The following is a 57,671-nucleotide window of genomic DNA, read 5'->3' as shown; positions in this document are numbered from 1 at the left end:
TGGTGGTATTGCAGCACTAATTTTAAATATTGTGTTGCCTGCAAACAAAAAATAATGAATCATTTGCTGAGGATGCCCAGCTTATAGACTGGGCATTATCGTTCTTAAATTTGATGATGGATGGTAAAAATGGAGCCCAAAAGTGAAGTTGTCATTCGACAGCATGACTATCTTTCTGGACGTGTATTATTGGTTAATGCACCTACAGATGACTTGCTTTCGAATTTAGCACATGACATCGAACCTGTATTGTGGACATGGAATCACAACGAGTTTCTGTTTTTCCAAAATCAACAAGCGAATGTACATTTTGGGGTCGATCTTCCAGAAGGAAATTTCGATCAGGCTATTGTTTTTGTACCGAAATCAAAAGAATTACTTAATTATATTCTGCATAATTTAGTCAGTCGCTTAACCAAAGGTAGTTCTATTTTCTTGGTTGGGGAAAAGAAAAGTGGGGTTGAACGTGCTGCAAAGCAATTACAACCTTATGGCCCTACGCTTAAATTAGATAGCGCACGCCATTGTCAAATGTGGCAAATGACCATTGAATCAACTATTAAAACCAAAGCCTTAGCAGATTGGGCACAAGAATATACAGTGACTACACCAAATGGCGAGTTAAGCATCTGTGCGCTTCCCGGTGTATTTAGTCAAAATCGTTTAGATATTGGTACTGCTGTTTTACTGCCTTTTTTATCTCAAGTCACTTCAGGGAAAATAGCAGATTTTGGCTGTGGTGCTGGCGTGATTAGCGCTTACCTTTCAAAATTGAATCCGAAGAACCGTATCTTTGCTTTAGATGTCGATGCCTTTGCTTTGGCTTCTACTCAAATGACCTTTGAAAAAAATAATCTGCCGCTCGAACAACTTGAAATTAAGGCAGTCTCAGGTATTGAGGATGCACCGCTATTTTTGCACGCCATCGTCAGTAATCCTCCATTCCATCAAGGGATTCATACCGATTACAATGCCAGTGAAAATTTATGTAAAACTGCGCGTCGTCATTTAAAATCCGGTGGTGAATTATGGATGGTCGCAAACCGCTTTCTAAATTACCCATTACTCATTGAACAAAACTTTAGTCGATGTACGACTAAAGCAGATCAACAAGGCTTTAAAGTGCTGTTCGCCAACACTCAAAAAAATCTTAAGGAAGAACGATGAGCGAAACAGATCATCAGCAACTCAAGCGTAAGCTTGGGGCGCGACACTTAAATATGATTGCCATTGGTGGTTCTATTGGTACAGGATTATTCCTCGCCTCTGGTCAAACCATTGCAACAGCTGGTCCTGGTGGTGCATTACTCGCTTATGCGCTCATTGGTTTAATGATTTATTTCTTAATGACCAGTCTAGGTGAGCTTGCTACACATAATCCAACCTCAGGTGCATTTTTCACCTATGGAACCAAATACGTAGAAGAAGGTTTTGGTTTCGCACTAGGCTGGAACTATTGGTATAACTGGGCCATTACCGTTGCTTTTGAATTGGTTGCGGTACAATTCATCATGAAATTTTGGTTCCCCGATATACCTGGTTTTTGGTGGAGTGCGCTGTTCCTTGCAATCATTTTCTTTATTAATGCACTAACCGTAAAAGGATTTGGTGAAAGTGAATTCCTCTTTTCATTAGTCAAAGTGATTGCCATCATTGTCTTTATTGTGATTGGCTTATTCATGATTGGTAAAATCATGCTTGATCCAACACAAAGCATTTTGAAGAACTGGACCATTGGCGAAGCTCCATTTGTGGGTGGCTTTCAAGCCTTGGTTGGTGTTGCCATGATTGCTGGATTTTCTTTCCAAGGCACCGAGATGGTTGGTGTTGCAGCGGGCGAATCTAAAGATCCGAAGAAAACAATTCCAATTGCAATTAAACAAATATTCTGGCGCATTCTACTGTTCTATATTTTGTGTATTTTCATTATTGGTACATTAGTTGCGTATACAGATCCAAACTTAAAGTTGGCTGCGGTAGGTGATGGTAATATTACCCTTTCACCATTTACCTTATTGTACGAAAAAGCAGGATTAGCTTTTGCTGCGGGTTTAATGAATGCCGTAATTTTAACTGCAATTTTATCTGCAGGTAATTCAGGCATGTATTCATCGACACGTATGTTGTTTGACATGGCGCGCAAAGGCCGTGCACCGAAGTGGTTTGCCCAATTAGATGTTCGTGGCGTACCGATGAATGCACTTTATGCAACAACCATCATTGCAGCTCTTTGCTTCTTAACGACCTTTATTGGTGAACAACAAGTCTTTACTTGGTTGCTAAATATGTCTGGGATGTGTGGTTTCATCGTATGGCTAGGCATTGCCATTTCACACTATCGTTTCCGTAAAGGTTATTTAGCACAAGGCCATAAGCTTGAAGATTTAGCTTACAGTGCCAAATTCTTTCCTTTTGCACCTTGGTTTGCTTTTATCCTGTGTACTATTGTGGTCTTGGGACAAAATTATCAAGCTGCACTCGATGGAGAATGGATGAGTGTTTTATCGACATATATCAGCATCCCACTCTTCCTGATCATTTGGTTAGGTTATAAGTGGAAATACAAAACCAAGCTTATTCCATACCAAGAGATGGATGTTCAACCCTTCGATATCGATAAAGAATAAATACCAATATAATTTAAAGCAGCTCATGGGCTGCTTTTTTCATGTTTAGAAAATATTGATTATTTAAAAATAGAATTAAAGTATATACATTCATCATTCAGCTGGCTCATTTTAAATACACACTACACAGAAGAACATTAGACTGAAATGCAACATATCTCACAATAGGCTCTATTATTTTCTATATATTAAGGATTAACTCTAAGCCCTAACAATGAAGCCAACTTTTAAAGTTACCCTCAGACATCTATGAAATTATAGATTATTTAATTTTCAGTGTTGCCACCACACGTCTATTCAGCGCACGCCCATCAGCGGTATCATTTGAAGCAATTGGGTTGACTGACCCAACTCCTTCTACAGTCACTTGCTCAGCGGAAACACCATATTGTGTCACTAACTCACTGCGTATCGCATTCGCTCTGGTATACGCAATCCGTTTATTGGTGCTGGCAGAACCACTACTATCGGTATGACCTTGTAGAGCCAAAATAAAATGTGGATTACGATTCAATACTTCCGCAGCAGCAGACAAATAAATGAGATACTTTGAGTCAATTTCGGAAGAGTTTTTATTAAAATATAAGGGAGCACCGTTTTTCAACTCATCAATAAACTTTTGATTCAGCATATTCTGCGTTGAATGTGCAACAGGCTGATTCGATGTGCAAGCGGTTAAAAATAAACTGGTTAAAATAATAATGGGAAGAATAAATTTCATTACTGTTCTCTTTAAAGGTCATTTTTTTATTAGAAGTTACTGTTTAATTATAACATGTGATAAAAATAAAAAGCTGAATGCATCACACTTCGCTTTGATTAAAAATAAAAAACATATTTAGATTACATTATATGTCTATGAATCATATAACCTTGACCGTTATAAAAAAGTCTTCAACTTAATTAAAATAAACTCAACTTCAAAGTACAAAATCCATGTGATATTTATATCTTATTTCTGAAGTTAAAATATCCCCCCTATTTTCAATCCAATAAAAAACGACCCTCGAGGTCGTTTTTTATCTTTTTCTCACAATTGATTAGCTGTTATCAGAAATCAAGGCGACTTGTTGAGTATAATTCACCAACTTGAGTTTAGATTCAGCAACAGCCTCCTCGCCAAGTTCTTGCTTAATATCACGTTGGATACGCAAAATATGCTGACGAATGGCATGATGTTCTGCTGCATTATAAATTTTAATAAATTCTTTAATGGCAGGATCTCCCTGCGCAATCATACGGTCGACCCAACGTAGCAATTGTGCTGTTTTTTTGAGGCCTTGTTGCGGCGTTAAATAAGATAAAATGACCGTTTCATCTTCATTTCGCAACAACTTACCAATACGTAAAAATTGACGACGACGTGCTTCAAATGACGTAATCTGTTGCACCTCTAACAATGCATCAATTAAACGTTCTTCTACAGGAAGTTGTTCAATCTTCTTTTTTGACAACTCTGCGAGTTGTGCACCAAGAGCAGCCATGCGATGCACAGCTTTCTTCTGTTCGGTTTTACTTGCACGTCCATCTAAAGAATCGAAATCATCTTCAGTAAAACGTTGCGTACGACGTGCCACGATTATTCTGCCTCGTAAAATTTATCAGCGAAAAGTGCTTGAACTTCAGATAAAGCTTTTTCTTCATCTGTACCATCAATCACTAGACGCAAAGTGGTTCCTTTACCCGCTCCCAGCATAAGTAAAGAAAGAATGTTCTTGGCATCGACTAATTTGTCGCCCTTACCAATTTGAATCGATGATCGAAATTTAGTAGTGACTTCTATTAGCTTTCCAGATGCCCGCGCATGTAATCCTAATTTATTAATTACGTCAACAGTTGTGTCAATCATGACCAGTGCTTCATTTCCCTATGTAAGACCTGAATAGACCATTTTGACTCTAAAGCCTTTTTTAATCTATCCACGATATAAACGGAACGATGTTGCCCACCCGTACAGCCAATTGACACAGTAATATAATGACGATGTCCTTCTGAAAATGCAGGCAACCATTTATCTAAGAATTTGTTAATATCTTCAAACATTTCATTGGTTTGCTCACTATTTTCCAAGAATTTTCGTACTGGCGCATCTAAGCCAGAATATTTACGAAGCTCCAAATCCCAATGTGGATTTGGCAAATGGCGAACATCAAACACAAAATCGGCATCTAAAGGAATACCGTGCTTATAACCGAATGACTGTAGAATTAAGATTAGTTTATCTGACTGTCCCAATTTCGACAACAGGATATCTTTTAAGTCATGCACACTTTTATCACTAGTATCTATATGTACTGTCGCTCTCAGCTGTATTGGCAACAGTAAATTTTTTTCTTCTTGAATACATTCATTCAAACTTTGAAAACGATTAGAGAGCGGATGCGGTCGTCTTGACGCACTAAATCTGGAAATTAAGCCCTGATCTTGAGTCGTTAGATAAATTACATCAACTGAACCAAATTTTTGTAATTGTTGAAAAACATGGTCAAACTCTTGTAGATCAGCGCGGGTACTGCGCACATCAACACCCAAAGCTAATTGCTCTAGATTATTTTCTTTATCCAACTTTTCGACAATTTCAGGAAGCAATGCCAAAGGCAAATTATCAATGCAGTAATAACCTAAATCTTCAAGCACCTGTAAAGCAGATGACTTACCCGAACCAGATTGTCCTGTTACGATAAGTATGCGTTTCATGGCATGGCGATCCTAAAATTAAACGTTTTAGAGAATATGTTTGATCTGCAAATTATCAATCAAACGTGTATTACCAATTTTTGCAGCTACAAACAATACAATATCCTGATCAAATTGATCACTTTTTTGCAACATCGGCGTACGAGCTTCTACATAATCAACCACAAAACCCGCTTGTGTAAGTTGCATGCGAATTTCAGTAAGCACATCAAGTAACGCCTTCCCCGCATGTAAATCTTGTTCAGCTTGTTTTAACGATTGATAGATCACTGGTGCAATTTGGCGATGCTCTGCGCTTAAATATCCATTACGAGAACTCAATGCCAAACCATCTTCAGCACGTGCAATCGGTACACCAATCACCTCAATTGGCATATTTAAATCACGGACCAATTGTTTGATCACAGCCAATTGTTGATAATCTTTTTGCCCAAAAAAAGCATAATTGGGTTGTACAATATTAAACAGTTTAGTGACCACAACTGCTACGCCATCAAAATGACCTGGACGTTGCAAACCACACAAATCATTGGTGATTTCGCCAACACGAATATTGGTCAAGCGAGGATGATGACCATACATTTGCTCGACAGAAGGCGCAAAAACAATATCACAACCAACCTCTGCTAACAGATGACTATCTTGCTCTAAAGTACGTGGATAATTATCAAAGTCTTCATTCGGGCCAAATTGAATTGGATTCACAAAAATACTGACCACGACAACATCACAGAGCTTACGTGCTTCACGGACTAAGTTTAAATGTCCTTCGTGAAGATTGCCCATAGTTGGAATAAAACCAATAATTTTACGTGCCGAGCGAGCTGGATTAAGTGATGCAGATAATCCTTGTATGCTGGTTTCTGTTTTCATATTTACAGCTCGACTTGGAAAGTATGTTCTTTGGCTGGAAAGGATTGATCTAATACCGCAACATGATACGCTTTAAATGCATCCATAATTGCTGTTTCTCCAGCTTGCTCTTTCATAAAGTTACGCACAAAACGCGCCACCTTACCAAAAGTTAAGCCTAACATATCTTGTACTACTAGAACTTGACCATCCGTCGCAACCCCTGCACCAATACCAATCACAGGTACTGTTGGGAATAGCTCAGCAATCTCTTGACCCAGCTGAGCTGGAACACATTCAAGCAATAACAATGCAGCACCAGCCTCCACAACAGCTTTACAATCTGCGATTAATTGATCAGCTGCTTCACGGGTTTTCGCTTGTAACTTATAACCACCTAAAACATGCACTGATTGTGGTGTTAAACCTAAATGCACACAGACAGGCACACCATTCCGTGTCAAAACACTCACAGTTTCACTTAGCCAAGCACCGCCTTCAATTTTGATGACTTGTGCACCAGCTTGCATTACTAATCTTGAGTTATGTAATGCATCATTTAAAGTCGCATAACTCATAAATGGAAGATCAGTCATAATCAAAGCATGTTGATTACCACGACGCACAGCCGCAGTATGATAAGCCATATCTTCAACAGTGACCGGTAAAGTAGAATCACGTCCCTGAATCGCCATACCCAGAGAATCACCAATTAAAATGGTATCGACTTCAGCAAGTTCCATTGCCTTAGCCATACTTGCATCATAACAAGTAAGACATGAAAATTTACGCCCTTGTTGTTTAAATTGTCGTAAATCACTTAGACTAATCATGACGTATTCCTCTATCTATGTGCGTTCAAACCACATGTAAAAAGATTAAATATTTACCCAATGCTCATCAGCAAGCACAATTAATTGCGTTTGCTGAACTATGGCTAAATCTTTTAATCGTTGTTGTTTGATTTGTAAATCAGAATCTATATCTAAAAGTGGAATAACCACAAAATCACGTTCTAAAATCCCAATATGCGGCACAGTCAGTCGCTCATTTTGAATTTCATCCTGACCATAAAGCAATAAATCTAAATCTAAAGTTCGCTCTCCCCAATGGCGCAAACGAACTCGACCTGCTTCTTGCTCAATTTTTTGCAATTCATCTAACAATGCCAATGGCAGTAAGTCCGTTTCTAACTGTGCCACAGCATTATGATAATGAGGTTGATCTTGCGGCCCCATCGGCAGACTGTGATACAACTTAGAGACTTTGACATGACCTAATACCGCTAACTTCTGTACTGCTTCAGCAAGAAGTTGTTTTGAATCACCTAAATTACTACCTAAACCGATATAAGTAGTGATACTCATTGCGTCGGTCCAAAAACCACTTGACTCAAATCACGTTGCACACGCTTACGCTTCATAATTGGATGATCTGCGTTAATCTCACCCGTATTTAGTTTTGCACGTTGATCATTACGACTTCTAAAATCATTCGATGAAGATGCAGGCGTTGATTTACGTGAACGGCGGTTTCGTGTTTCAGACTCTTTGACTAAAGGCTCAATACTTGTTGCAGTATTCTTCGTGTCTTCAACTAGTGTAACATCTGCTGTTTTACGACGGTTTTTTGCGCGCTGACGATTATATTGACCAATCGCGCGCTCTTTTTCATCCACAGACATGGTTTGGTAGCTGTCCCACCAAGTGCCCATACCTTGTGTTGCATCATCACCCGATTTTTCACGCAGCAATAAAAAGTCAAAACCAGCTCGGAAACGTGCATGACTCGATAAAGCTTCAATTTGCTGTGGCTTAGGGTTCAACAACCGAGTCTGCATTTCCCAAACTTCACGAATGAACGTTTCTGCAAAACGAGGAATAATCGTCCGAGTCGCTTGACGTTTCAACACATCCAGACCTGCTTGCGCACGTGCTTCAGCAGGTGCAACACCTTTGGCTAAGTAGCTATGACAACGCTCTAGGAAAGGTTTCCACAACAATACCGCATAGAAAAATGCAGGATTAATCGTTTTACCAATTTGAATCCGCTGATCGGTATTCTTCGCTGCACGCTCCATAAATGGAGTAATTTCAGTTGGAATATCAGCAAATAACTGTTCCCAAATACCAAATTTAATCAACATCGGCATCACACGATGCAAATGCCCCATGGTAAATAACTTTTGTGATTCATCATATAAACGATGCGGAGAAACATCACGCAACAGTTGCGTCATTTGAGGCGTAAAAATTGCTAAAATGTCTGGATCAATACTGAAATTTAATTTTGCCGCAAAGCGTAGCGTTCGCAACATCCTCACAGGATCTTCTTCAAAACGTAATGTCGGATCACCTAATAATCGTAAGGTTTTATTTTGAATATCATCCACAGCATGACAAAAATCTAAGACTTCACTTTTACGTGGTTGATAATACATCGCATTAATTGAAAAATCACGACGAGCAAAATCTTGCTCTATTGTTCCCCAATTATTATCACGTAAAATCATACCTGCAGCAGATGTAACCGCTGTTTTAGGTGGCGCACGAAAAGTTGCAACTTCAATCAACTCTCGCCCAGAATAGACATGAGCAAGTTCAAAACGCCGACCAATAATACGACAACGGCGTCCAAAGACATCTTTAATCTGTGCAGGAGTTGCATTCGTGACAGCATCAAAATCCTTAGGGTTTAACCCAAGCATGAGGTCACGTACCCCTCCACCGACGATGTATGCTTCATAGCCAGCTTTGGTTAACGAATCAAGAACATCTAAAATGGACGAAGGTAATTGGGCGGTGGATAATCCACACTTTGACGCATGCAAAGTTTGCAAAAGACGTTGTCTCCTACGTCAGGACGTAAAAATAATAATTACGCTAATCATAGCTCTAACACAATAAAAGGGCAATTTGATTCTTTTCATCTCAACTTGAATATTCCATTGGAATAGAACATTTTTATGAAATTTTCAATCTTCAGTCCCATTAAAAGCAACTATAAACTCAAAATCGCTTTATTTTGCTCAAGTAATTTAGGTCCAATCCCCTTGACCTTATCTAAATCTTGAATGTTTTTAAAAGCACCATTCTGATTCCGAAAATCAATAATTGCTTGGGCTTTCTTCGCACCAATACCTTTTAATTGCTGCAATTGCTCAAGACTGGCTGAGTTTAAACTAATCTTAGTTCCAGTAGAAACGGCTGAGGTTTTACTAGATTGATTAGAACTATGCTTCGCTGATGCATGCTGACTGACACTTGGCTTAGACAAATAATAATTCGCGCTACTCTGCTGCTTTAATTGCGTATCTTGTGCTTCTTGTGCAGCTTTCCACTTTAAATAAGCATGATCAAATTGTTGAGCATAGGCTGTCGGCAATAGGCTCAACAGCAACATAATGAATACAGCATTCAATTTAGTTTGGTTTTTCATACACAACCTGTTGTTATAAATGTTTTTTTAATACTTGCTTCGCTTGATTCCACAATTGATCCATTTCATCTAAGCTCATGTGATCTATTTTTTTATTTTGTAATTCAGCTTGCTCTTCGATATATGCAAACCGAGTTCTAAACTTATAAATGGTACTTAATAAGGCTTTTTCACTCGACAAGCCAAGTTTACGACCAACGTTAATAAAAGAAAATAAACAATCTCCAAATTCATCCAGCATTTCATCGGAATTTTGCTGACTCATGGCCTGTTTAAACTCATCAATTTCCTCTTCTAATTTGACAAATGCTTCCTGAGCATTGGCAAAATCGAAACCAACTTGAGCTGCTTTTTGTTGTATTTGCTCCGCTTGTATAATGGATGGTGCATGCTTAACTTCATCTAAACGACGAGTTTTTTTACCTTGTTTTTCTTGCTGCTTAATCTCTTTCCACAAAATAGATACTTGCTCAGATGTTAATTGACCAAATTGTTGTTTTTGAAAAACATGCGGATGACGACGAATTAACTTCTGAGAAATCGCTTCAACCACATCATGAAAATCAAAAACACCTTGCTCACTATACATTTGTGACTGAAACACCACTTGTAACAGCAAATCCCCCAATTCATCGCGCACATCATTGACATTGCCAGATCGAACTGCTTCCTCAACCTCATAAGCCTCTTCTATCGCATACTGAGTTAAAGATTCAGGCGTTTGGGCTTTATCCCAAGAGCATTCTGTACGAAGTTGCTGCATAATTGCCAATAATTGATCCATTTTAACGTCCTATTTAAAATTAAAGTAAGATGGTTGCGGGCTAATCACAACTTGTAAAAAGCACAAAAGATATGTTCAACTGCTAGCTAAAATTATGAAAGACCAAACAATAAAAGAGAACTTTTTATGAAAAAAAGTATTTTCATCAGTGGTGCTGCACAAGGCATTGGCGCTGCGATTGCTCGCCTATTTTACCAACAAGGCTACAAAGTTGGTATTTATGATATTAATCAATCACAAGCTCAAATACTCGCCGACCAATTAGGTCCTCATGCCAAAGCTGGATTGTTAGATGTTGCAAATTATGAGCAATGGCAAACAGCATTGCATGAATTCGTCGCATGGGCAGGTGAATTAAATATTTTGGTTAATAATGCAGGGATTTTATATTCTGGTGATTTTGAAAAAATAGCGATTAATGACCATTATCGTACCATCGACATTAATGTCAAAGGGGTTTTAAACGGTTGTCATGCTGCGCTGCCCTTTCTCAAAAAAGCAAATTTTGCCCGTGTAATCAATTTATCTTCTGCTTCAGCCATTTATGGGCAAGCTGATTTGGTATCTTATTCTGCCAGTAAATTTGCTGTACGTGGCATTACTGAAGGTTTAGATACCGAATGGAAAAAATATGGGATTCGCGTTTTAGATGTGATGCCGCTATTTGTCCAAACAGCCATGGTCAAAGATATGGATGCAGGGTCGATTCAAAATATGGGCGTTGATTTAACCCCACAAGATGTTGCTGAACAAGTTTTAGCATTAGCTCAAGCCAAAGGTAACATTTTAACGACAACACATAGGCCCGTAGGCTTTAAAACAAAAGTGATGTTTACACTTTCCTCAATCAGTCCACAATTTTTAAACCGATTATCCAATATCTATTTAAGTAGAAAAGCATAAAAATAGCTCGCAAATCGCGAGCTATTTTTATCAAAGATACAGATAAATTAGTTACCCTGTACCAATCGTCGAGCGCTAATAATCCCCGGTTGTTGCTCTAAACGTGCCAACAAGCGAGAAAGTTGAGCCAAGCCTTTCACTTCAATCAATAATTTCATATTTGCAATACCATCTGCTTCAGAGATGGTATTCACCTGACGAATATTAATTTGATCAGAAAAAATCACTTGAGTTAAATCTTTCAACAAACCACGGCGATCATACGCTTCCACTACAATTTGAACACTCTGACCACGGGTCGGTTGCATTTCCCAATCGGCTTCCACAGCACGATCCGGTTCCAAACCAATCATGCGAATATAATCAGTACATGCAACCTTATGGATACTCACACCACGATTCAAAGTGATATAGCCCGCAATAGATTCACCATGCACAGGCTGACAACATTGTGCAACATGCAGTTCAACATTATCTAAACCATCAATTAAAATGCCATGTGCTGACAGTGTATGACTAGCACGTGGATTTAATGTCGGTTTGAGCACCAGTTCAGGTTCATCCTGATCTAAATGCATATGGCGATTAACTTGGTTCATTAATGCATGCAGACTAATGTCGCCGCTTACTAATGAAACCAGAATATCTTCACCCAATTTGACATTGAAATGATTACAATAATCACTTAAATCAATACTTTTCGGGTGAATGGCTAAGCGTAATAATTCTTTATTCAGAATCTCACGCCCAACTTCTAAATTTTTGCTCCGGTCTTGCTGTCTAAACCAATGACGTAACTTATCACGTGCACGAGCTGTCTTGATATAACCCAGTGAGTTGACCAACCAATCACGATTCGGTTCACGATCTTTTTTGGTTAAAATCTCAACCTGCTCACCGGTTTTTAACGTATAAGTGAGCGGTACATAACGTTGGTTTACACGTGCTGCATAGCACTTATTCCCAACCTCAGTATGCACATGATAGGCAAAATCTAGAACTGTTGAACCACGTGGTAATTCTTTAATATCACCATCACGACTGAACACATAAATCTTTTCAAAACCTTCAAAACTTTGAATTTGTTCAAAATCTTCAGCTTCATCTTCATTCGGATGGGCACTGGTTTCATTGCGTTCCTGATAATGCTCAAGTACTGCACGTAAAGAATGTAAACGATGATTAAATGAATAATCCGTAGTTTTAGAGCCTTCTTTATAATTGAAGTGCGAACAAACACCGAGCTCGGCTTCCTCATGCATCTCCATAGTACGAATTTGTATTTCTAGAGACTTATTTTCAGCAATCACCGCGGTATGTAATGAGCGATAACCATTGGCTTTAGGGTTGGTAATATAATCATCAAACTGATGTGGAATATGTCGCCAATTTTGATGTACCAAACCTAATGTGTGATAACACTCTGGAACTGTTTTCACCAACACACGTAATGCACGAATATCATAAAGCTGATCAAAACTCAGATTTTTACTCTTCATTTTTCGATAAATCGAGTAGATATGCTTAACCCGACCAGTAATTTCAGCGTAAATTCTGTGTTCTGCCAATTCAGTTTTCAGTTTTTCAACCATAAATTGAATATAGTGTTCCCGCTCTAAACGCTTTTCATTCAATAAAGATGCAATTTCTTTATAACGTTCTGGTGCTAAATAGCGGAAAGCCAGATCTTCCAATTCCCACTTTAATTGCGCAATCCCTAAACGATGTGCCAATGGCGAGTAAATGGTTAGAATTTCTCGAGCGACACGTTCCTGACGCTCTCGTGGTGAATGTGCGAGTTCACGTAATGAATAGGTTCGTTCAGCCAATTTAATCAATACAACTCGAACATCTTCCGTCACAGAAATCAGCATTTTATAAATGCCAGATAAATGCTCACGCTGATTATTATTAAAATGATCTTCTAAGCGTTTATTCTTTTCAATCAGTTCAGATAGCTTACCCATCGCCAAAGTACCTTTGACGAGATTGTATACATTTTCACCAAATTTTTTACGGATTTCTTCAATTGAGGTAATCCCTTCACGCACGCTCCGATACAGCAACGCAGCAGAAAGCGTATCTTCATCAACATGCAAATGCGCCAAAATATCTGCAATGCCTAAACCTGTCGAAAAAGTATTGGTTTTATGATTAAGGGTTGTTTCCAGTTCTTTATCTAATACAAGCTGAGCGACTTCTTTTAACTGATCAAGTCGAACACCGTCTAAAATTCCGCTCACACGATCAAGCCATGTTGCTAAACCGAGCTGTGCTTCTTCGGCATGTTCTACAGTCGCTTCCTCAGATAACTCTGTGAGTCGTCCAGGTAACTGTTCACGCACTGTGACCATACCATTCTCCTCTGACTGTATTACTCATTTTTAATGGTATATCTCTTATTTCTTTTCAAATAAAGCAATGGATTCGACATGCCCCGTGTGGGTAAACATATCCATCACACCTGCTTTTATTAACTGATAACCATACTGTACCAATATTCCAGCATCTCTAGCCAAAGTTGCAGGATTACACGATACATAAACGATTCTTTTCGCACCAAAATTAGGCACATAATGCATAATTTGCTCCGCACCTGCACGTGGAGGATCTATTAATAATGCATCAAATCCTTGATTTGCCCAAGAAAACTGTGAAAAGTCTTTTGTTAAATCTTGTGAATAAAATGTAACATTAGTGATGTGATTATTCAGTGCATTTTCTGTACCTCGTTTCACCATCTCTTCGCTACCTTCAACAGCGACCACTTTTCCACTGATTCCCACTTGACGTGCAAGCGGTAAAGAAAAATTCCCTAATCCACAGAATAGATCAAGTACTGTTTCTCCCTGTTGCAATTCAAGCAAATCACATGCCAATTTTACCATTTGAGGATTCACACTTGGGTTTACTTGGGTAAAATCGGTAGGATTAAATCCAAACTCAACATTAAAATCATCTAAACGATAATGTAATTGCATCGCGGCAGCAGAATCATCTACACGCTGTAAACTCTCCACACCCGCAGGCTGCAAATACAATTGCCATTGTTTCTGTAACGCATATTGTCGCAATAAGTTAACATCAACCTGGTTTAGTTTTTCAGTATGCCGCACCAATAAAGCGATTTCAGAATCACCTTTAGCCAATTCTATATGACCAATCGCGGCTTTGCCTGTTAGACTTTCGAGTAAGGTCTTTAATTCAGGCAACGCGGTATCCAGTTGCTGATCCAAAATCTTACAGGTGGTAATTTCAGTCAGGCGATTGCTTTGCGCTTCACGAAAGCCCATCAACAGCTTATTGTTTTTAGACAAATAGCGTACGCCAATCCGAGCTTTATGCCGATAATCAGTACGCGTTGAACGTAATGGCTCTAACCACTGTTCTGGTTGCAGTCCTGCAAAATGACTCAAATGCGATTTAAGTACATCTTGCTTTAAACGGATTTGTTCATCTGGATGAATGTGTTGCATATTACAACCACCGCACACGCCAAAATGGGGACATATGGGTTCAATTCGATTTGGATTCGGCGTATCTAGTAATTCAATACAGTCAGCCTCTTCAAGCTTACTCACCTGACGCGTTATTTGTGCTTTTACCGTTTCACCGGGCAAGGCATAACGAATAAATACCTTCTTACCCTGCTTACCCACGGGATGATCCAATTCTGAGCCATAGTGCGCTATCCCTCGCCCTTCATGTGAAAGTCTCTCAACCTTAAATGTATATTGTGGAAGTTGAGCGGTCTGAGGTTTAGCTCTATGTTTCAAAGGAATAACCTATATGGAGGAAGATGGAAAATCTTTAACGGTAAAATCGGTATGTTGCGACATGTCACGCCATACTGCTAGAAACTCATTTTGCTGTGGTTGACTTTGCAAATAATGAATCGTGGCTTGAGTCCATAAACGATGATCCTCCAAAGACACTTGCCCTTTGAGTAATGACCAACGTAAAAAAATCAACCATGTATTCAGTACATCGCCTTCACAATAACTGGTCAACTCCAACCATTGCTGATTTTTAACATATTCGGGAATAAAATAACCCGTACCGCCACGCTTACCTGGGTAGCCCAATAAGTGCGCAATGTCATCTAATTTCTGAAAATGACGCCCATTAAACATCGCCATCACATCCATTAAATCAACATGGCGGTGATGATAACGGTTCTGATAGTTATTATAACGTTTTTGTGTGTCAATCTCACCCTGATCGAACAAACTTGCTGCAGATAAACCATGATACATGGCACGAAATAAAATCACGGGCAAATCAAATTGTGAACCATTCCAACTGACGAGCGTTGGATTACGCTTATCAAAAATAGAAAGAAACTTTTTCAAAATTTCAGCTTCAGAATTATTTTCTCTGCTAAAAGAAAAGAGTTTCATCACGCCATTTTCATCAATCCATAAACCAGAAATACACACGATTTCATGTAAGGCAATGCGCTGAAAATCCGTTCCTGCTTCTTGACGACGTAATTTATACAATGCCTGTTCAAGATCTTGTTGTGGAAGATCTAAACCATACAAGTGCGCTCCCGCTTTTAGATCGGTGAGGGTTTCAATATCAAACACTAAAACGGGTAAACGCATATTTAGTTACTCAAAAACTCAAGAAGTTTCTATTGGTTATTCATCTTTTACTGAAAACAAACCTGTGGAAAGATAACGATCTCCACGATCACAAATAATGCAGACAATTACAGCATCTGGATATTCTTCTGCTAATTTTATTGAAGCCCATACCGCACCACCTGAAGATGTTCCAGCACTAATGCCTTCTTCGCGTGCCAATTTACGCATCACTTTTTCAGCTGCAATTTGTGGAATATCAATAATACGGTCAATTCGACTGCGATCAAAAATTGTCGGTAGGTACTGTTCAGGCCAACGACGAATACCAGCAATGCTCGCCCCATCTTCCGGCTGTAAACCCACGATTTGAATATCAGGATTCTGCTCTTTAAGATATTTTGAAATCCCCATAATCGTGCCGGTAGTGCCCATTGAACTCACAAAATGGGTAATCTTTCCGCCCGTTTGTTGCCAAATTTCAGGTCCAGTCGTTAAATAATGCGCCTCAACATTATCTGGATTCCCAAATTGATTCAGTACAAAGCCCTTACCCTCAGCTTGCATTTTCAAAGCAAGATCACGTGCACCTTCCATTCCTTCAGCTTTAGTCACTTCAATCAGTTCAGCACCATAAGCACGCATCGCATCTTTTCGTTCCTGACTCATGTTATCAGGCATAATCAGTTGCATTTTATAACCGCGCATTGCTGCCACCATGGCTAAAGCAATTCCGGTATTGCCGCTAGTCGCCTCAATTAAGGTATCACCTGGCTGAATCTGTCCGCGCTTTTCAGCTTGCATAATCATATTATAGGCTGGACGATCTTTGACTGAGCCAGCAGGATTATTGCCTTCAAGTTTCGCCAAAACGGTTGCTTGAGTATGACTTGCGAGACGCTGTAAACGTACCAAAGGTGTCTTTCCGACATAATGGTCTAATAAAAATTCGTCTGCAGAAAAATCAAGTTGTGTATTACTCATGGTGTGTACCTATATCGAGGTGCGCCTATTGTATGAAAAATTGCCCCAGCCTGCACACCTTTCCAAGCCTTTTTATTGAATATAATGAAAGCACCAGCATTTTTGATAAAGCATGTTAATATGCCCTGCATGGGGAATGTGTGGCTGAATGCATGTCAAATTTCAATAAAAAACTCTTCAAACGCTTAAAACTTAATCATGCTTATGGGCAATTAATTGCATTAATTTTTGTTCCGATCATGGTTTTATCTTGCGTAGGTACAGCGCTGGTTCTTTCTGAAACAGCCGACTCCTCTAAGGCGCAACAACGTTTTTCCGCAATCGCCATACTCAGTCGCTATCAATATATTGCCGACAAGTTGATAGACTTAATTCAACAAGACCCCAGCAAACGTGATCGTGCTGAACATATTTTGCAAAATATGTTTAATGAAAAACATTTATTGAGCGCAGCAATCATAGATGAACAAAATACCAAGTATTTAAGTATCGGCTCACAATTCCAAAAAACATGGCCTAAACCACCGCAAAATAATACTTTTTTTGGCCCAATCCTGAATCAACATAATAATATTTATGGGATTCGTCTTAACAAGACTGATCACAATAAAAAATTATGGCTGATGATTGAGTTAGATAACCAGCCTTTAGAAATTTCGCACTACCGCGTATTAATTGTGCTCATTACCACAGCATTATTAACCTTACTGCTGTTACTCCTGTGCTTAAATTTCTACTCAAGACGTTGGATTGCGCCAATGTACGAAATACGGATGCAATTACAACGTTTAAATGCCGATACCCTTGATCAGCATATGGTCATTAATAGTACTGGAGAATTGCGTTTACTACAGCGTGATATTGCCAATGTGGTCAAACGCTTACACTTTAGCTTCTTAGAACTTAAAGAACATACTGAGCAAACTGAAGATGATTTACGTCGAACTTTAGATACTTTAGAAGTCCAAAATATTACTTACAAACAAGCCCGTGACCATGCTATTTCATCCAATCAGGCAAAGTCTGTTTTTCTGGCCAATATTAGTCATGAGTTACGCACCCCACTCAACAGTATTGATGGTTTTATCCATCTGTTATTACGTCAAGGTAACTTGAGTAACGACCAAAGCCTTTATCTACAAACCATTCGTAAGTCTTCTGCGCATTTATTAGCACTGATTAATGATGTTTTGGACTTCTCTAAAATTGATGCGGGTAAACTTGAATTAGAAACAGCCCCATTTGATTTAGAAGAAGCCATTTTTGATGTTATGGACATGCTGTCGCCCTTGGCGGCACAAAAACAAATTGATATGGCATTCTACTATGCCGACAACGTCCCTAAACATGTCATTGGTGATGCCTTACGGGTCAAACAAATTCTAACCAACTTAATTTCCAATGCGATCAAATTCACCCCAGATGGTGAAATTATCGTGCGTGCTCGTATGGAGCATGATGATATTGGTCAATGTTTACTGCATTTTAGTGTTCAAGACAGTGGAATTGGTCTCAGTGGTACAGACCGTAAACGATTATTTGAATCCTTCTCGCAAGGTGATGCCTCGGTTACTCGCCAATTTGGCGGAACTGGCTTAGGTCTTGCAATTTCTAAACAATTGGTCAGCCTAATGCATGGGCAAATTGGCTTTGAAGATAATCAAGAACGAGCACCCACAGAAAAAGGTTCGACCTTTTGGTTTACAGCCATGTTTATTGTCGGAGAAGATGAAGCCATTTATCATCCAGATTTCTCAGATATACATGTAGTTTCCTATCTTGCCCATCCTGCGACAGCCAATGTTTTAAGACATTATTTGGAAAACTACCACGTCCAACACACTGAAACACAATCTATTTTAGATTTATTTAGTCGCTTAAAATCACTTGCACAAGAAAGTGAAAACACATGGCTAATTGTTGATCACAGCGGCGATACAGAAGCATTACTCAAAGAAATTCGCAGTCGATATCAAGGGCATTTAGCTGTTTATGGTTATCAAATGACCCTAGAACCGAACATGTTAAATGAGTATCGTGCTCGACCACTTTATCAACCCTTAAGTCGAACGGCTTTAATTCATTTGCTTGAAAACAAACCTATCTTTGAAACAGAGCAACATGAAGACTTTAAAGGGCGAGATTTACATGTCTTAGCCGTGGATGATCACCTTCCCAACCTCATTGTACTTGAAGCACTATTAGGCGAGTTAAATGTTCAGACCACTAAAGCACAAAGTGGACAAGAAGCCTTGAATATTATTCAACAAAGTATAGATCAAGGTGATAAACCCTTTGATTTGGTATTTATGGATATTCAAATGCCAGTTATGTCAGGGATTGATACCACCCGTGCCATTCGCTCACTAGAATCAACTTTAGAGGGAATGCGAATGCCTATTATTGCCCTCACAGCACACGCTTTGGCAGATGAAAAACAAAAATTACTTAAAGTCGGGATGGATGACTATGTGACGAAGCCAATTCAAATTGAGCAAATCATTCAAATTTTAACGCATTGGACCAGTGATAAATTTATAAAACCGATCCAACAAACTGAAAATACTGTCATTATAGAGGCGATTGATCCACATATATTAGACTGGAAACAAAGTTTACAATTAGCGGCGAACAAGGAAGATTTAGCCCAAGATTTACTTAAAATGTTAGTCGATAGTTTTCCAGCTGAAATTGAAGAAATCCGACAATTAGTTGAACTTGAGGATTTTCCACAACTGGAACATGTTCTGCATCGACTGTATGGTGCAACTCGCTATGTGGGCACGCCAAAATTACAACAAGTTACTGGCAGCTTTGAACAGTTTATTTCAACCTTACGCAAAGAGCGGCGCAAAGCAGATGAGCAGTTTATTCAAGAAACCTTAAACCGTGTAGATGAATTACAATTGGTCATTCATGAAGTAGAGTCCGCAGCTCAACAGATTTTTCCCAATTAGTTAGCATCTAAATGATACCAAGTAATCATGCATGTTACTTGGATGACAACGGATTGTGACTGTGCTGTCATGTATCAAAAAGTCTCACATGCTATGCTCTTGATTAAGGAAAATAAGAGTAGAAACCATGACAACATTACTGCGCATAGAAAAGAAAGATGGCATTGCCACAGTGTATTTAAACCGTCCTGAAAAGCGTAATGCAATGAGCTTTGCATTGTTACGTGAACTGGTCAGCACTGCCCAAAAAATTAAAAAAGACCGTAGTATTCGTTGTGTCATTTTAACAGGCGAAGCCCATGTGTTTAGTGCAGGGATCGATTTAGCCGATTTGAATAGCCCTAAAAACACTGCCTATGCCGCTTGGGAACTACTCAAACCCGGGCAAAGTTTATTCCAAAAAGCCTTCCTGATTTGGCAAGAACTCCCCGTCCCTGTCATTGCTGCCATTGAAGGTTTTTGCTTTGGTGCAGGTATGCAACTGGCATTGGCTGCAGATATTCGCATCGCACATCCAGACACACAATTATCTATCATGGAAAGTCGTTGGGGACTCGTTCCAGATATGGGTCTCACCCGTTCGATTAAAGGCATCATCGGTTTAGATTTGGCCAAAGAACTCACCTTAACAGCACGAATTTTTGATGGCAACTATGCCAAAGAAATTGGTCTGGTCACCCATTTAGACAATGCTCCTCTGGCTAAAGCACAGCTCATTGCACAAGAAATGCTACAACGCTCACCAGATGCATTAATGGCCGCAAAACGAGTATTAGATGCCATGCAACATGCACCTCAAAAATCATTACGTTTAGAAAAAATTTGGCAACTGAAATTGTTACTTGGAAAAAACAGCCAGATTGCACGTAAAAAAGACAAAAATCCGGAAATGCAATTTTTACCACGTCAATATAAATAACGCCGACCAAACAGTTTCAAAATGATTATTCTTTGAAACTGTTTCAACTTTTTAAGAGTATTTTAGCTATTTGAGAACGCTGCTATGAGCTTTAATCGTGAAACTAAAATTGCATTTCTAGGTATCGGTTTAATGGGAAGTCGTATGGCAACCCGACTACTGCAAGCAGGTTTTGATGTTGCTGTTTGGAACAGAACTTCAACTGCCTGTGAAGCATTAATTGACACCGGAGCAACAGCGTTATCACTTGAAAAAGTCAACCACTATCCGATTATTCTCACTTGTCTTGCAGATGATGCAGCAGCAGAAAGTGTATTTGATCAGATCCGCCCTTACCTAGTTGCAAATCAAGTTATTGTTGATTTTTCAAGCCTATCTGTAGATAAAACCAAGCAACTCGCACATCAAGCCAAGCAACAACAAATAACATGGATTGATTCTCCCGTTTCAGGTGGCACCGTTGGGGCTGAAAATGGAACCTTAGTGATCTTTGCTGGTGGTGATGCAACCACCATTCAAAATCTATCCGCTATTTTCAATGTGCTTTGCCAACGAGTCACACGTATGGGTGACATCGGAACTGGACAAGCCACTAAAATTTGTAATCAATTGATCGTAGCTGCCAACAGTACTTTAATTGCTGAAGCTGTGGCCTTAGCAGATCTAGCCGGTGTAGATACAAGTTTACTCGCCCCAGCACTTGCAGGCGGTTTTGCAGACTCCAAACCTTTTCAAATTTTAGCGCCACGTATGGCAACACATTGCTTTGAACCTGTGCAATGGAAAGTCCAAACCCTATCTAAAGATTTAACTAATGCCGTGACCTTGGCACAGCAATTCAAGCTGAATATTCCAGTCGCTCAACAAGCCCTCTCTCAGTTACAAGCACATCAAAATCATGGTTTTTCAGCCGCTGATTTAGCCACTATCATTAAACAAGTTGAAAAATAAAGCATTGCCTACTACATTGGTAATGAATGCCATGATGCAAGGAGCAATATAATGACCAAACTCGCAGTAAACTTATCGATGATTTTTACTGAAGTCCCATTAATTGAGCGCTTTGCATTAGCACATCAACATGGTTTTCAACATATTGAAATTCAATTTCCCTATGAACTCAGCATTGATGATCTTCGTTCACAAATACAACTGTATGATTTAGATATTTGCCTCATCAATGTTCCTGCCGGAGATTTGATGCAGGGTGGATATGGACTTGCAGGGATTCCAGGCCGAGAAATTGCTTTTCATCAAGCACTTGAACTCGCCATTGAATATGCAACGGCCTTAAATATTCCAAGTGTCAATATTCTTGCAGGCAAACAACCTGAAGATGCAGATTTACTGCCGTGCTTAAATACTTTAGCCAATAATATAAAGCTCGCCTGCTACTTATTATCAGAACACAATATTCAACCTGTATTTGAAATGATCAACAGTACGGATATGCCGAGATTTTTGGTACAAAATATTGCACAAGCCCAAGAAATTTTAGAAGTTGTGCAACATCCAGCACTTAAAATGCAATATGACTGTTATCACATGGCCATGATGGGTGAAGACCTATTAGCAACACTCAAAGAAAATATTGATTGGATTGGACATATTCAATTTGCAGATTGCCCTGGTCGACATGAACCCGATACAGCACAAATTGATTTTGAACCCATTTTTTCATGGTTAGAAAAAAGTTCTTACACTGGTTTTATTTCAGCTGAATACAAACCACAATCGCATTCAGATCAATCTTTTACATGGAAAGATAAGTACTTCAATCACCATCAATCTTCTGAATAAAACTGGCTAGGCAATTTTGTGATTTGAATTTTTGCGTAAAAGGCGCTATATTATACGATGAGTTATAGTCAGGAAAATATACTTCATATGAATTTAGAACCATCGCCCAGCGCTTCTAATTCTCACGAACTCGCAATGAATTCCCAAAATAAAGATGTACAAACTTGCTTAAAAGTTGTGCATGAAGCGCTTTTAGATGTAAAAGCCAAAGAAATTATCGAAATGGATGTAAGCACCATTAGCAATGTCTCTGATGCCATTGTTATTGCAAGTGGTACATCTACTCGTCATGTGAAAGCACTTGCTGATAATGTTGCTGAAGAAGCACGTAAAGCAGGCTTCCGCCCGATTGGGGTCGAAGGTGAAAAAGATGCAGAATGGATCTTAGTCGATCTCGGACTTGTTGTGGTTCACGTGATGCTTCCAACTGCGCGTAAATTTTACGACCTTGAAAGCTTATGGCGTGGTACTCCCGAGTCTGTAGCATAATTTTCCATAAAAAAGCGACCACAGGTCGCTTTTTTATTATCACATCTTTTCTCATAATGCATTCAGTTTGCTAGCCACATTTTGCTTTGAGATAAACCACACAGCTAAACAGCCTATAAAATAAATCAAAATAATATCAATAACCGATCAAATATAATTACCAATACATTTATAAAGCTTCTGCTAAGGCCCGTACATACGATAAATCGCATGAATAACCCAACCTCTCCAAAATACTCGTCATATCTATCCAACATCTTAGTAATGATACGTCAATAGCAGCAACACTCCTATGATCACACGCATAATCATCAGCGTAAAGAAACGGATAATCTCACAACCTACTCCAATAGCAACCAACCTATGGATGCTACCTAAATTAAAATCACCTACTACATATAATTAACAAAACAACAAGATAGATAATAGAAATTCTAGAGCAACCAAACCCACCACCTCACTCTTCATTTCAAAATAAAAAACCACCCGAAGGTGGTTTCTAAAAAATCAATCTTTTCAGTATTAGTGGCTAGAACCATTAATGGCTTTAGTCATATCTTCAACCACTTTCTTCGCATCGCCAAAAATCATCATAGTCTTATCGTTATAGAACAAGTCATTGTCTAGACCTGCATAACCTGTCGCCATTGAGCGTTTAATTACCATAATGGTTCGCGCGCGATGTGCTTCAAGAATTGGCATACCATAAATAGGTGAAGTCGGATCATCTTTTGCCGCAGGATTGACCACGTCATTCGCACCAATTACCAGTACCACATCAGTTGCTGGAAAGTCAGAGTTAATCTCATCCATCTCTAAGATGTCTTCATAAGCAACATCAGCTTCAGCCAACAATACATTCATGTGGCCCGGCATACGACCTGCCACAGGGTGAATGGCAAAACGCACTGTTACACCTTGTTCTTTCAAAATATGCGCAAGTTCTTTCACTGCATTCTGTGCACGACCTTGTGCCATACCATAACCCGGTACAATCACAACACTATCTGCATTCGACATTAAGAAGCCGGCATCATCCGCAGAACCTGAACGGTGGTTACGCTGTACTTTATCGCCTGATGCTGCTGTTGGTGCCGCCGTGCCACCCATTGCACCACCAAACAATACATTGATGATTGAACGGTTCATGGCTTTACACATGATGTAAGACAGAATCGCACCTGATGAACCCACCAGTGAACCCGCAACAATCAACATATTATTTTCAAGGGTGAAACCAATACCCGCTGCCGCCCATCCAGAGAATGAGTTCAATAGCGATACCACAACTGGCATATCACCACCGCCAACTGGCGCAATCCAAACCCAACCTAAAACCAATGCCAGAGCTGTCATTGCCCAGAATGCTTGCATATTACCCGTAGTGAAGAAATAAACACCACACGCCAACATTGCAATAAAAACTAAAGCTTGAACAGGTTTAACCCATGCACCCGAAATAGTTTTCGCCCACTTTTTCGCAGCCAATTTACCATAAGCAAATACAGAGGCTGTGAAAGTAATCGCACCGACAAAACACCCTACAAACAATTCAAATAAATGAACTTTACTCATATGTGTATGTTGAATACCCGCCGCAGTTAAAGCCGCTTCATTCTGAGTAAATAACGCTGTTAATTGGTTGTTATGTAAAATTGCTGCAATTGCAATCAAGACTGCAGCCAAACCAACTAGCGAGTGCATCAAAGCCACAGTTTCTGGCATTTGTGTCATAGGTACGGTACGTGCACGAGCAATACCTACAATTGCACCCAGTACCATCGCACCACCAATCATCCAGAACACAGGATGATTAGCAACGAAGAATGTCGTTACAACAGCAATCGCCATTGCGACCATACCGTAACGGTTACCTTGAATTGCAGTCTTAGGACCGGACAAACCACGCAGCGTTAAGATAAAGAGGATCGCGCCAACCAGATATAACCAGTTTGCATTTGCTTGAATAAATTCCATGTCAATGCCCTCTTATTTCTTTTGCTTAGGCTTGAACATTTCTAGCATGCGTGCAGTTACTGCAAAGCCACCAAAAATATTAATACTTGCCAAAAATACAGCAACCGCACCAAGTACGCTTACAACGTTAACACTTTGGAAAGCCACGTTTGCATCCATCCCAATACTTGGCATACCTACAGTTTGTAGCATTGCACCAACAACAATAATGGATGAAAGTGCATTGGTTACCGCCATGAGTGGCGTATGTAGCGCAGGTGTTACCCCCCAAACCACGTAGTAACCCACAAAGATGGCAAGGACGAAAATTGTAATCGTTTCAACCATAAAATTTCTCCTTAACCACGCTTTAACAGCACTTGGCCGCCATGAGTTACCAATAGAGCTTTTTGAATTTCATCTTCTTGGTTGACCACAAAGTTTTTCTCTGCATCAAACAAAGTTTCTACGAAATTAAAAACGTTACGTGCATACAGCGCTGAAGCTTCAGTCGACACTGTAGAAGGAATATTCGGAATACCTAAAATTGTGACACCATTGCTCGTGACAATATTTTCACCGCATTTAGAGCCTTCAACGTTACCACCTGATTCAACCGCCATATCAAGAATGATTGAACCTGGTTTCATTTTGGTCACAGTTTCAGTCTTAATTAAACGTGGCGCATCACGACCAGGCAATAGTGCTGTGGTAATCACAATATCGGCATTTGCAACAGCTTTATCAACAATGGCAGCTTGATCTTTGATGTATTGCTCACCCGGCATCCAGCCATAACCATTTTTCGCAGCATCAGCAGCTTTTTGCTTCTCTTCATCAGACATTGGAACGTCTAACCATTTACCACCGAGAGACTCAACTTGATCACGTGCAGTCGGACGTAAGTCGGTTGCTTCAACCACAGCACCCAAACGTTTTGCAGTCGCAATCGCTTGTAAGCCTGCAACACCGACTCCCATAATCACAACACGCGCGGGTTTAACCGTACCCGCAGCGGTCATCAGCATTGGAAACATGCGTTGATATTCTGCCGCTGCCAAAAGTACAGATTTATAACCTGCTAAATTGGCTTGAGAAGACAAGACATCCATATTTTGTGCACGAGAAAGCGTACGAGGCAAGAGCTCCAATGCAAATGCAGATACTTGTTGTGCTGCAAATTGATCGAGTAGCGTATTTCGGTATGGGTCAAACATTGCAATTAAAGCGGTATTCGCAGCAATTTTTTGAATTTCATCACCTTGTGGCGAGCGAACCTTCAAAATCATTTGACTACCGGTATAAGCATCTTCCGTAATTTTGGCACCGACTTGTTCATAAGCGCTGTCAATATAGGCCGCCTTTACACCAGCTCCACGTTCAATGACTACGCTATGACCTGCGCTAATCAATTTTTTTACTGTCTCTGGCGTAGCAGCTACACGATTTTCACCGGCGACTGTTTCAGTTGGGATTCCGATCTGCATGAGCATTCCTCAAGCTAATTTTTCTTCAAGCAAACATCGTAAATAACGATGTTTCCCCCTAGGATGCATTGTTCTGAATTTTTGGATTCTAATTGAACTAATTTAAATTACTACCCAATATTTATTTAATAAATGACTATATTTTGAACTGATCGTTCACAAATATAATTATTCGACATACCATATATATATTTCAGTGATATTAAAATCTAGATTCGGAGTTCCAATTTCACCCATCTATAACATTTCTTTTTTCTTACTTCTTTTATAAGTTAATCATTTCAATCTGCCTCTCCTGAATACGATTGACTCTTTCAACAAAATTTTACACTGTTGCATGTTTTCCAAATCACTTTATTTATATAGAAAACCTGACGCCATATTGCACACTTTTTAACTAAATTTGCATTTCTGACAATTTATAACAGATAACTTAGCAGATTCGTTGGCTGATAATTGACTATTCTTAGTCAGCATTGTGAGTCACTTTTGAAATGTAAAATTGATTTCATTCATAATTCAATAGACTTGGCTGGGCTCAAACAATTTCATTAATAGAAGCTATAAATGTAGAGCAATAATCTTTTTAAAAAATTTATTCGCCATTTTGCCAGATGATGATGCTTGGCAAAAATCACTCTAAAAACACTCAATTCGCACCAAATTGATGCAATTTTAATCATAAATTTGTTTTATAAACGCACATATTTTTATTTATGATTACGAATTCTTAAACCTAAAAAGATCAATTCTCCCACTCTACACTTGATTCACATTCCATTTTTTGTTCAAACTGATTCTTTTTTTGCATTTCACCTCTAAAGTGAAAATCTTTATACTCAAGCTTCAATATTTTATATCTCAATATAAAATAGATTCTGCACAGTTGGTGGTATGAAATTAAAATTATCAAGCACGCAGTTAGGTTCTATTTTTGCGCTATGTGCTGCGTTTCTCTTTAGCACCAAAGCCATCTTTATTAAACAAACCTATGCACTCTCTCCATTGGTGGATGGCACGGTCTTAATGGCTCTGAGAATGGTAAGTGCATTACCTTTCTTTGTTCTGATCTGCTGGTTAAATCGTCATCGCAATAAAAACATCCCCATAAAAGATTGGATGCTGCTTATTTTGGCTGGATTAATCGGCTATTACTTTTCGAGTTGGTTAGATTTTACCGGCTTGATGTATATCAGTGCCTCCTTGGAACGTATCATTCTATTTTTATATCCAACCTTAACTGTGATTGCATCGAGTGTTATTTATAAACAAGCATTAAGCTTCAAAAGCATTTTTGCAATCACTTTAAGCTACGGCGGAACAGTGATTGTAATGCTACAAGAACAAAGTACCGTGCCACATGAAGGTGATTTTTGGTTAGGTGTCAGTTTGGTATTTGCGAGTGCCATTAGCTTTGCTAGCTATTTATTACTGACACCACGTCTCATTCAAAAATTTGGTTCTTGGAATTTTTCTGGACTGGCCTTAAGTATTGCCTGTTTGGGAACATTCACTCATTTTATAATCGCTACACCGAACCCGATGAGCTTGCTCAATCAATTGCCTTCTGAAGTCATTTGGTATGGGATTGCATTAGGTTTATTCGTCACCGTCCTTCCGACCATTCTCATTGCACAAAGTATTTCACGTTTAGGTGCAGCCCAATCGTCCATGATTGGCTCAATTGGCCCGATTCTGACCATTATGCTAGCTGTGGCTTTTTTAGGCGAACACATGAATGCAATACAATGGTTTGGTTGTCTGCTAAATATTATTGGTGTCATGATGGTGACCTTGTCTAAAAAGAAACTCGCACACTAATTAGGACTAAACATGCATTTTAGAATTGTCTCTCCAAGCGCTTGCGTCGATATTGAAAAAATACAACTGGCACAAAATCTACTTAAGAGCTTAGGGCATCAAGTGAGTTTATCTGAACATGTTTTTTCTCAATATCGTTATTTGGCAGGAACCGCGGAGCAACGTATTCTCGATTTAAAAAATGCCTGCTTAGATCCAACTGTGGATGCCATTTGGTGTGGTCGTGGTGGTACTGGTGCTGCTGAATTGGTGCCACATTTAGATGATTGGATTTTAAATAAACCGATTATTGGGTATTCGGATAGCACGGTTTTATTGAATTATATTGCAATGCATGGCGGACAAGCTATACACGGCCCTGTGTTTCAGGAAATTGCCGTCAAAAATTTGAATAACCAACCACTTTCCGATGATGCATTAAAGGTCATTAACTTACTTTCAATAGCGCAAATTACAGATGAATCAAACAAGAATAGTCCTTATGCTTTATCTGCATTGAACACCTCTGCGCTGCAACAGTTAAAACTTAAAAAGCTACATATTTTAGGCGGAAATTTAACTGTTTTATCTAGCTTACAAGGTACATCTAATGCCCTTAAATTAAAGCAACCCAGTATTTTATTCTTGGAAGATGTCGGTGAACCCTATTATCGTTTGGAACGTTCGTTAGTCCAACTCCTACAAAGCATGGATACAACGCAGCTTAAAGCGGTCGTGCTTGGAGATTTTTATCAATGTCCACAAAAAAATGTACCGCATAGTATTGCCGAAATCTTCAGTGAGCATTTCAATCCATTGGCCATCCCCCTTTATCAAGGTGATTGGTTTGGTCATGGGATTCATAATCGTCCATTTTGGATTGGTCAATTTGGATCAATACAAGATTCACAACTCATCATCTAAAATTTCAGTAGATCAAACATTCTGGCTCAATAAGCTAGTGAGTACATCTTGAAAATGCGCCCCTGCCGACTCCTGTGCAAATTGATCTTCTGGATTCCGTAGTGGGCACTGTTTCAATGACAAACATCCACAGCCAATGCATTTATCCAATTGCTGTCGGAGTTGCAATAAGCTCACAATATTTTGATCTAATTGGGTTTGCCACACTTGCGACATCTTTTTCCAATCGTGTTTACTGGCAACCTCATGCTTAGGTAAAACAGAAAATGCATCCTTGACCTGTTGTAAACTAATTCCCACTTGTTGAGCGACTTTAATAATCGCTACTCGCCTCAGCATGGCACGTTGATAGCGCCGCTGATTTCCTTCAGTTCGAGTACTCCAAATAAGTTCTTTGGTTTCATAAAACCTTAAAGCAGGCACACTGACATCACTCCGTTCAGCCAACTCACCAATACTGAGCCATTGATTTAATTGTTTTTGATCATCAATTTTATCTATCAATTTATGCTTGACCTCAAGTTAACTTGAGCTTTAATACTAACAAAATTATCCAACAAGTCATGAAAAATTTATGAATTCGAAAATTGGTTTTCCAATGTGCTCCTTTCAAGTCTTTAACCCAAAGACACTTTATAATCCACGACCTTTTGCGTATAGTCACGTTGCTGAAGTTAGACACTTTCTACGTGTACTTCACATTTCAGGACAAGGTGGTGAAAACCAACGAGGACAACTATCTCTAGATTTTGCTGAACAGACGCATCAGGCTTTTTTAAATTTAAAAAATGCTTTGGAATCGGTTGATGCCTCTCTTTTAGATATTGCTGTTTTAAGAATTCTAGTGGTTGATCATAGCTCTAAAAAGCATCAGTTTTTAATTCAGGAAATGCAACAGCTTTGGAAAGATCAAGATTTTCCTGCTTGTACACTCATTCCTGTTCCGTGTCTTGCAATACAAGGTATGCTCATTGAAATTGAAGCTACTGCTTATTGTATGTAACAAAACAAGCTAGGAAGTCTTATGAATCCCCCACTCGATATTAGCCAAAATAAACCCTTATTATGGCTCATGGCTATTGCCTGTGGTTTATGTGCTGGTGCCAACTATTACTGCCAACCCCTCATACACTCCATTCAACAATATTTTAATGTGCCAGAATCACAAGTGGCTTTGACCGTTACTTTTGCTCAGGTGTCTTATGCTCTAGGACTATTATTTATTGTACCTGTGGGTGACATTGTAAATAAGACCAAGTTCATTCCAGTACTCATGTTCTTTGCCGCAATTGGTTTATTACTTTGCGCCTTTGCCGTGAATTTACCCATGCTATGGGTCGGAACCATTATTGCTGGGCTTTTTTCTGTAGCAGCACAAGTCCTGATTCCCTTGGCAACCATGGCAGTAAAACCTGAAAAAACTGGAGAAGTGGTTGGATTTCTCATGAGTGGTTTATTAGTAGGACTGTTACTTTCTACCAGCTTAGCAGGACTGCTATCCAACTTATTCAATTGGAAGTTGATTTATGCAGTGAGTGCAGTACTCATGCTTATTATCGCTTTTTTACTCAAATCAAAATTACCGCATGTGCCTATCATGAAAATGAGCTATGCCAAAATTTTCCAATCGATGGGTCATTTACTCAAGCAAGAGCCTCGCTTACTGTATCGAGCATTGGTGGGTGGTTTTGCCTTTGCTGCCATGAGTATTCTATTTTCTACCATTGCAGTATTACTCACCTCAGAACCGTTTAATTTACCGGATGTGTTGGTTGGGGTAGCGACTCTGATTGGTGTTTTTGGTGCATTATCGACCACTAAAATTGGTAAAATTGCAGACCGTGGACACACTAAAGCACTGACTTGGATTGGGATCACAATTCTTGCAATCAGTTGGGGCTTCCTTTATTTCGGTGGACAATCGCTAATAAGTTATGTGATTGGTTATGGCATTATCAATTTCGGTTTAGCCACGGTACATAGTAGTAATCAAAATATTATTTTCAGATTACGTCCTGATGCTAAATCTCGAATTAACTCAATTTATATGACCATTTATTTTATCGGTGGTGCATGTGGTTCTGCCTTGGGTATTTATGCATGGCATCATGGTGGATGGGCCATGACCTGTGTTGCGGGACTCTGCCTAGTAATTGGCTCAGCTTTTTTTGCTTTATTGGATATGCTTTATCATTCAAAAGTACAGACGGCTTAAATAAAAGATCATCTCTCAATATCAAAAATTATCGTAAAACAACGCAAGATAGCTGATATGAATGTCATCTATCTTGTGAGCTATTCAGACATATGTTCAGCTAATAGAATTTGATTTATTTTTAAGCATGAAATTTTAGCTAAATATTGCAGCGACTAAATCGTATATCAGTAAAATTTAAATTTCCTTTTAAAGATAGTGTCTAAAAACTAAGACATCTGAACAACTGGATAAAAAGGTTGTTCTAGATCCAGAGTTTGAGCATTCTCTAATAATAGGCGAATATAAATAGGAATGAATGCAGATAAAACATAACAACTATCTTGTAATTGCTGGCGATGCACTGAACTCTTATAGGTGACACCACCAGATATAACTTGAAGTCTTAACGTATATAAGCGATTAAAAACCATATATAAAATATCAATGGTATCCTTTTTTTGCAGTGCTTGATGAACTTTTTGCTTTTCCAACTCGAACTCTTTTTTCCAAGCGAATTGGCTAATTCTATTATTTTGATAATCCCAAAATGTTTGGAAAGCATAAGGATTATCTAACAGTGCTCGAATAGGTAAGCTCATTTTTTCCCAAGTAATATGATGAATCCGCTGCTCACAATCTACTTGAAACATAGCAATTAAAAACTGTTTAAATTTTTGATGATCATGCGTGATAAGCAACTCCTGAGCATAAATTGCATTAAATGAAACCCAAAGGCAGATAAATTTCAGCTCTAAATCGTCATCCAATTGCTGGGATTTTTTAAACCAACTCAGTCCACGATGAATTCTTAAATTAAATTGATCGGTATTTTCACACTTTTTACTTTTAAATATTTCTTCTAAAACGAACATTGTACCCCCAACAATTATTTTTATTGATTCTTCAACATACGTAAATATTGTGTATTTAACAATACTGCCATCCGCTAGATTATTCTTGTTTTTACACTAAAAATCATATTGTTAAACCACACTAACAATACAATTCATAGGCTTTACTGTTGCTTTTCAAATAAAGCACGTATAATTCTGCGCTCTCAATGTTCTAGGTCTAGTCTATGTCTTCAATCCAAGCTTTACAGCCCCGTATCTCGGTTGCCCCGATGATGGATTGGACGACACGTGATTATCGTCTTTTTGCACGCCTATTTAATCCAAATGCAATTTTATATACTGAAATGGTGACAACAGGTGCCATTCTATTTGGTGGAGCAAACCGTCATCTAGACTACAATAACGAAGAACACCCGATTGTGTTGCAGCTCGGCGGCTCAAACCCCAAAGATTTAGCAACCTGTACTAAAATGGCTCAAGATTGGGGCTATGATGAAGTCAACCTCAATGTTGGCTGCCCAAGTGACCGAGTACAAAACAATAAGATTGGCGCTTGCTTAATGGCTGAGCCCGACTTGGTCGCAGAATGTATTGCCGAAATGCGCAACGCAGTTGATATTCCAGTTACAGTCAAGCATCGTGTTGGCATTGATGACATGCAGTCTTATGAAGAGATGCTGCATTTCGTCGACACTGTTGCCAAAACAGGTTGTGATAATTTTATTGTGCATGCTCGTATTGCATTGCTGCAAGGATTATCGCCAAAAGAAAACCGCGATGTTCCACCTTTACGTTATGAAGATGTTTACCGTTTAAAGCAAGATCGTCCAAATTTAATCATTGAGATCAATGGTGGAATTAAAACTTTTGCTGAGACTCAGGAACATTTAAAACATGTTGATGGTGTGATGATTGGTCGTGAGGCCTACCATAATCCGTACTTATTGGCTGAGCTTGGGCAATTGTGGAATTTAGAAGCACCTAATCGTTTTGAAATTATCGAGCAAATGCTACCTTATATTGCTCAACGTCTGCAACAAGGTGCGCCGCTTTCGATTATTACTCGCCATATTTTAGGTTTATTCCAAAATCTTCCGGGTGCTCGTAAATGGCGTCAGGCTTTAAGTGGCGGTAATGCCAAAACTTTTGCTGATCTTGAAAATGCCATTCAAAACATTAAAGAGACCATGCAACGTACTGAAGATTATTTGCAAGAAAATCAAGCCTAACAAAATAAGGCTCCTAATCAGGAGCCTTATTTTTCACATTAAAATTTGTACATTAAAATAATCTGCCAGTGCTGCCGCACAATCTTGAACCCGTTGCTCTTTCTCTTTGCTCCATAGCATCACAACTTCTGAAAGCACTCCTCCATTTTCCAAAGGTAATAATTGCGCCTGTTCAGGTAAAATACTGTGGAATTCTTCAGGCACGATACAAATCCCCAAGTGTGCCGCGACCAATTGTAATTGAGATGCTTTTCTAGATTGAATTTGAGCTTTTTTAGGTAAAAAACCCTGCGTTAGACATAAGTTTGAGACCAAATAACTTAATCCACCTCGCGTTGCATGTGGTGTGGACACAAACTCTTCTTCTCTTAAATCACGAATCTGTACTGCCTTGGCATGACCAAAATGTGGATGTTGTTTATGACATGCTAAATATAAAGGCTGAGTATAAATTGTCACAGCATTCAACTCATCCAAAGTGTGTAAAACAGGTGGTCGAATAAAGCCGATATCAATTTCACCCTTTAACAGCGCCATCACTTGCTGTTCGAAAGATAGCGTATTGATTTCAAAATTAACCTGATAGGTTGAACTCACCGATTTTAATGCTTCTATCTTATCCATATTCATGACAATACTACTGGAGTGTGCAATTTTAATGATCTGATCAGCACCCTTTGCAATATTCTGTGAGAACTCAATAATTTCAGCCATATTATATAAATTATTTTTAATTTTTTGATAAAATACCTCACCTGCAGATGTCAGCTTGATGCGCTTTTTAGTTCGATCAAAAATCTGAAAATCTATCTCTTCTTCAAGTAATTTAATTTGTCGACTTAAAGCAAACTGTACAATAAATAATTTTTCAAAAGCTGCGGTAAAACTACCGTCTTCTATAATTTTAATCAGATAATTAAATTGCTTAAGTGTTGGCATACACATCTCAAAATTAGATAGATAGCTCTCTTTTCTGTATTAGATTAGATCATTAAGTTTCACTAGAATTTTAAGACTTAATGAAGCAATAGAAGAGATCTTTTATGCATACCGCTAAGAAAATCGGAATTCTTATGCTCATTGTTTTATTTATTTTATTTTTCAATTATTACGACAGCAAATTAGCCAATATTTCTAGAAATAAATCTCATTACATTCAAGATGATCAGCTTCCACTCAATGATTAATCCAAATAAAAGCGAAGTCTAAGACTTCGCTTTTTTCATGTCTAACTTTTTCAAGACCTCTGCCACAGCAATCATGGCGAAACTAGACGTCACCACTACGGCTGAACCATATCCACCACAGCGTAATCCTGCACTTGCACATACATCAGCACTTGAAAATGGATTATCAATTGAATAGACACAACTAATCCCAAATTTTTCTTTGGGCTTTTTACAAATACCTTTGGCACGCAATTGGGTACGAAGTTTTGCCAACATTGGGTCTTGTTCAGTTTTAGATAAATCAGCGACTCGGATCTTGAGTGGATCTAATTTCCCACCCGCTCCACCAGACACAATCAATGGAATTTTATTAAAACGACAATGCAACATGAGTGCTAATTTGGCTTTCACATCATCGATGCAATCCAACACAATATCTGGCGTCTTGGTTAATATTTCAGCCACATTTTCAGGGGTTACATAATCATCAATTAAATTAATTTTAATGCGTGGATTAATTGAATAACAACGCTCTGCCATTACCTCAATTTTCTCACGCCCTAAAGTTGCAGTCATTGCAGGCAGTTGACGATTGATATTGGATGCCGCAATAGAGTCCATATCGACTAAGGTGAGTTCACCCAGTCCTGTCCGTGCTAATGCTTCTACAGCCCATGAACCAACACCACCAATACCGATCACCATGACATGACTTTTTTCATAATGACTAAAAGTATCCTCTCCATAAATTTTTGCTACACCTGCAAAACGGCGGTCATATTCATCATCTTGGAGCAGATCAGTCATTGCTTACATCGAAATTAATTTACGTATGCATATTTTACTGTTTTTCTTGAATGACGTCTTGTCTGTCTTTACAAATAAAAAAAAAGCCCTTCTTTTACGCAGGGCTTGGAGAACTCTAAATTCTTGATTAAAACTATTCAGCGGTAATCATATTACGCAATACATAATGCAAAATACCCCCTGCTTTAAAATATTCCACTTCATTCAAAGTATCAATACGACATAACACTTTGAAACGATCTAATGAACCATCTGCACGTTTTACCTCCACATCAAGCATTTGATGTGGTTGTAAATCATCAGATAAACTATGGATCGATAAAATTTCATTTCCCGTCAAATTTAAACTCTGACGCGTTTGACCATCTACAAACTGTAATGGAAGCACGCCCATTCCCACCAAATTTGAGCGATGAATGCGCTCAAAACTCTCGGTAATTACGGCCTTCACTCCCAACAAATTAGTTCCTTTTGCGGCCCAATCTCGTGATGAACCTGTACCATATTCTTTACCCGCAATAATCACCAAAGGTATTCCAGCGTGTTGATATTGCATAGAGGCATCATAAATGGACAGTTTTTCATTCGTTGGCACATAAATCGTATCGCCTCCTTCCTCGCCACCCAACATTTCATTTTTAATCCGAATATTGGCAAAGGTGCCGCGCATCATCACTTCATGATTACCACGGCGTGAACCATAAGAGTTGAAGTCTTTGGGATCAACCCCTTGAGCTTGTAAATAACGCCCGGCTGGGCTGTCTTTTTTAATATTTCCTGCTGGTGAAATATGATCTGTGGTAACTGAATCACCAAGCACCGCGAGTATTCGTGCATTTTCAATATTTTGAATTGGTTTGGCAGGTTGATCAATTCCTTCAAAAAATGGGGGGTGGCGAATATAAGTTGATTTTTCATCCCACACATAAGTTTTCGTTTTTGGAATTTGAATAGCTTGCCACTTGGCATCCCCATCAAATACAGCTGCATATTCTTTATGGAACATCGCTGTACTGACATTTTGTAGTGCCTCATCAATTTCCAATTGCGTTGGCCAAATATCTTTTAAATAAACATTCTTCCCTTGCTGATCTATGCCCAAAGGTTCAGTGGTAATGTCTTTGCGAATTGTCCCCAACAAACCAAAAGCGATCACCAAAGGTGGTGATGCCAGCCAATTAGTTTTGACCAAAGGATGAACACGCCCTTCAAAATTACGGTTTCCCGAAAGTACCGAAGCTACATTCAAGTCATAACATTGAACGGCATCCTCAATCGGTTGAGGTAATGGTCCAGAATTACCAATACATGTGGTACAGCCATAACCGACCAAGTTATATCCCAACTGATCTAAATATGGCATTAGACCTGATGCTTTAAGATAATCTGTTACGACTTTAGAACCGGGTGCTAATGAACTTTTTACCCAAGGTTTCCGATGTAAACCTTTCTCAATCGCTTTTTTTGCCAATAAACCTGCGGCCAGCATAACGCTTGGATTGGAAGTATTGGTGCATGAGGTAATGGCTGAAATCACGACATCTCCATGTACCAATGGATAGCGTTTTCCATCAATCACGCAGTGTGGATGATCATTCTGTAAAGAGGAATGCATAGCATCAACTGCAGCACCTGCCCCACCCTCATTAATCAAACGCTCTTGTTCTATTTTTGCAGGTTTTAAATCCAGCTCCATTAACGCATTAAACGTCGCTGGAATATTAGGTAATTCAACACGATCTTGTGGACGTTTCGGCCCAGCGACACTTGCCACCACGCTATTCATATCTAAGCTTAATGTATCGGTAAAAATGGGCTCATCACCCATATTCCGCCATAATCCCTGCTCTTTACAATAGGCTTCAACCAAAGCAATTCGATCATCTTTCCGCCCCGTCAAGCGCATATATTGCAAAGTAATTTCATCAACAGGAAAGAATCCACAGGTTGCACCATATTCAGGTGCCATATTGGCAATCGTAGCACGATCTGCCAATGGTAAATCGGCTAGACCATCACCATAAAACTCTACAAATTTCCCAACTACCCCTTTTTTACGCAGCATTTGCGTGATGGTTAAGACTAAATCTGTGGCAGTAATGCCTTCTTTCAATTTACCTGTGAGTTTAAAACCAATCACTTCAGGAATCAGCATGGAAATGGGTTGGCCCAACATCGCAGCTTCCGCTTCAATACCGCCTACGCCCCATCCCAATACACCTAGACCATTAATCATGGTGGTATGCGAATCTGTGCCGACCAAGGTATCAGGAAAAGCATAGGTGTCTCCATCACTCTCGCCCAACCATACGGCTTGGGCAAGATATTCTAAATTCACTTGGTGACAAATGCCTGTACCCGGTGGCACTACCCTAAAATTATTAAAACCAGATTGTCCCCAGCGAAGGAATTGATAGCGCTCACCATTGCGCTGCATCTCAATTTCAACATTTTCATCAAAAGCCTTATTGGTTGCAAAATAATCCACCATAACCGAATGATCAATCACAAGGTCTACTGGAGATAAAGGATTAATACATTCAGGATCAATCCCTGCTTTTTCAACAGCGGTACGCATCGCAGCTAAATCGACTACTGCGGGTACACCAGTAAAATCTTGCATCAAAACACGTGCTGGACGGTACTGAATTTCTTGATCAGAGGTTTTATTCTTCTGCCAATCGACCAAGGCTTGAATATGCGCTTTCGTTACAGTTTTATTGTCTTCAAAACGCAATAAATTTTCTAAAAGGACTTTGAGTGATTTGGGGAGTAATGAAATATCTCCGAATTGATTCTGAGCATCTTTTAAACTAAAAATTTTATACGTAGCGGATGCTAACTTAAGTGCCTTTAAGGCATGAAAACTATTGATATCACTGTACTTTAGCATAAGTTTATCCTCCAGCTTGGTATAAAGTTATTATTCGGCTGTGCGCAGTGTTGATACTAATGTATGCCAAAAAAAGGGGACGCGTGTTATTGATTGGTTATTTTTAATAGTTAGGCTATTCAGTAGAAAGATGTAAGGCTTGCAGTGAATTTGCCCACAAATGCGTAGCTAAATCTCTCTTGGACATTTGCAAAGTTTGGGCTAATCCCTCCAAAACATAAGGTAAATTCACCGGTGTATTTCGAGTGTGATGTTCATTCGAAGTCTGGCAACATAATGGTGTCATATCAGGACAGTCCGTTTCCAAAACTAAATGTTCAGCACCGATTGCTTGAACGACCGTATGCAACTTTTTTGCATTTGGATTGGTAATTTGTCCCGTTACACCCAATTTAAATCCAAGTTTAATAAAGGCCTTTGCCTCTTCTACCCCACCACTAAAAGCATGTGCGATACCGCCCTGTTGAAATTGATGTTTTTTTAAAATAGCGAGTACATCTGCATGTGCCTTACGAATATGCAAAAGAATAGGTTTGTTAAACTGTTGTGCTAATTCAATTTGTGCAGAAAAAAAATCTTTTTGTTTTTGGAATAAATCTGATTGCTTATGCTGTTTTAGAAAGGTATCTAAGCCTATTTCACCAATGGCCACGCAATCTTCAGTTGCTAAAATATCAGCTAAATCGGTTAGATGTTTCGTCTGATGCTGCTCAATATAAAAAGGGTGTAGACCCGGTGCTAAATAGCTTTGAGGTGCATGTTGCAGTTGATTCAATTGATGATGTGTATCGATTAAATCTTGGAAACGATTTTGTACAAAACCAATTAAAACCAGTCGCTCCACGCCAACGCTCTTAGCTTGATAAGCCAAACGTTCCCGATCTTGATCAAAATCAGGAACATCAAAGTGCGTATGCGTATCAAACAAAGCATGATGAATCATTATGATTGAGTCTTCTTCTCTGTTGCAGTATCAACAACTTGCACTTTTTCTGGTAAATACTGTTTTTTCAAAATATTTTGTAGTTGAGCATACGGAATTTCAAGACGTGGCAATCCGACCACATAGGGGCCAATTTCATATTCACCGTATTGTAAAATGAGACTCTTTTGACCTAAATAAAAATTCTTAGACAAGATAAATTTCCATACTTGTTCATAGTCCGCAATATTTTCAGCCAACTTGGCATCTGCAACCCAAGTTTTAAATGCTTGATACGCGAGTTTGTCTAAATTGGCTTTTTGATTTGGCAGCAGCACATCATCCAAAGTCATTTGTTTTTGCTGTTTTAAATCAAAATTATAATAAGTCTGTGAAGATGAACCATGTGCTCCACCTAAGTAACTGCTGGTATTTAACACCACCGTCACTAAAGGACCGTCTGCGTTGAGAATTTTAGGGCTCACCATAATATTAATTTTATTACTCGCACCGATTTTTTTTAACTCTTGATCCAAGGCTAAAAATGCAGTGAGATACGGTTGAACTTGCTCAGCCATTTGCTCAGCTGGTGTTTTGATTGCATGATTATTTTGCAGCGTAACACTGGCTTGTTGTTGCTGATCTGCGTGCTCACGCTTACGTGGCTCTTGATCTGTTTCAGTTTGAATGACTTTACTTTGATTACTAATCTCTAAAATTTGTTCAAGATGCTGCAATATGGCTTGATCAATGGTCTTATCTACCACCAACTGATTGGTATGCAAACGATCCACTGAAAACTCTGGACAACTATTTCCATCACATTCAGGTAGATTCAATTGCAGTTTTTCAGTTTCCCCTTGTAATGTTAATGTTGCATCAGATACAGCAGATGCACTCGTCTGTTCAGTATTTTGCGGATGTTGATTGGTATCCTGTTTTTGACAGGCAGATAAACTACCAACTAAAACCAACACGCCAAATACCGCAGTCCGTTTATTCATTAACATCGCACAAGCCTTATACGAAATTTAAAATTAATTACTCATCAATAGCCTAGCTCGTTTAATCCGAATGCTCAATCGAGTTTTGTATCCATCCCTAGAACATTTGTTGAAAAATTTCAGGCTTGAGAATTTGTTGTGTTTGTTGCTTGGTTAAATAAATATCCAATTGTGCCCCATCTTTAACAATTTCACTGGCACGATAATGCAAACCAATTCCCTCACCATCAAAAAACCAATCAGATTGCCCCCAAAATATTTTTTTCGGTGCTGCACTTTGAATATCTTGTGTTTGCGTCTCTAGCCAAGCTTGATATTTCTCTTGTACCCAAGTATTCAGCTGGTTTTGTTGGTTGACTTGAATCACATCTAAAAGACTGAGGGTTTTCTTGAGTTTTCGATCACCCACAAAGAAGTACTGGCGCTCCTTGACAGAAACCTCTGCTTGTAGACTATGTACTGAAACTTGTAGTAATACATATTGATTACGCTGCGAAGCCATACGCGTCTGCATATGCAATTCATAGGCTTTATTTTTACTAAAATCATCCTGCCAAGCATCTGACTTTTTCACATAAGCATCAATGGCTTGTTGCAACGTCATATTTTGCTTTAAATCAATTTGACGTTGGATCACGATGGACTGATTGGTCGCAATCCATTGATTCATCCAAGGATCTTGGGTTTTCAACGTTTGAATATCAATTTCAATACAGTTTTTCTTTTCACAAAAGGGTAAAGCATACTCGGCTTGGGCTGATTGAAGATGCAAATAAGGAAGAATATCTGCTTTCGCTTCTACCACGCTTGGCTCAGATGTTGCCGTCTGATCTTCTTTTTTAGAATCGCATGCCACCAAGCTCAAACTACTCAGACACAGTATGAGCATGATTATTTTTTGATTTTGCATGGACGTGAATCCTTATACGCTTTTAAACAGGTTATTTTTATATAAAAACAGCTTCACGAAGAAGCTGTTTTTATATTTACAAAAATGCTCAGCAGAAACACTTAATGTTCGCGTGTCGCACGGAAATGAATATCAGGATAACGCTCTTGCATAATTTGCAAATTAACACGGCTCGGTGCTAGATAAGTCAAATGACCACCGCCATCTACCGATAATTGGTCATGCGCTTTTTTCTTAAATTCATTGAATTTCTTTTCATCATCACAAGACACCCAACGTACAGTATTAATATTTACAGGCTCATACACACAATCCACTTTGTATTCTTCTTTCAAGCGGTATGCAACTACATCAAATTGTAGCACCCCAACCGCACCAACGATTAAATCATTGTTAAGTTGCGGCATGAAGACCTGTGTTGCACCTTCTTCTGAAAGCTCTTTCAAACCTTTTTGCAATTGTTTCGATTTTAAAGGGTCTTTTAAGCGTACACGACGGAACATTTCAGGCGCAAAGTGTGGAATACCCGTGAAATGTAAATTTTCACCTGATGTAAAAGTATCACCAATCTGAATCGTACCATGATTGTGTAAACCAATAATATCGCCTGGCCATGCTTCTTCAAGCTGCTCACGCTCACCAGCCAAGAAGGTTAATGCATCACTAATCCGTACGTCTTTACCAATACGGACATGATTCATTTTTAAACCTTTTTCATACTTACCCGAACAGATACGCATGAAGGCAATACGGTCACGATGTTTAGGATCCATATTGGCCTGAATTTTAAAGACAAATCCGGAAAAACCTTCTTCTGTCGCAGCTACAGTCCGTTCTTTGGTTGGATGTGCTTTCGGTTCAGGTGCCCACTCAAGGAAAGTATCTAAAACATGATCAACCGCAAAGTTACCTAAAGCCGTACCAAACAATACTGGCGTTTGTTTACCCTGTAAAAACAACTCACGATCTAAAGGATCATTCGCCATTTGTACCAATTCAAGTGACTCTTCAAATGCAGCAAAAGATAAATCGCCGACTTTTTCACGCAGGTCTGGATAGTCATATCCATCACGAATTTCAATCTCGGTAATGGTTGAACCAAAACCCGCCTTATATACATAAAATTTTTCTTCGAGTAGGTTATACACCCCAGCGAAGTCACGTCCAGTACCCATCGGCCAAGTAATTGGCACGCACTGAATTTTTAAAACATTTTCAATTTCATTCAATAATTCAAGTGGTTCACGAATTTCACGATCCATTTTATTGACGAATGAAATAATTGGTGTGTCACGCATACGACACACTTCCATCAATTTAACTGTTCGGTCCTCAACCCCTTTTGCACCATCAATCACCATTAGTGCAGAATCAACAGCAGTCAATGTTCGGTAGGTATCTTCCGAGAAGTCCTCATGTCCCGGTGTATCCAACAAGTTAATCACATGTTTTTTATATGGAAATTGCATCACTGAAGTAGTAATCGAAATACCACGTTCTTTTTCCATTTCCATCCAGTCAGATGTTGCTGCTCGATCCGACTTACGGCTCTTTACCATCCCAGCAACCTGAATCGCTTTGCCCCACAATAACAGTTTTTCTGTCATGGTGGTTTTACCAGCATCGGGGTGGGAAATAATGGCAAACGTACGTCGCTGTGCGACCTGCGCCGCTAATTCATTTTTAAAACTCATGAAAAATACCTACTGCAGAACCGCAGCACAGAGATCAAATTGATCAATATTAAAAATTGGCGATATTGTAGCAGATCAACAGCCATTTTAAATGAGGTGATTTACAAAGCTTATGCTCAATCTCTATAGCAATAGTTTTCTTCTAAACGATCTACCGGTAAAGGCATACCTAACAAATAACCTTGTAATTGCTGACAACCTAAGCGTTTTAGGATGATCGATTGTTGTTCAGTTTCCACCCCTTCAGCCGTCACAATCAAACCTAATCGAATGGCTAACTGAATAATACTTTCTAGAATAATCTCTTCTTTAGAGCCTTCAGATAAATTACGAATAAACTCACGATCAATTTTTAATTCATCTACAGGTAAATCTTTTAAATATAAAAAGCTTGAATGCCCTGTACCAAAATCATCAATCGCTAAACGAATCCCCAAACTTCTTAACTTTTTAAATGTTTGAATACTCGTTTCAATATGATGCATTGCTGTCGACTCAGTAATTTCAATAATCAAACTATTGGCTTTTAACTGATATTTTTGAATTAACTGTTCTAAGGTCTGAATCAAATGCTTATGTTCAAATTGAACTGCGGAAAGATTGACTGCGATTGGAAAAAAATCATAGCGCTTTTCAGTCCACGCTTGGATTTGCATGCAGGCTTGTTCTAGTGCCCAGTAGCCCATTTTAATAATTAATCCAGTTTGTTCCGCACCATCAATAAACATTCCTGGTGCAAGTAAACCCAAGTTAGGGTGTTTCCAGCGAATTAAAGCTTCAACACCACAAATTCGATACTCTGCCGTAAATTTGGGCTGATAAAATAAAACAAATTGCTGTTCTTCGACTGCTTTATATAAATCATTAATCAGCTTAGATTGACTACGATTACTTTGTCGATGGTCAATCGAATAATTAAAAATACTGTAGGTATTACGTCCTTGTTCTTTAGAGCGCAGCATGGCTGCATCAGCAGAAATCAGTAGGTCTTGTAAATTATGACCATGATCAGGATAAAATGCGATTCCCATACTGGCTGAAATATTAATTTCTTTACCTAAAATCCGAAAACTTTCCTGAATTTGTTGCAATACCCTATCTGCCACATATTCAGCTTGAGCTTGCGAAGATTGCTCTAAAATCAACAAAAACTCATCACCGCCAATGCGGATAAGCTGCTGCTGATACTCTAATAGCACATGTAATCTTTGAGCTAATTTAACCAATAGCTCATCCCCAACATGATGTCCGAATGCATCATTGACGGATTTAAATCGATCTAAATCAATATAAATAAATGCAATTTTGCAGTCACTTGTATATGCTGAAAATAAAGATTCAGTATAGTCACCAAGAAATAATCGATTGGGTAATTTGGTTAAATTATCTTGTAAGGCTAAATTCTCTAATTCTTTATTCACTCTTAAGAGTTGTAAATTACGTTCTTCCAAACGAAGTTCAAGCACAGCAACTGCAAATGCTGCAACCAATATTAAACTGGTTACAAATATAATCGCAAAAAGCAAAATCCCATGCCCTTCCTGACCCTGTGGAAGAGTATGCGTCATATCATCTAAACTATAAAATGAAGCTGCTGCCATGCCAGTATAATGCATTCCAATAATGCTAAATGCGATCATACAGGCAATCGAAAACCTAATTAGACGCTTATAATAAATTGCTTTTTTATACTTAAAAGCCAACCAAAAGGACAGACCTGATCCACTGATCGCAATCAGTACTGAAAAAATAACGATTAAAGGATCATAATGAATCTCTTGATTGGGCAACTGGAGTCCCATCATACCAACATAATGCATGCCTGAAATACCTAGCCCCATGAGAAGTGCCCCAAGAACCAATCTAGCTAAAGGTAAGGTCTCTCGGGTAGTCAGCCAAATGGCAAATGTAGAAGCTGCTGCAGCAATAATAAATGAATAAATGGTTAAACCAGGATCAAAAGAATACCCAGCAGGTAAATGACCAGCAAGCATTCCCACATAATGCATACTCCAAATAGCGAATCCAAATATGGAACCACACAAGCAAAGTAATATTCGTTGACGTTTTAAATTGGGTTGTTTAAAAATGCGTTGTTCAAATGAAATACCCCAGTAACAGGTTATAACTGCAATGCATGCAGAACCTATAACGAGATTACTGTCATAACCCATATGAATCATAAAACAACACTTCCAAAATGAATCCATTATTGTTATTAGAAACTAAAAAGAGATAACGCATCACTGCGTAAAGGCTCATCTTTTTTAAGAATATTAATTTCCTTAAAGTATCACTATCCTATTGAAGGTCAAGTTGTTTTTTAAGTAGTATATTGAAAAAAGCATATCGAAATATGCTTTTTTCAATTATACATTAAAACTCTTTTTAATTCGTTTTTTTCAAATTTGCTAAATCGAGCAACACATTCGCAGATTCCATCACAAAAGTCTCCTCTTCAGGTAAAGCTGGTCGCTGATTCGCCTTCATCTTCGCTCTAGATTCAGCCAAAGCATCCAATGAAGCTTGATAACTTTCCCAGTTTGAAAATGGTTTTTGCCCAGTTGCAATTCGTCGCGTATTTTCAGCTTGCAATGATTTCAACTCTAAACTATTTAACTCAGCTTTACGTTGGTCAATATCCAACACGACTTTCTTTTGTTCCTTACTTTGCTGTGCAATATTTTTACGTGTTTCTAACATTTGAAATTGTGGATCTTGAGCCACACGTTTTTGCGATAACACAGTGAGCTGTGGAATATATTTTTGAATTTCACCATCACGCTTAAATGGCGCAGTCGGAATTGTATCCCATTTCAAGGCATTTTTCGCTTTACGCTCACCAAATTCCTCATCATAGATATCCACCAGTTTGATATCTGGGACTACCCCTTTATTCTGAGTACTACCACCAGTGACACGATAAAACTTACGTTGGGTTAACGTTGCTTGGCCATAGGCTAAACTATCTAACTGCACCTGTGCAGTACCCTTCCCAGTAGTCGTACTTCCAATCACCACACCACGGTCATAATCTTGGATTGCCGCAGAATAGATTTCACTCGCCGATGCTGAAGCAAGATTAATCAACACTGCCAACGGTCCAGCATACGTTTGTGCCCCACCATCGGTGTCTTGGAAGACACTCACATTGCCATTCCCATCACGAATTTGAACTACTGGACCTTCTTTAATAACTTGTCCAATCATTTTGGCAACTTCTTCCAGTGAACCACCTGGATTGTTACGCAAATCAATGATAATGCCTTCTACATTTTGTGCTGCCAAGGACTGTAATGCTTTATTGGTATCTTCAGCAACTGAACGATATTCCGTCCCTGCACGGCGTGCACGATAGTTTAAATAGAAAGATGGAATTTCAAGGACACCAAATTTATGTTTTTGACCATCTCGACTAATTTCAACTGTACGGGTACGAACGCCTGCATCTTCTTCTTGAATCACGTCACGAGTTAAAGTCACCACACGTGCTTGGTTCATTGATGCACCTGCGCCTAAGAGCTTCACTGCAACTTTGGTGCCACGCTTACCGCGAATCAAACCCACAATTTCAGAACTTGGCCAACCAATGACATCCACCATTTTGTTACCATCTTGAGCCACACCAATGATGCGATCCCCAGATTTGACTTGTCCCGATTTGCTGGCAGGACCACCATCAACAATAGTTTCAATTTTGGTGTAATCTTCATTGCCGCGTTCTGGACGGATCGACACCCCGATCCCTTCTAATTGCAATGTCGTTTGACGATTCAACTCCATCGCATCCACAGGTGGGAAATAGTTGCTATGTGGATCATAAGTTAAGGTCATCGCATTTAAAATGCGTTCGAGTACATCGTCACTTTTGGTACGTCCAATACGCTCTAACTGACGTGTATAACGTTTCGTTAACATTTGTACGGGGCTTAAATCTTCTGGTGATGCTAAATTTTGACCATTGGCAAGCGAAGGATCATCTTTCAAGGCTTTTTGTTTGGCTTGATCTTCTTGCTTAGAAATCGTCAGATTTATCAGCTGAGAGACCAACGTTTTACGCCAATAGTTCTCCAGCTCTGTTTTGGTCGTAAAAAATGGCGCTTTTTCACGATCTGAATCAATATACTCATGAGGTTGATTCAGATTTTGCGGCTTTTTCAGCTCAGCTAAAATGAAAGTATAGAATTCTTTTAAGCGCTCACGATATTGAGCATGTATGCCATAAGGGCCCGATAAATCACCCGCTTTAAGTGAAGCACCTAAGGTCGCACCATATTGCTTTTTATATTTTTCAATTTCTGGTGCTAAAAATAAAGTATGTTCCGGATCTAAACTATCAATGTACATCTCTAAAATGCGATTCGATGTATTTGCATCTAAGCGCATATTCAAATAATGTTGACGGTCAATCAGCGTTGCCAACTGGCGTGTTACTAAGGCTTGCTCTTGAGTCGGATGAATGGATTGAGAAACGGAAGCAGGATTAGTTTCCGCCATAGCTTGATCGATGGTATGGGTAAAGAACAAACTACCCGTCGCAATAGCAACGGCACAAGCGATTGTTTGAAGTTTCATAAATTCTTAATACTTCCTTGGATTTTCCAATTTCTATGTTGTTTTTCAATCTACACTCAACAGTTTCAAAATCTTAAACAACTTTATCTAGTGTCGTTTTATCATAATCTGGACTGACAAAATGTAGCAAATCATTGCAGAATTCGAGTATTGTTACTTTTTAAAAATACAACCACGGATTTTCTATGATTGGCGCATTGATGCTAGACATCGCAGGTACTGAACTTACCTTAGAAGATATTGAACTATTACAAGCTCCGCAAGTCGGTGGCATGATTTTATTTGCACGAAATATAGAATCTCCAGCTCAAGTTCGTGCTTTAACCGATCATATGCGCCAAATTCGCCCTGATATTTTAATTGCAGTGGATCAGGAAGGTGGTCGGGTACAGCGTTTAAAACATGGGTTTAGTCTACTGCCTGCCATGGGGCAATTTGGAGAACTCTACTTAACTGAACCAGAAAAAGCTTTAGCACTTGCTGAAAAATGTGGCTGGCTCATGGCCATTGAAGTCTTAGCTGTGGGTATTGATTTCAGCTTTGCGCCCGTACTTGATCTGAATGATATTAGTGATGTCATTGGCGATCGTGGTTTTGCACAAAATATGACAGATATTGTCCCACTGGTCGATGCCTTTATGCACGGAATGAAACGTGCCGGGATGGCAACCACAGGCAAACATTTCCCTGGTCATGGCTCCGTCAAAGCAGACTCTCATGTCGCAGCGGCAATCGATACGCGTAGCTATGACGAAATTTATCATAAAGATATGCAAAGCTTTATTAAACTCATGCCACAACTTGATGCACTCATGCCTGCACATGTGATTTATGAAAAAGTGGATCCCAATCCTGCTGGTTTTTCAAAATTTTGGCTGCAAAAGATCTTACGTCAACAGTTTAACTATGATGGTGTCTTATTCTCAGATGATTTAACCATGCAAGCTGCTTGCGTTGCAGGTGGTGCTGATGCCCGGATTCAAGCGGCATTAAATGCAGGTTGTGATATGGGCTTAGTGTGTAATCATCGTGAATCGGCACGTACAGCTTTGGCAGGTATTGAAAACTTACCGTTGCCTAATCAAGAAAGACTGGAACGTATGCGTGGAAAAATTCCCAATATTCAAATTGGAGCACAGCTTGAATTAGGCAATGAATGGCAAGCTGTCAGAAAAGCCATTGAAGAATTTAAAAATTCTCGTTAAAAGATAAAGGAACATCTCAGATGTTCCTTTTTTAATTTGCTTGAAAAATTTTCAAACAAATGAATAAGCATTCAAATCGACAGCAGTAAAAATTTAGAAAAATAAATTAAGTTAAGGATAACCATGACACAGCCACAACTATCCAAACATCGCCATATTTCCTTTACCGCACATTACACGGGGTATATTTGGTATCAAATGGGAATTTCACATCCATTACTTGCTACCGCTAAAGGAAAATCACTGGCTTATCTGGCACACCCTGCTGAGAGTTGGGCCGAAAAATATGTCGGTGGCAGTATGCGCACCACCTTAAAGACCCGACATACTTTATTAGATGAACATTTGACTCAACTCATTCAGCAATATCCTGATATACAAGTTTTAGAAATTGCCGCTGGGCTTTCACCCCGTGGCTGGTGGTTTAGAAAAAACTATCCAGCAATTAATTATCGTGAATTAGATTTGCCCGATATGGCACAAACCAAACAAGATGCTTTAAAACAAATTGATCCCAACAGTCCAGATGTTCTTTCTGCTGATTTATTTACCACAGATTTTAAAACAGCTTTCGATGAGTTTGATCCCGCTAAACCACTGGTGATCATCAGTGAGGGATTGATTAACTACTTTGATAAAGCTTTATTACAACAATTATTGCAATCCATTGTGCTCTATGGGAAAAACTTCAAAACCCTACATTATCTCACTGATCTATATCCAGACCCAGTTAAAAACAAATTGGCGAAAATCATTTGGAATAGTAGTAAATTATTGAAAGTCATGTCACGTAGTGCTTTTAGTTTTCACTTTACTCACCCTGCCGAAGTCTGTAATTTCTTTCAACAAGCTGGCTTCAATCAAGTAGACGTTATACAACCCAGCATTTATTTTCAAAAAAACTCTGCCGCCAATACTGATGAACATTTAGGCGATCTGGTTTGGATGATTCATGCGAAGTTAGATCCATCACATGACGTTTAATTTCACACTCTAAAAGCCATCATGACCCAATAAAAAAACCAGTCCAATTCGACTGGTTTTTTTATTTTCAGATGACATTACATCGGCAACTGGACCAAAGTAAAAGAATTACACTGCAATACTATTCACTTGTTTTTGTCGTTGGACAAATCGAAGTAAACGATCTGCATTTGCAAAACTTCCATGCTTAAATAATGCACGTATGCCATATTGAGAAGTTTCAAAAATAAGACATTCAATCTTAAATTCCCCCTCATCATCACATAAATTTAAGGCTAAATCTCGAGGATGTGAATCAACAAAAGTAAACTGCGATTGATCATCAAGCTGCATCAATAAGCCAAAGTAATTTAAGTCTACGATTGAAACTGCAACTTCTTGATCTGAGTGACGATGGCTTAACTGACGATTCGGTTGTAAAACTTGGATACGCTCTTCACCGCGACGCTCCATATTTTGCATTTGTTCGCGGGTTAAATTAATGATGCCATCTAAGTTCTTAATGGACTCACCTTTTAGATAAGTGGTGAATAAGTTCATGGTTTCTTTACGGCGCTGTAACTGTGGCACATGATCTGCATTCGCAATCATGGCAAACTGCATATCTGGACATTGCAACGCAAAATCAGCATTTTCGTGCGGTAGAGTGAAACTATCGTATTGACCACATGCAACCAGCGTATTACAAATAGGTGCAGGCACATTAGATAAGCGCAATAAACGATTACAGTTAATTTCGTAGCGTTCTTGCTCAGTACTGGTAAAATCCGCCATTTGCTTAAAAAACAAACGTTTTGCAGTTGGAGACATACGCGTTTTATCAAGTTTGGCATGGTTCACTAAGTAAAGAATTACAGCCTGGCCAAACTCGTCCATGCGCTGTTCTTTCATTAGCGCAAGCGACTCTTCCAATAGCATTCGCCAACTTTTACGGGTTTTTTGCATAACCCCCATCAGAATTATTTTTTCAATTAAATCTGGACGTTGCTCTGCAAAAAAAGAGGCAATCACAGAGCCTAAAGAAATTCCAACCACCGCAACTTTAGGAACACTAAGCATATCCAGCCACTCACCCAACATACGCGATAGGTCCGGTAGCTCCAAGGTTCCTGCTGATAGACCCGAGTCAACATTCCTAATTTGTTGATTCGCCCCCATAGAGGGAAGATCTATCAAAATCACTGGACCACTTTCAAAGAACTGTTCTACACAATATTTATAGGAATTAAAGTTTTGGAATGCCCCACCGACAATAACAATAGGCGTATTGTGTGCTGTTTTAGGGTCTGCAATCGCCATATATTCAATTTTCCAGCCATCAATCCACGTGGTTCGTGCTGGTTGCTTAAAACTGTTTTTATGATAAGTATCAAAAAAACCAAAACTTGAGAAAGATTGGTGTGATTCCGCGTCCATTTGGATAATGGAATTCATTTCCTGCCTCCATTCTTGCTTTATTTTTTTATTTTGCAAGATCCGTTGTTTTTCCAGTCATCACAAATAATAAAATTTGTAGTGGGTCAATGTCCTTATTGTTTCATTCTATACAACTATTTGTTTTATCCGCAATCGCTTAATTGACCGCTTATCGAGTTTAAACGGTCAAATATGCCAAATACACACGACCAACTTGAATTGATCCGCTATTTTTTCTTGTAAATCCATGGATTGTTATAACACTGGCTGCTACTATCAAACAGAGTTTTTTAGCGATCAAATAGAATACTATGCAAGATTCAATTGAACAGTATATGCAAACTGTAGGTCAACAAGCTCGCCAAGCATCGAGTATTTTGGCAGCCGCATCTACGATTGTAAAAAATAATGCCTTATCTGCTATTTATACTGCTCTAAAAAATAGTGAGCCGAAAATTTTAGCAGCCAATCAAATTGATATGACTCAAGGTCGAGATCATAATCTTGACAGTGCTCTGCTTGATCGCTTAGAACTTACCCCCACACGCTTTAAAGATATGTTACATGGCTTAAAAGATGTAATGAATCTACTCGATCCAATTGGTGAAATCACAGATCTTGCTTACCGCCCATCTGGGATTCAAATTGGTAAAATGCGCGTACCTTTAGGTGTGGTCGGCATGATTTATGAATCACGCCCAAATGTCACACTTGAAGCAGCATCACTGGCACTTAAGTCTGGGAATGCTATTATTTTACGTGGTGGTTCTGAAGCACTGCATTCCAATCAAGCCATTGCTGAAGCAATTCAACATGGTCTAAAAACTGTTGGCTTACCTGAAACTTGTGTGCAAGTCATTAACACGACAGATCGTGCCGCGGTAGGACAACTCATCACCATGCCTGAATATGTGGACGTCATCGTTCCTCGAGGCGGTAAAGGGCTCATTGAACGGATTACCCGTGAAGCGACCATTCCAGTCATTAAACACTTAGATGGCAACTGCCATGTCTTTGTTGAAGCGCATGCAGATTTACATAAAGCTTTACCGATTGCATTAAATGCCAAAACCCATCGCTATGGCGTCTGCAATGCTATGGAAACGCTATTGGTTGATGAAAAGGTTGCTGAGGAATTTTTACCTCGCATTGCTGAACTCTATGCCGAGAAGCAAGTTGAACTACGTGGCTGCCTAGCAACGCAGCGCATTTTAGGTGCAACCATCAAACCGGCAAGCGAAGAAGATTGGTATGAAGAATATTTAGGACCAATTTTAGCTGTAAAAGTTGTGTCAGGTATGGAAGAAGCCATCCAACATATTAACAAGTATGGCTCACATCATACCGATGCCATTATTACTGAGAACTTTAGTTTAGCGCGCCAGTTTTTAGCGCGTGTTGATTCGAGCTCAGTCATGGTCAATGCCTCAACCCGCTTTGCTGATGGTTTTGAATATGGTTTAGGTGCTGAAATTGGCATTTCAACCGATAAAATCCATGCTCGCGGTCCTGTTGGACTAGAAGGTTTAACTTCACAAAAATGGATCGTCTTAGGTGATGGACAAATTCGCCAATAATCAATAGCACATCATCATCAAAATGCAGTAACTGTTCAATAAATTATACAACTGAACAATTACTGCATCGTTTTAACTAGAATAAAAAAATAAGATTTTCATCAACTCAATAAAGCTCTAATTTTTATGGATGAACAAACATTCATTGCGAGTAAAAAATACTGATCTAAACAGAAAATTAAGACTTACAAAAATATGCGTTTCTCCGCAAATTTTATACGTTAATCACAAGATAGCGATGCTAAGTTAAAGCAATCAACTGATAAATATTAAATATTAATCAATCAAGGGTCGATAAGGCTTAAGTCTAATCACCTAAAGTCTAGCTAGAACAGAAAAACAACACATGGTACAACATTGTTACTGATCTAAATTACATCAATAAACCAAGTAATCAGATCAACAGGACGACTACTTCAAATTACAATGCGGGTAATAAAACGTGTCTACATCAGTATTAGTGATTAACTGCGGATCTTCATCCATTAAATATGCGCTTGTTTCAGAGCATCGTGAAGATCGAATCTTTGGTTTAGCAGAAAACTTAGGTTCTGCTGATGCACGTATTAAAGGCGTTACCGCTGGCAACCAACCACTCGAAATTGCCATTCCACATGCAGACCATGAAAAAGCATTAGAAACCATTTTAGGTCGCTTAGCACAATATAAACCGAAAGCCATTGGTCATCGTGTTGTGCATGGTGGAACACTGACCAAAGCAGAATTACTCACTCCCGAAATTGTAGAACGTATTCGTCAAGCAACACCGCTTGCACCTTTGCATAATCCAGCACATTTAGTCGGTATTGATGCAACCATGCGTCTATTCTCTGAATTACCACAAGTTGCCGTATTTGATACTGCATTCCACCAAACCATGCCAGCGCATGCTTATCGTTACGCATTGCCGAAATTCCTTTATACAGAACATAATGTCCGTCGCTATGGATTTCATGGCACCAGCCATGCCTATGTATCAGAGCGCGGTTCTGAATTGGCAGGCAGTTATAAACAAGGTGGATGGTTAACTGCACATTTAGGTAATGGTAGCTCAACTTGTGCTATTTGGAATGGTCAAAGTGTCGATACCTCTATGGGCTTAACCCCACTTGAAGGTGTCGTCATGGGAACGCGCAGTGGTGATGTTGACCCAAGCATTCATCGTTTCTTAGCCAGTAACCTTGGCTGGGATATCTATAAAATTGATAAAATGCTCAACAATCAAAGTGGTCTACTCGGTCTATCTGACCTATCTAATGACATGCGTACACTCATTGAAGCCTCTGAACAAGGTAATGAAGATGCAACACTTGCCATTGAAGTGTTCTGCTATCGCTTAGCAAAATCTCTTGCAGCATTGAGCTGTGGCCTACCTCGAATTGATGGCCTCTTTTTCACTGGTGGAATTGGTGAAAACTCAGCTTATATCCGTGAAAAAACCATGTCTTACCTACCTCACTTTGGCTTTAACCTCAGCAAAGACCATAATGATGGTTTAAAACGTGGTACCGAAGGTCGTATTGATACAGGCACAGGCCCTCAAATCTGGGTTATTCCAACTGATGAAGAAGGTCGTATCGCGAAAGAAACTGACCTTGTTGTACAAAATGAGGTTCAACAGGCTGCAAAAAAGTCTGAAGCTGAAATGACGACTGCATAAGTAGTCGCCCTCCTGCTATGTTGAAAAAACTTTAAAATATTTTTAGAACTATTGATTAAAGAACTTTGTATGAAAACAATTTTATTAGTTCCTACTGGAGAAGGCGTAGGCTTAACCTCCGCATGCCTCGGCTTAGTTTATGCACTTGAATGCCAAGGTGTTAAAGCAGGCTTTGTAAAACCATTTTCACAAGAAGTTAAGGCAGAAGCGGATCGTACTACGGCACTTTATCGTCATATTTCCAAATCTGATACCGTTGAGCCCATTTCTTTTGCCAAAATGACGCAACAACTGAATGCGGGTGAAACCGATGAACTACTGGAAGAAGCCGTAAGCCTTCATCGACAAGTGGCCAAACAGCATGACATTATCATTGTTGAAGGATTGGTTCCGACTGCACGTGATTCTTTTGCGAGTAATTTAAATGCATCTTTAGCACAAGCACTGGATGCTAAAGTGATCTTTATTAGCAATGCTGATATTAATCACCCAGATCAAACTGCTGAAAAACTAGAAACTCAATTACGCAACTTTGGCGGTGCATCCTCATCCCGTAATGCTGGGGTACTGTTCATGCGTACGCGTGGCTTACCCGCTGATTCAGCGCAAATTCCCGTCACGATTGATCCAAATCTGCGTTTAATTCATGACACTCAAAAATTTGCAGCGAATTTGCAAAAATCTCATGCGTATATTGGTTCGGCGCAATTACCGATTATTGGACTGGTACCGTTTAGTGATACCTTAAGCGTACCTCGCGTTTCAGACTTAGCAACACATATTCAAGCGGCTTGGATTAATCAAGGTAAAGCGCAACACCGTCGCGTATTGCATAGCAGTCTCATTGCGTCAAACATTGAACATGAGTTGCATAAATTTATTGCTGGTGAACTCATCATTAGTGCATCGGATCGTATTGATGTGTTACTAGCCAGTAGCTTAGCCAGCAGTAATGGCATTCCATTGGCTGGCTTAGTCTTGACCGAACATCATGAACCCAATGCTTTAGTGTTAGATTTTTGCCAAACGGCCATTAAAAATGGTTTACCAATTTTACATACCACGCTCAGTACCTTTGAAACGGCACAACAGCTCTCAAACTTGAGCAATGAAATTCCTGTTGATGATACTGAACGTGCTGATCAAGTCACCCGTTTCGTATCGAGTCATATCGATCCGGACTGGTTAATTCAGTTGTTGAATGGCGATTACCAACCGCGCTTATCCCCTTCTGCGTTCCGTCATGAATTGGTACAAAAATCGATTGCTGCGAAGAAACGGATTGTTTTACCTGAAGGTGATGAGCCACGTACCATTCAAGCTGCTGCCATCTGTCAATCTCGCGGCATTGCACAATGCATTTTACTTGCGAAGCCAGAAGCAGTCATTGAAGTTGCCAAAGCACGGAACATCGAACTGCCATTTGACTTAGAAATCATTGATCCAGATTTGATCCGTGAAAACTACGTCGCTCAAATGGTTGAGTTACGTAAAGGTAAAATCAACGAATTACAAGCGCGTGAACAACTGCAAGATACCGTCGTTTTAGGCACAATGATGTTGGCACTTGATCAAGTGGATGGGCTTGTTTCTGGTGCGGTACACACCACTGCAAATACAGTTCGCCCTGCCTTCCAGTTAATTAAGACCGCCCCAGACTATTCACTGGTGTCATCTGTATTTTTCATGTTGCTGCCTGATGAAGTTTATGTATACGGTGACTGTGCCATTAATCCCGATCCCGATGCGGAACAATTAGCAGAAATTGCAATTCAATCTGCTGATTCTGCAAAAGCTTTTGGTATCGATCCACGTATTGCCATGATTTCCTATTCAACAGGCACATCAGGTGCAGGTACAGAAGTCGAAAAAGTGGCCAAAGCGACTGAAATTGCTAAATTGCGTCGCCCAGATTTATTGATTGATGGCCCGCTGCAATACGATGCGGCATCCGTTGAAAGTGTTGGTAAATCGAAAGCACCCGACTCTAAAGTTGCGGGGCGTGCCAATGTATTCATCTTTCCAGATTTAAACACAGGCAATACCACTTATAAAGCGGTTCAGCGTTCTGCGAATGTCGTGAGTGTCGGGCCAATGTTGCAAGGTTTAAACAAACCTGTAAATGATTTGTCCCGCGGTGCATTGGTGGATGATATTGTCTTCACGATTGCTTTGACTGCAATTCAAGCAGAGCAACAAGTTGAAGCAAAGATGCATAAAGCCTCTTAATTTCATTTAAATGTTAAAAAAAACCACTCAAAAAAAGAGTGGTTTTTTATATTACGCTTACCGTTTTGTATCCATTAAAATTTTAACTGCTAATGACGCCAAAACAGTTCCCATGATCCATCTTTGAATATTCGACCATATTGGATTTTTATTTAAAAATAACGCCATGCTTCCCGCTGATAAAACAATGAGCCCATTCACAGAAACACTGACAATAATTTGTATCAATCCCAAAAAAATGGATTGACTCAAAACACTGCCATGATCAGGTTTTATAAACTGAGGTAATAATGATAAGTACATCATGACAATTTTGGGATTAAATAAATTAGTAATGAACCCCATCGTAAATAATCGAATATTACTATCTATCGGTAAATTTTTAACCTGAAATGGCGATTTTCCATTTGGTTTGAATGACTGCCAAGCGAGCCAGATTAAATAAAGTGCACCACCAATTCGTATGGCATCATACGCATAGGGAATCGCCATCAAAAGTGCAGTAATCCCCAGTGACGCACAGAGCATATAAAAAATAAAACCGAATGCAACGCCACATAACGAGATGAAACCCGCTTGATGCCCCTGACAAATAGATCGAGAAATTAAATAAATCATATTCGGCCCTGGCGTTAATACCATTGCCAAACAAATGAGTGTAAAAGTAAAAATTTGCGATAGATCTAACATGGCTAATCCATTTTATTATGTCTAAATTTTATGCCCATTCCTTTGCCATTTTAAGATAAAAATTGCATTTACTCTTTATTGCATTTGTGCCAACCAAACCGTATGTCCTGTACATTCAACATCTTCAGCAACCATTTTCACCACTTGAAAACCATACTGCGTCAATAAAGTTCTATATTCCTGTGCTGCTAAACTGGCATGATACAAAGCATCTCCAAACATATCACCAATCACCTCACCATATGAAGGACCACTGGTAAACATCAAAACCGTACCTTGTTCTGCATATTTAGCAAAACTAGCAAACATATTACGTTGATCATTAGGCGTTAAGTGAAAGAAACTATCCCAAGCCAAAATGCCTTGAAACTTTTGTTCCAAATGCAGCTGACGCATATCTGCGTGTAACCAAGTTTGCTGAGGAAATTTGGCTTTTGCCATTGCAATCATTAC

At 39.1% G+C, this 57,671-nt stretch carries 50 protein-coding genes (2 of these 50 only partly in view); 19 read left to right on the top strand and 31 right to left on the bottom strand.

Features of this window, described 5'->3' with window-relative positions; all coding sequences use genetic code 11:
- The 3 genes from B9T28_RS11220 to B9T28_RS11210 form a co-directional block, all read left to right on the top strand.
- Positions 1-55 carry the 3' portion of a uracil-xanthine permease family protein gene (locus B9T28_RS11220; RefSeq protein WP_086204076.1) on the top strand. Its footprint begins 1,316 nt before the window's first position, so the window shows 55 of its 1,371 coding nt (coding positions 1,317-1,371); its start codon lies off the left edge, out of view; its stop codon occupies positions 53-55.
- A gap of 74 nt (positions 56-129) precedes the next feature.
- Entirely contained in the window at positions 130-1,167 is a 1,038-nt protein-coding gene (locus tag B9T28_RS11215; protein ID WP_086204075.1) for a methyltransferase, read from the top strand.
- Entirely contained in the window at positions 1,164-2,627 is a 1,464-nt protein-coding gene (locus B9T28_RS11210; RefSeq protein WP_086204074.1) for an amino acid permease, read from the top strand. The genes B9T28_RS11215 and B9T28_RS11210 overlap by 4 nt, the downstream gene beginning before the upstream one ends.
- 262 nt (positions 2,628-2,889) lie before the next feature.
- On the opposite strand, the gene B9T28_RS11205 is transcribed toward B9T28_RS11210, so the two are convergent.
- The 10 genes from B9T28_RS11205 to mazG form a co-directional block, all read right to left on the bottom strand.
- Positions 2,890-3,348: an OmpA family protein gene (locus B9T28_RS11205; RefSeq protein WP_086204073.1), complete on the bottom strand. Its 459-nt coding sequence runs from the start codon at positions 3,346-3,348 to the stop codon at positions 2,890-2,892.
- Positions 3,349-3,667: 319 nt separating this feature from the next.
- Positions 3,668-4,204 carry a ribosome biogenesis factor YjgA gene (gene yjgA, locus B9T28_RS11200; protein WP_086204072.1) on the bottom strand — a complete coding sequence of 179 codons (537 nt, stop codon included), beginning with the start codon at positions 4,202-4,204 and terminating at the stop codon, positions 3,668-3,670.
- 2 nt (positions 4,205-4,206) lie between these two features.
- Positions 4,207-4,476, bottom strand: coding sequence for an HPr family phosphocarrier protein (locus B9T28_RS11195; RefSeq protein WP_086204071.1), 270 nt, complete (start codon positions 4,474-4,476; stop codon positions 4,207-4,209).
- The gene (rapZ, locus tag B9T28_RS11190) at positions 4,473-5,324 is read right to left on the bottom strand and encodes an RNase adapter RapZ (protein WP_086204070.1); all 852 of its coding nucleotides are present in this window, start codon (positions 5,322-5,324) and stop codon (positions 4,473-4,475) included. Before rapZ ends, B9T28_RS11195 begins: the two co-directional genes overlap by 4 nt.
- Before the next feature lie 27 nt (positions 5,325-5,351).
- Complete coding sequence (gene panC, locus B9T28_RS11185) at positions 5,352-6,197, bottom strand: pantoate--beta-alanine ligase (RefSeq protein ID WP_086204069.1); 846 nt, start codon at positions 6,195-6,197, stop codon at positions 5,352-5,354.
- Positions 6,198-6,199: 2 nt separating this feature from the next.
- Positions 6,200-7,009: a 3-methyl-2-oxobutanoate hydroxymethyltransferase gene (panB, locus tag B9T28_RS11180; protein WP_086204068.1), complete on the bottom strand. Its 810-nt coding sequence runs from the start codon at positions 7,007-7,009 to the stop codon at positions 6,200-6,202.
- 45 nt (positions 7,010-7,054) lie between these two features.
- Entirely contained in the window at positions 7,055-7,543 is a 489-nt protein-coding gene (gene folK, locus B9T28_RS11175; RefSeq protein ID WP_086204067.1) for a 2-amino-4-hydroxy-6-hydroxymethyldihydropteridine diphosphokinase, read from the bottom strand.
- Positions 7,540-9,015, bottom strand: coding sequence for a polynucleotide adenylyltransferase PcnB (gene pcnB / locus B9T28_RS11170; RefSeq protein WP_086204066.1), 1,476 nt, complete (start codon positions 9,013-9,015; stop codon positions 7,540-7,542). Before pcnB ends, folK begins: the two co-directional genes overlap by 4 nt.
- Positions 9,016-9,176: 161 nt before the next feature.
- The gene (locus tag B9T28_RS11165; protein WP_086204065.1) at positions 9,177-9,614 is read right to left on the bottom strand and encodes a ComEA family DNA-binding protein; all 438 of its coding nucleotides are present in this window, start codon (positions 9,612-9,614) and stop codon (positions 9,177-9,179) included.
- A 13-nt stretch (positions 9,615-9,627) separates the two neighbouring features.
- On the bottom strand, positions 9,628-10,398 hold the full coding sequence (gene mazG, locus B9T28_RS11160) for a nucleoside triphosphate pyrophosphohydrolase (protein WP_086204064.1): 771 nt from the start codon (positions 10,396-10,398) through the stop codon (positions 9,628-9,630).
- A 126-nt stretch (positions 10,399-10,524) separates the two neighbouring features.
- On the opposite strand from mazG, the gene B9T28_RS11155 reads away from it, so the two are divergent.
- A complete protein-coding gene (locus tag B9T28_RS11155) occupies positions 10,525-11,301 on the top strand; it encodes an SDR family oxidoreductase (RefSeq protein WP_086204063.1) in 777 nt (258 codons plus the stop codon).
- Positions 11,302-11,348: 47 nt separating this feature from the next.
- Here the strand turns inward: B9T28_RS11155 and B9T28_RS11150 are convergent, their stop codons facing one another.
- From B9T28_RS11150 to cysM, 4 genes are read right to left on the bottom strand one after another with little or no spacing between them, the layout of a single operon-like run.
- A complete protein-coding gene (locus B9T28_RS11150; RefSeq protein WP_086204062.1) occupies positions 11,349-13,655 on the bottom strand; it encodes a RelA/SpoT family protein in 2,307 nt (768 codons plus the stop codon).
- A gap of 45 nt (positions 13,656-13,700) precedes the next feature.
- Entirely contained in the window at positions 13,701-15,077 is a 1,377-nt protein-coding gene (gene rlmD / locus B9T28_RS11145) for a 23S rRNA (uracil(1939)-C(5))-methyltransferase RlmD (RefSeq protein WP_086204061.1), read from the bottom strand.
- Between the two features lie 9 nt (positions 15,078-15,086).
- Positions 15,087-15,908, bottom strand: a complete 822-nt coding sequence (locus tag B9T28_RS11140; RefSeq protein ID WP_086204060.1) for a 3'-5' exonuclease — start codon at positions 15,906-15,908, stop codon at positions 15,087-15,089.
- A 36-nt stretch (positions 15,909-15,944) separates the two neighbouring features.
- A complete protein-coding gene (cysM, locus tag B9T28_RS11135) occupies positions 15,945-16,871 on the bottom strand; it encodes a cysteine synthase CysM (RefSeq protein WP_086204059.1) in 927 nt (308 codons plus the stop codon).
- A gap of 152 nt (positions 16,872-17,023) precedes the next feature.
- Between cysM and B9T28_RS11130 the strand changes: the two genes are divergently transcribed.
- From B9T28_RS11130 to rsfS, 5 genes are all read left to right on the top strand, one after another.
- Complete coding sequence (locus B9T28_RS11130) at positions 17,024-19,828, top strand: GacS-like sensor histidine kinase (protein ID WP_086204058.1); 2,805 nt, start codon at positions 17,024-17,026, stop codon at positions 19,826-19,828.
- Positions 19,829-19,955: 127 nt separating this feature from the next.
- Complete coding sequence (locus tag B9T28_RS11125; protein WP_086204057.1) at positions 19,956-20,747, top strand: crotonase/enoyl-CoA hydratase family protein; 792 nt, start codon at positions 19,956-19,958, stop codon at positions 20,745-20,747.
- 84 nt (positions 20,748-20,831) lie between these two features.
- Complete coding sequence (locus B9T28_RS11120) at positions 20,832-21,698, top strand: NAD(P)-dependent oxidoreductase (RefSeq protein WP_086204056.1); 867 nt, start codon at positions 20,832-20,834, stop codon at positions 21,696-21,698.
- A 51-nt stretch (positions 21,699-21,749) separates the two neighbouring features.
- Positions 21,750-22,547 (top strand): hydroxypyruvate isomerase family protein, encoded by a 798-nt coding sequence (locus B9T28_RS11115; RefSeq protein WP_086204055.1) that lies wholly within the window; start codon positions 21,750-21,752, stop codon positions 22,545-22,547.
- 87 nt (positions 22,548-22,634) lie between these two features.
- The gene (gene rsfS, locus B9T28_RS11110; protein ID WP_086204054.1) at positions 22,635-23,036 is read left to right on the top strand and encodes a ribosome silencing factor; all 402 of its coding nucleotides are present in this window, start codon (positions 22,635-22,637) and stop codon (positions 23,034-23,036) included.
- 522 nt (positions 23,037-23,558) lie between these two features.
- Here the strand turns inward: rsfS and B9T28_RS11105 are convergent.
- Genes B9T28_RS11105 through B9T28_RS11095 form a run of 3 tightly spaced genes read right to left on the bottom strand, consistent with a single transcriptional unit; the run spans position 23,559 to position 26,479 of the window.
- The gene (locus B9T28_RS11105) at positions 23,559-25,013 is read right to left on the bottom strand and encodes an NAD(P)(+) transhydrogenase (Re/Si-specific) subunit beta (protein ID WP_086204053.1); all 1,455 of its coding nucleotides are present in this window, start codon (positions 25,011-25,013) and stop codon (positions 23,559-23,561) included.
- Between the two features lie 12 nt (positions 25,014-25,025).
- Positions 25,026-25,340: a proton-translocating transhydrogenase family protein gene (locus B9T28_RS11100; protein WP_086204052.1), complete on the bottom strand. Its 315-nt coding sequence runs from the start codon at positions 25,338-25,340 to the stop codon at positions 25,026-25,028.
- Positions 25,341-25,351: 11 nt separating this feature from the next.
- Positions 25,352-26,479 (bottom strand): Re/Si-specific NAD(P)(+) transhydrogenase subunit alpha, encoded by a 1,128-nt coding sequence (locus tag B9T28_RS11095; RefSeq protein ID WP_086204051.1) that lies wholly within the window; start codon positions 26,477-26,479, stop codon positions 25,352-25,354.
- 894 nt (positions 26,480-27,373) lie between these two features.
- On the opposite strand from B9T28_RS11095, the gene B9T28_RS11090 reads away from it, so the two are divergent.
- Together B9T28_RS11090 and B9T28_RS11085 are read left to right on the top strand one after the other, a co-directional pair.
- Entirely contained in the window at positions 27,374-28,300 is a 927-nt protein-coding gene (locus B9T28_RS11090) for a DMT family transporter (protein ID WP_086204050.1), read from the top strand.
- Positions 28,301-28,312: 12 nt separating this feature from the next.
- Entirely contained in the window at positions 28,313-29,203 is an 891-nt protein-coding gene (locus tag B9T28_RS11085; RefSeq protein ID WP_086204049.1) for an LD-carboxypeptidase, read from the top strand.
- 12 nt (positions 29,204-29,215) lie between these two features.
- Here B9T28_RS11085 and soxR read toward each other — a convergent pair whose 3' ends face one another.
- A complete protein-coding gene (gene soxR, locus B9T28_RS11080) occupies positions 29,216-29,707 on the bottom strand; it encodes a redox-sensitive transcriptional activator SoxR (RefSeq protein ID WP_086204048.1) in 492 nt (163 codons plus the stop codon).
- A gap of 70 nt (positions 29,708-29,777) precedes the next feature.
- Between soxR and B9T28_RS11075 the strand changes: the two genes are divergently transcribed.
- Both B9T28_RS11075 and B9T28_RS11070 read left to right on the top strand, forming a co-directional pair.
- A complete protein-coding gene (locus B9T28_RS11075) occupies positions 29,778-30,206 on the top strand; it encodes a RidA family protein (protein WP_086204047.1) in 429 nt (142 codons plus the stop codon).
- 21 nt (positions 30,207-30,227) lie between these two features.
- Positions 30,228-31,418 (top strand): MFS transporter, encoded by a 1,191-nt coding sequence (locus B9T28_RS11070; RefSeq protein WP_086204046.1) that lies wholly within the window; start codon positions 30,228-30,230, stop codon positions 31,416-31,418.
- A 209-nt stretch (positions 31,419-31,627) separates the two neighbouring features.
- Here the strand turns inward: B9T28_RS11070 and B9T28_RS11065 are convergent, their stop codons facing one another.
- Complete coding sequence (locus B9T28_RS11065; protein WP_086204045.1) at positions 31,628-32,272, bottom strand: HEPN domain-containing protein; 645 nt, start codon at positions 32,270-32,272, stop codon at positions 31,628-31,630.
- Between the two features lie 206 nt (positions 32,273-32,478).
- Between B9T28_RS11065 and dusA the strand changes: the two genes are divergently transcribed.
- Positions 32,479-33,483, top strand: coding sequence for a tRNA dihydrouridine(20/20a) synthase DusA (gene dusA, locus B9T28_RS11060; protein ID WP_086204044.1), 1,005 nt, complete (start codon positions 32,479-32,481; stop codon positions 33,481-33,483).
- Between the two features lie 33 nt (positions 33,484-33,516).
- On the opposite strand, the gene B9T28_RS11055 is transcribed toward dusA, so the two are convergent.
- The 9 genes from B9T28_RS11055 to B9T28_RS11015 form a co-directional block, all read right to left on the bottom strand.
- A complete protein-coding gene (locus tag B9T28_RS11055; protein WP_086204043.1) occupies positions 33,517-34,422 on the bottom strand; it encodes a LysR family transcriptional regulator in 906 nt (301 codons plus the stop codon).
- Between the two features lie 266 nt (positions 34,423-34,688).
- Positions 34,689-35,459, bottom strand: coding sequence for a tRNA threonylcarbamoyladenosine dehydratase (locus tag B9T28_RS11050; RefSeq protein ID WP_086204042.1), 771 nt, complete (start codon positions 35,457-35,459; stop codon positions 34,689-34,691).
- Between the two features lie 133 nt (positions 35,460-35,592).
- Positions 35,593-38,352, bottom strand: coding sequence for an aconitate hydratase AcnA (gene acnA, locus B9T28_RS11045; RefSeq protein ID WP_086204041.1), 2,760 nt, complete (start codon positions 38,350-38,352; stop codon positions 35,593-35,595).
- Between the two features lie 115 nt (positions 38,353-38,467).
- Complete coding sequence (locus tag B9T28_RS11040; protein ID WP_434057135.1) at positions 38,468-39,295, bottom strand: TatD family hydrolase; 828 nt, start codon at positions 39,293-39,295, stop codon at positions 38,468-38,470.
- Positions 39,295-40,284: an RsiV family protein gene (locus B9T28_RS11035; RefSeq protein WP_086204040.1), complete on the bottom strand. Its 990-nt coding sequence runs from the start codon at positions 40,282-40,284 to the stop codon at positions 39,295-39,297. Before B9T28_RS11035 ends, B9T28_RS11040 begins: the two co-directional genes overlap by 1 nt.
- A 91-nt stretch (positions 40,285-40,375) precedes the next feature.
- Positions 40,376-41,188 carry a hypothetical protein gene (locus B9T28_RS11030; protein WP_143222614.1) on the bottom strand — a complete coding sequence of 271 codons (813 nt, stop codon included), beginning with the start codon at positions 41,186-41,188 and terminating at the stop codon, positions 40,376-40,378.
- Between the two features lie 101 nt (positions 41,189-41,289).
- Positions 41,290-42,882 (bottom strand): peptide chain release factor 3, encoded by a 1,593-nt coding sequence (locus tag B9T28_RS11025; protein ID WP_086204039.1) that lies wholly within the window; start codon positions 42,880-42,882, stop codon positions 41,290-41,292.
- A gap of 116 nt (positions 42,883-42,998) precedes the next feature.
- Positions 42,999-45,065 (bottom strand): bifunctional diguanylate cyclase/phosphodiesterase, encoded by a 2,067-nt coding sequence (locus B9T28_RS11020; protein WP_086204038.1) that lies wholly within the window; start codon positions 45,063-45,065, stop codon positions 42,999-43,001.
- 205 nt (positions 45,066-45,270) lie between these two features.
- Complete coding sequence (locus tag B9T28_RS11015; RefSeq protein ID WP_086204037.1) at positions 45,271-47,457, bottom strand: carboxy terminal-processing peptidase; 2,187 nt, start codon at positions 47,455-47,457, stop codon at positions 45,271-45,273.
- Between the two features lie 185 nt (positions 47,458-47,642).
- On the opposite strand from B9T28_RS11015, the gene nagZ reads away from it, so the two are divergent.
- The gene (nagZ, locus tag B9T28_RS11010) at positions 47,643-48,662 is read left to right on the top strand and encodes a beta-N-acetylhexosaminidase (RefSeq protein WP_086204036.1); all 1,020 of its coding nucleotides are present in this window, start codon (positions 47,643-47,645) and stop codon (positions 48,660-48,662) included.
- Between the two features lie 123 nt (positions 48,663-48,785).
- The gene (locus B9T28_RS11005; protein ID WP_086204035.1) at positions 48,786-49,646 is read left to right on the top strand and encodes a class I SAM-dependent methyltransferase; all 861 of its coding nucleotides are present in this window, start codon (positions 48,786-48,788) and stop codon (positions 49,644-49,646) included.
- A gap of 108 nt (positions 49,647-49,754) precedes the next feature.
- On the opposite strand, the gene B9T28_RS11000 is transcribed toward B9T28_RS11005, so the two are convergent.
- On the bottom strand, positions 49,755-51,080 hold the full coding sequence (locus B9T28_RS11000) for an alpha/beta fold hydrolase (RefSeq protein ID WP_086204034.1): 1,326 nt from the start codon (positions 51,078-51,080) through the stop codon (positions 49,755-49,757).
- 293 nt (positions 51,081-51,373) lie between these two features.
- Here B9T28_RS11000 and B9T28_RS10995 point away from each other — a divergent pair, with 293 nt between their 5' ends.
- From B9T28_RS10995 to pta, 3 genes are all read left to right on the top strand, one after another.
- On the top strand, positions 51,374-52,639 hold the full coding sequence (locus tag B9T28_RS10995; protein WP_086204033.1) for a glutamate-5-semialdehyde dehydrogenase: 1,266 nt from the start codon (positions 51,374-51,376) through the stop codon (positions 52,637-52,639).
- Positions 52,640-53,081: 442 nt separating this feature from the next.
- Positions 53,082-54,299: an acetate/propionate family kinase gene (locus B9T28_RS10990; RefSeq protein WP_086204032.1), complete on the top strand. Its 1,218-nt coding sequence runs from the start codon at positions 53,082-53,084 to the stop codon at positions 54,297-54,299.
- A 69-nt stretch (positions 54,300-54,368) separates the two neighbouring features.
- Entirely contained in the window at positions 54,369-56,528 is a 2,160-nt protein-coding gene (pta, locus tag B9T28_RS10985) for a phosphate acetyltransferase (protein WP_086204031.1), read from the top strand.
- Between the two features lie 57 nt (positions 56,529-56,585).
- On the opposite strand, the gene B9T28_RS10980 is transcribed toward pta, so the two are convergent.
- Complete coding sequence (locus B9T28_RS10980; RefSeq protein ID WP_086204030.1) at positions 56,586-57,218, bottom strand: LysE family translocator; 633 nt, start codon at positions 57,216-57,218, stop codon at positions 56,586-56,588.
- 75 nt (positions 57,219-57,293) lie between these two features.
- Positions 57,294-57,671, bottom strand: partial view of a class I SAM-dependent DNA methyltransferase gene (locus tag B9T28_RS10975; RefSeq protein ID WP_086204029.1) — the 3' portion only. Its footprint extends 252 nt past the window's final position; only the last 378 of its 630 coding nucleotides appear in the window; its start codon lies beyond the right edge, outside the window; it ends in the stop codon at positions 57,294-57,296.

The sequence above is a fragment of the Acinetobacter silvestris genome (genome assembly GCF_002135235.1).
Taxonomy (GTDB): Bacteria; Pseudomonadota; Gammaproteobacteria; order Pseudomonadales; family Moraxellaceae; genus Acinetobacter; species Acinetobacter silvestris.
Note: the sequence above shows the minus strand (reverse complement) of the source record. Positions and strands in the feature narration are given on the sequence as shown.

Excerpts from the sequence above, each read along its gene's own strand:
- B9T28_RS11130 (WP_086204058.1), top strand. The coding sequence starts at position 17,024 with ATGTCAAATTTCAATAAAAAACTCTTCAAACGCTTAAAACTTAATCAT.
- folK (WP_086204067.1), bottom strand. The coding sequence starts at position 7,543 with ATGAGTATCACTACTTATATCGGTTTAGGTAGTAATTTAGGTGATTCA.
- B9T28_RS11210 (WP_086204074.1), top strand. The coding sequence starts at position 1,164 with ATGAGCGAAACAGATCATCAGCAACTCAAGCGTAAGCTTGGGGCGCGA.
- B9T28_RS11120 (WP_086204056.1), top strand. The coding sequence starts at position 20,832 with ATGAGCTTTAATCGTGAAACTAAAATTGCATTTCTAGGTATCGGTTTA.
- B9T28_RS10980 (WP_086204030.1), bottom strand. The coding sequence starts at position 57,218 with ATGTTAGATCTATCGCAAATTTTTACTTTTACACTCATTTGTTTGGCA.
- B9T28_RS11000 (WP_086204034.1), bottom strand. The coding sequence starts at position 51,080 with ATGAATTCCATTATCCAAATGGACGCGGAATCACACCAATCTTTCTCA.
- B9T28_RS11090 (WP_086204050.1), top strand. The coding sequence starts at position 27,374 with ATGAAATTAAAATTATCAAGCACGCAGTTAGGTTCTATTTTTGCGCTA.
- B9T28_RS11015 (WP_086204037.1), bottom strand. The coding sequence starts at position 47,457 with ATGAAACTTCAAACAATCGCTTGTGCCGTTGCTATTGCGACGGGTAGT.
- B9T28_RS11025 (WP_086204039.1), bottom strand. The coding sequence starts at position 42,882 with ATGAGTTTTAAAAATGAATTAGCGGCGCAGGTCGCACAGCGACGTACG.
- B9T28_RS11055 (WP_086204043.1), bottom strand. The coding sequence starts at position 34,422 with ATGCCAACACTTAAGCAATTTAATTATCTGATTAAAATTATAGAAGAC.
- pta (WP_086204031.1), top strand. The coding sequence starts at position 54,369 with ATGAAAACAATTTTATTAGTTCCTACTGGAGAAGGCGTAGGCTTAACC.
- B9T28_RS11140 (WP_086204060.1), bottom strand. The coding sequence starts at position 15,908 with ATGCGTTTACCCGTTTTAGTGTTTGATATTGAAACCCTCACCGATCTA.
- B9T28_RS10995 (WP_086204033.1), top strand. The coding sequence starts at position 51,374 with ATGCAAGATTCAATTGAACAGTATATGCAAACTGTAGGTCAACAAGCT.
- B9T28_RS11070 (WP_086204046.1), top strand. The coding sequence starts at position 30,228 with ATGAATCCCCCACTCGATATTAGCCAAAATAAACCCTTATTATGGCTC.
- B9T28_RS11020 (WP_086204038.1), bottom strand. The coding sequence starts at position 45,065 with ATGATTCATATGGGTTATGACAGTAATCTCGTTATAGGTTCTGCATGC.
- B9T28_RS11100 (WP_086204052.1), bottom strand. The coding sequence starts at position 25,340 with ATGGTTGAAACGATTACAATTTTCGTCCTTGCCATCTTTGTGGGTTAC.
- B9T28_RS11075 (WP_086204047.1), top strand. The coding sequence starts at position 29,778 with ATGAATTCGAAAATTGGTTTTCCAATGTGCTCCTTTCAAGTCTTTAAC.
- B9T28_RS11215 (WP_086204075.1), top strand. The coding sequence starts at position 130 with ATGGAGCCCAAAAGTGAAGTTGTCATTCGACAGCATGACTATCTTTCT.
- rapZ (WP_086204070.1), bottom strand. The coding sequence starts at position 5,324 with ATGAAACGCATACTTATCGTAACAGGACAATCTGGTTCGGGTAAGTCA.
- B9T28_RS11050 (WP_086204042.1), bottom strand. The coding sequence starts at position 35,459 with ATGACTGATCTGCTCCAAGATGATGAATATGACCGCCGTTTTGCAGGT.
- B9T28_RS11005 (WP_086204035.1), top strand. The coding sequence starts at position 48,786 with ATGACACAGCCACAACTATCCAAACATCGCCATATTTCCTTTACCGCA.
- rsfS (WP_086204054.1), top strand. The coding sequence starts at position 22,635 with ATGAATTTAGAACCATCGCCCAGCGCTTCTAATTCTCACGAACTCGCA.
- B9T28_RS11095 (WP_086204051.1), bottom strand. The coding sequence starts at position 26,479 with ATGCAGATCGGAATCCCAACTGAAACAGTCGCCGGTGAAAATCGTGTA.
- dusA (WP_086204044.1), top strand. The coding sequence starts at position 32,479 with ATGTCTTCAATCCAAGCTTTACAGCCCCGTATCTCGGTTGCCCCGATG.
- cysM (WP_086204059.1), bottom strand. The coding sequence starts at position 16,871 with ATGAGTAATACACAACTTGATTTTTCTGCAGACGAATTTTTATTAGAC.
- B9T28_RS11155 (WP_086204063.1), top strand. The coding sequence starts at position 10,525 with ATGAAAAAAAGTATTTTCATCAGTGGTGCTGCACAAGGCATTGGCGCT.
- panC (WP_086204069.1), bottom strand. The coding sequence starts at position 6,197 with ATGAAAACAGAAACCAGCATACAAGGATTATCTGCATCACTTAATCCA.
- B9T28_RS11115 (WP_086204055.1), top strand. The coding sequence starts at position 21,750 with ATGACCAAACTCGCAGTAAACTTATCGATGATTTTTACTGAAGTCCCA.
- B9T28_RS11205 (WP_086204073.1), bottom strand. The coding sequence starts at position 3,348 with ATGAAATTTATTCTTCCCATTATTATTTTAACCAGTTTATTTTTAACC.
- B9T28_RS11105 (WP_086204053.1), bottom strand. The coding sequence starts at position 25,013 with ATGGAATTTATTCAAGCAAATGCAAACTGGTTATATCTGGTTGGCGCG.
- B9T28_RS11195 (WP_086204071.1), bottom strand. The coding sequence starts at position 4,476 with ATGATTGACACAACTGTTGACGTAATTAATAAATTAGGATTACATGCG.
- B9T28_RS11040 (WP_434057135.1), bottom strand. The coding sequence starts at position 39,295 with ATGATTCATCATGCTTTGTTTGATACGCATACGCACTTTGATGTTCCT.
- B9T28_RS11065 (WP_086204045.1), bottom strand. The coding sequence starts at position 32,272 with ATGTTCGTTTTAGAAGAAATATTTAAAAGTAAAAAGTGTGAAAATACC.
- mazG (WP_086204064.1), bottom strand. The coding sequence starts at position 10,398 with ATGGATCAATTATTGGCAATTATGCAGCAACTTCGTACAGAATGCTCT.
- B9T28_RS11030 (WP_143222614.1), bottom strand. The coding sequence starts at position 41,188 with ATGCAAAATCAAAAAATAATCATGCTCATACTGTGTCTGAGTAGTTTG.
- panB (WP_086204068.1), bottom strand. The coding sequence starts at position 7,009 with ATGATTAGTCTAAGTGATTTACGACAATTTAAACAACAAGGGCGTAAA.
- B9T28_RS11125 (WP_086204057.1), top strand. The coding sequence starts at position 19,956 with ATGACAACATTACTGCGCATAGAAAAGAAAGATGGCATTGCCACAGTG.
- B9T28_RS11035 (WP_086204040.1), bottom strand. The coding sequence starts at position 40,284 with ATGTTAATGAATAAACGGACTGCGGTATTTGGCGTGTTGGTTTTAGTT.
- B9T28_RS11165 (WP_086204065.1), bottom strand. The coding sequence starts at position 9,614 with ATGAAAAACCAAACTAAATTGAATGCTGTATTCATTATGTTGCTGTTG.
- B9T28_RS11085 (WP_086204049.1), top strand. The coding sequence starts at position 28,313 with ATGCATTTTAGAATTGTCTCTCCAAGCGCTTGCGTCGATATTGAAAAA.
- nagZ (WP_086204036.1), top strand. The coding sequence starts at position 47,643 with ATGATTGGCGCATTGATGCTAGACATCGCAGGTACTGAACTTACCTTA.
- acnA (WP_086204041.1), bottom strand. The coding sequence starts at position 38,352 with ATGCTAAAGTACAGTGATATCAATAGTTTTCATGCCTTAAAGGCACTT.
- B9T28_RS11150 (WP_086204062.1), bottom strand. The coding sequence starts at position 13,655 with ATGGTCACAGTGCGTGAACAGTTACCTGGACGACTCACAGAGTTATCT.